The 56270-nt window shown below is 38.2% G+C and carries 35 protein-coding genes; 10 read left to right on the forward strand and 25 right to left on the reverse strand.

Annotated elements, in window-relative coordinates:
- The 6 genes from PHAL_RS23270 to PHAL_RS0120730 form a co-directional block, all read right to left on the reverse strand.
- Window positions 1-941: TonB-dependent receptor plug domain-containing protein (locus tag PHAL_RS23270; RefSeq protein ID WP_036981520.1), on the reverse strand; the 941-nt coding region annotated here is incomplete at its 3' end.
- A gap of 366 nt (window positions 942-1307) precedes the next feature.
- A complete protein-coding gene (locus PHAL_RS0120705; RefSeq protein WP_016710348.1) occupies window positions 1308-1880 on the reverse strand; it encodes a gluconate 2-dehydrogenase subunit 3 family protein in 573 nt (190 codons plus the stop codon).
- A gap of 11 nt (window positions 1881-1891) precedes the next feature.
- Window positions 1892-3598, reverse strand: coding sequence for a GMC oxidoreductase (locus PHAL_RS0120710; RefSeq protein WP_016710349.1), 1707 nt, complete (start codon window positions 3596-3598; stop codon window positions 1892-1894).
- A gap of 45 nt (window positions 3599-3643) precedes the next feature.
- Window positions 3644-4336 carry a 3-keto-disaccharide hydrolase gene (locus PHAL_RS0120715; RefSeq protein WP_016710350.1) on the reverse strand — a complete coding sequence of 231 codons (693 nt, stop codon included), beginning with the start codon at window positions 4334-4336 and terminating at the stop codon, window positions 3644-3646.
- Window positions 4337-4549: 213 nt separating this feature from the next.
- Window positions 4550-7723 carry a BNR-4 repeat-containing protein gene (locus tag PHAL_RS23990; RefSeq protein ID WP_016710351.1) on the reverse strand — a complete coding sequence of 1058 codons (3174 nt, stop codon included), beginning with the start codon at window positions 7721-7723 and terminating at the stop codon, window positions 4550-4552.
- Between the two features lie 708 nt (window positions 7724-8431).
- Window positions 8432-10180, reverse strand: coding sequence for a sulfatase-like hydrolase/transferase (locus PHAL_RS0120730; protein WP_016710353.1), 1749 nt, complete (start codon window positions 10178-10180; stop codon window positions 8432-8434).
- A gap of 207 nt (window positions 10181-10387) precedes the next feature.
- Here PHAL_RS0120730 and PHAL_RS0120735 point away from each other — a divergent pair, with 207 nt between their 5' ends.
- On the forward strand, window positions 10388-10582 hold the full coding sequence (locus tag PHAL_RS0120735) for a hypothetical protein (RefSeq protein ID WP_016710354.1): 195 nt from the start codon (window positions 10388-10390) through the stop codon (window positions 10580-10582).
- On the opposite strand, the gene PHAL_RS0120740 is transcribed toward PHAL_RS0120735, so the two are convergent.
- The 3 genes from PHAL_RS0120740 to PHAL_RS0120750 all read right to left on the reverse strand — a co-directional run bounded on the left by PHAL_RS0120740 (window position 10575) and on the right by PHAL_RS0120750 (window position 13777).
- The gene (locus PHAL_RS0120740) at window positions 10575-11753 is read right to left on the reverse strand and encodes a hypothetical protein (RefSeq protein ID WP_016710355.1); all 1179 of its coding nucleotides are present in this window, start codon (window positions 11751-11753) and stop codon (window positions 10575-10577) included. The two genes, PHAL_RS0120735 and PHAL_RS0120740, sit on opposite strands and share 8 nt — an antisense overlap.
- A gap of 18 nt (window positions 11754-11771) precedes the next feature.
- Window positions 11772-12704, reverse strand: a complete 933-nt coding sequence (locus PHAL_RS0120745) for a hypothetical protein (protein WP_029216275.1) — start codon at window positions 12702-12704, stop codon at window positions 11772-11774.
- Between the two features lie 434 nt (window positions 12705-13138).
- Window positions 13139-13777 carry an RpiB/LacA/LacB family sugar-phosphate isomerase gene (locus PHAL_RS0120750; RefSeq protein WP_016710357.1) on the reverse strand — a complete coding sequence of 213 codons (639 nt, stop codon included), beginning with the start codon at window positions 13775-13777 and terminating at the stop codon, window positions 13139-13141.
- A gap of 610 nt (window positions 13778-14387) precedes the next feature.
- On the opposite strand from PHAL_RS0120750, the gene PHAL_RS0120755 reads away from it, so the two are divergent.
- Both PHAL_RS0120755 and PHAL_RS0120760 read left to right on the forward strand, forming a co-directional pair.
- Window positions 14388-14663, forward strand: a complete 276-nt coding sequence (locus PHAL_RS0120755) for a helix-turn-helix domain-containing protein (protein WP_016710358.1) — start codon at window positions 14388-14390, stop codon at window positions 14661-14663.
- Window positions 14656-15897 carry a type II toxin-antitoxin system HipA family toxin gene (locus PHAL_RS0120760; protein ID WP_016710359.1) on the forward strand — a complete coding sequence of 414 codons (1242 nt, stop codon included), beginning with the start codon at window positions 14656-14658 and terminating at the stop codon, window positions 15895-15897. Before PHAL_RS0120755 ends, PHAL_RS0120760 begins: the two co-directional genes overlap by 8 nt.
- A 172-nt stretch (window positions 15898-16069) precedes the next feature.
- On the opposite strand, the gene PHAL_RS0120765 is transcribed toward PHAL_RS0120760, so the two are convergent.
- The 12 genes from PHAL_RS0120765 to PHAL_RS0120820 form a co-directional block, all read right to left on the reverse strand.
- The gene (locus tag PHAL_RS0120765) at window positions 16070-16486 is read right to left on the reverse strand and encodes a VOC family protein (protein ID WP_016710360.1); all 417 of its coding nucleotides are present in this window, start codon (window positions 16484-16486) and stop codon (window positions 16070-16072) included.
- Window positions 16487-16735: 249 nt separating this feature from the next.
- Window positions 16736-18226 carry a sulfatase family protein gene (locus tag PHAL_RS0120770; protein ID WP_016710361.1) on the reverse strand — a complete coding sequence of 497 codons (1491 nt, stop codon included), beginning with the start codon at window positions 18224-18226 and terminating at the stop codon, window positions 16736-16738.
- Between the two features lie 102 nt (window positions 18227-18328).
- Window positions 18329-19792 (reverse strand): sulfatase, encoded by a 1464-nt coding sequence (locus PHAL_RS0120775; protein WP_016710362.1) that lies wholly within the window; start codon window positions 19790-19792, stop codon window positions 18329-18331.
- A 104-nt stretch (window positions 19793-19896) separates the two neighbouring features.
- The gene (locus tag PHAL_RS0120780; RefSeq protein ID WP_016710363.1) at window positions 19897-21591 is read right to left on the reverse strand and encodes a hypothetical protein; all 1695 of its coding nucleotides are present in this window, start codon (window positions 21589-21591) and stop codon (window positions 19897-19899) included.
- A gap of 164 nt (window positions 21592-21755) precedes the next feature.
- Complete coding sequence (locus PHAL_RS0120785; RefSeq protein WP_016710364.1) at window positions 21756-24320, reverse strand: heparinase II/III domain-containing protein; 2565 nt, start codon at window positions 24318-24320, stop codon at window positions 21756-21758.
- Window positions 24321-24375: 55 nt separating this feature from the next.
- On the reverse strand, window positions 24376-25581 hold the full coding sequence (locus tag PHAL_RS0120790; RefSeq protein WP_016710365.1) for a glycoside hydrolase family 88 protein: 1206 nt from the start codon (window positions 25579-25581) through the stop codon (window positions 24376-24378).
- Between the two features lie 412 nt (window positions 25582-25993).
- A complete protein-coding gene (locus tag PHAL_RS0120795; protein ID WP_016710366.1) occupies window positions 25994-28909 on the reverse strand; it encodes a family 78 glycoside hydrolase catalytic domain in 2916 nt (971 codons plus the stop codon).
- Between the two features lie 48 nt (window positions 28910-28957).
- Entirely contained in the window at window positions 28958-29818 is an 861-nt protein-coding gene (locus PHAL_RS0120800) for a hypothetical protein (protein ID WP_016710367.1), read from the reverse strand.
- A 64-nt stretch (window positions 29819-29882) separates the two neighbouring features.
- Window positions 29883-32360, reverse strand: a complete 2478-nt coding sequence (locus PHAL_RS0120805; RefSeq protein ID WP_016710368.1) for a heparinase II/III family protein — start codon at window positions 32358-32360, stop codon at window positions 29883-29885.
- Window positions 32361-32414: 54 nt separating this feature from the next.
- The gene (locus PHAL_RS0120810) at window positions 32415-35246 is read right to left on the reverse strand and encodes an alpha-L-rhamnosidase (RefSeq protein WP_016710369.1); all 2832 of its coding nucleotides are present in this window, start codon (window positions 35244-35246) and stop codon (window positions 32415-32417) included.
- A gap of 144 nt (window positions 35247-35390) precedes the next feature.
- Window positions 35391-36620, reverse strand: a complete 1230-nt coding sequence (locus tag PHAL_RS0120815) for a glycoside hydrolase family 88/105 protein (RefSeq protein ID WP_016710370.1) — start codon at window positions 36618-36620, stop codon at window positions 35391-35393.
- Window positions 36621-36960: 340 nt separating this feature from the next.
- Window positions 36961-38367, reverse strand: coding sequence for a sulfatase-like hydrolase/transferase (locus PHAL_RS0120820; protein WP_016710371.1), 1407 nt, complete (start codon window positions 38365-38367; stop codon window positions 36961-36963).
- Window positions 38368-39043: 676 nt separating this feature from the next.
- Here PHAL_RS0120820 and PHAL_RS0120825 point away from each other — a divergent pair.
- Complete coding sequence (locus PHAL_RS0120825; RefSeq protein WP_016710372.1) at window positions 39044-40852, forward strand: glycoside hydrolase family 43 protein; 1809 nt, start codon at window positions 39044-39046, stop codon at window positions 40850-40852.
- Window positions 40853-41823: 971 nt separating this feature from the next.
- On the opposite strand, the gene PHAL_RS0120830 is transcribed toward PHAL_RS0120825, so the two are convergent.
- The 4 genes from PHAL_RS0120830 to PHAL_RS0120845 form a co-directional block, all read right to left on the reverse strand.
- Window positions 41824-42891 carry a replication initiation protein gene (locus PHAL_RS0120830; RefSeq protein WP_016710373.1) on the reverse strand — a complete coding sequence of 356 codons (1068 nt, stop codon included), beginning with the start codon at window positions 42889-42891 and terminating at the stop codon, window positions 41824-41826.
- 1723 nt (window positions 42892-44614) lie between these two features.
- Entirely contained in the window at window positions 44615-45403 is a 789-nt protein-coding gene (locus PHAL_RS0120835; RefSeq protein ID WP_016710374.1) for a DUF5677 domain-containing protein, read from the reverse strand.
- Between the two features lie 68 nt (window positions 45404-45471).
- Entirely contained in the window at window positions 45472-46431 is a 960-nt protein-coding gene (locus PHAL_RS0120840) for a hypothetical protein (RefSeq protein ID WP_016710375.1), read from the reverse strand.
- Window positions 46432-46602: 171 nt separating this feature from the next.
- The gene (locus tag PHAL_RS0120845) at window positions 46603-47229 is read right to left on the reverse strand and encodes a DUF2026 family protein (RefSeq protein WP_016710376.1); all 627 of its coding nucleotides are present in this window, start codon (window positions 47227-47229) and stop codon (window positions 46603-46605) included.
- 697 nt (window positions 47230-47926) lie between these two features.
- Between PHAL_RS0120845 and PHAL_RS0120855 the strand changes: the two genes are divergently transcribed.
- From PHAL_RS0120855 to PHAL_RS0120885, 6 genes are all read left to right on the forward strand, one after another.
- Window positions 47927-48286 carry a hypothetical protein gene (locus PHAL_RS0120855; RefSeq protein WP_016710378.1) on the forward strand — a complete coding sequence of 120 codons (360 nt, stop codon included), beginning with the start codon at window positions 47927-47929 and terminating at the stop codon, window positions 48284-48286.
- 772 nt (window positions 48287-49058) lie between these two features.
- A complete protein-coding gene (locus PHAL_RS0120860; protein ID WP_016710379.1) occupies window positions 49059-51251 on the forward strand; it encodes a bifunctional rhamnulose-1-phosphate aldolase/short-chain dehydrogenase in 2193 nt (730 codons plus the stop codon).
- Between the two features lie 26 nt (window positions 51252-51277).
- On the forward strand, window positions 51278-52570 hold the full coding sequence (gene rhaI, locus PHAL_RS0120865; protein ID WP_016710380.1) for an L-rhamnose catabolism isomerase: 1293 nt from the start codon (window positions 51278-51280) through the stop codon (window positions 52568-52570).
- A 140-nt stretch (window positions 52571-52710) separates the two neighbouring features.
- Window positions 52711-54426 carry a membrane protein gene (locus PHAL_RS23285; protein ID WP_016710381.1) on the forward strand — a complete coding sequence of 572 codons (1716 nt, stop codon included), beginning with the start codon at window positions 52711-52713 and terminating at the stop codon, window positions 54424-54426.
- A 120-nt stretch (window positions 54427-54546) separates the two neighbouring features.
- Entirely contained in the window at window positions 54547-55623 is a 1077-nt protein-coding gene (gene fbaA / locus PHAL_RS0120880; RefSeq protein WP_016710383.1) for a class II fructose-bisphosphate aldolase, read from the forward strand.
- 97 nt (window positions 55624-55720) lie between these two features.
- Window positions 55721-56270: sulfatase family protein (locus tag PHAL_RS0120885; protein WP_029216278.1), on the forward strand; the 550-nt coding region annotated here is incomplete at its 3' end.

Consider the following 56270-nt stretch of genomic DNA (forward strand, 5'->3'; position numbering starts at 1 on the left):
CGATCACCTTCACTGTACTCAGTAACGTTTCGTATTGAAGATGGGCTGCGGATTGCTGCATCCTCAGGTATGCCATACTTAGCGCGGTAAGCATCGATTGTTTCTGAGTTCACACGAAGATTACTATCTAGCTCACCATGAGCATCCCCAATCAACGGCGCATAATTGGTAAAATTTGCAGTATCACGACGAAAAGTTTGACCAGAGCCAGCGACTTTAAAAGCCACTGCAAGTTCATCTTTAATAAGGTGTTTACTCATAGAAAGTTTAACAGATTCATCCCAATGCTGAGTTAAATCCTCATAGCGCCCACCAACGCTGATGTTATATTTTCCATCAGGCTTTGCAAGCGCGCGTTGTAATTGTTTATCAACGATACCAGCAATTCCTCCCGCTTGCATATCAGCAGTAGGAGACTTAACAACAGTCACACCATCGAATACACTCGCCTCAAATGCTGCGAATGGGTTACTTGAACCAACGTCATCAAAACTTCTGCTTGGTGTTGCAAAGCTTTGACCTGCTGAGGTTGTTTTGACGAAGCCGCCCCCTAAGCCACGTAAACTAATTTCAGACTGTCGCCCCTCACCAGAACGTTCAATTTGAACACCAGGTACTGCTTGCAGAGCTTCACCTAAATCAAGTGCTGGCAATGCATCAATATCTGAAGCAGAAATAGCATCAACAATTGAGGGGGCATCTCTTTTTGTATTCAGAGCATTTTCTAATGACCCACGAATACCTTGCACTTCAATAACTTCAAATTCGGCTTCTCTTTCTTTAACTCTTGCATCTCTTGCTTTTGGAGTTTCCTGATTAGCATCTATAGCTTGTTTAACTTCTTGTGCCAAAATTGAAGGTGCAAATAGTGTTAGAGCTATACCTAACGAGCCACTGATCAGTGTCGTTGAGTTAAGTTTTTTTCTCTCTTTATTAAACATTGTATTCCCCATAAATTGTGTGTGCTGACATCTATTTTGATGTTTTAGATTATTGCAAACTTCTATAAGTTAGAACTTCACTTATCAACCAACAATAAGATAACACAAGGGTTGAAATTTAAAAATCATTTTTAATCACTTTTAATCATATTTAATCTTAAATACAACATATTGATAACCATTTGCCTGCATTACCTTTACTTTACGCACTTATAAATAGGTTTTCTATTGATTAGTTAAAACAATTAAAAGCATGCTAATGAAAAAAATGACCAAAAATGACTAAATGAATTATTGGAAAGTACACTTTTCAATAAAAAATCCATCATTATGGTCGTTTCTGTAATAAGCAAGAGGGATAATAACTTAAGTCACTCTGCCATTAGCGTGGTACAAATCTAGTTGATCTTGGCTAATACACCCTTTATATGTACCAGGAACTAACATAAAGTTTGGATTAGCCTCTTCAGAAGTATAAAAAATATGAAATATCATTTCTTTTAACTTTCGATAGCTTATCGATAATTCTGATGTTCGATCTGCAAATGCGCGCTTATCCAACTCAGTGATAAGGCTTTCTCTATCAGACTGTGAGGCACTTTGATAATCACTCTTAAAACTTGCTAGTGCAATTTGTTCAACCTGTTTGATAATCGATTTATATCTAAACTTTGTCTCTACACCAGCCCAACTAAACATCAAGCCATCTAGCACATTAATTACATGAGCATCTGTAGCGCCGGGCTGGTTGGTTCTTGGGATCATGATTTCTGCGATATCAGTGAGAATAGTTAACTCATCTGCAGTAAAAAACTGACCACTTTCAGTAAATACAGCTAACGCATTAGCGCTATTAAAAACAGAAGCCCATATAGGTGTTGCCACTAAATACATTGACGCCCCAATAAAAACACGTCGACTTATATTAATGTTAGACATGCCAATTCCCCCTACAGTTTGCCCTGTTTCATTTGTTTAGCTGCATAATCTGCAGCGCGAGCTGTAATTGCCATATATGTCAAAGATGGATTTTGAGTAGCGCATGAAGACATACAGGCACCATCGGTAACAAATAAGTTTTTTACATCATGGCTTTGAGCCCACTTGTTCAATACAGAGCTCTTTGGATCTTCGCCCATACACGCTCCTCCCATTTCATGTACACGATCGCCGACAAAAATAGGTTTGCTTTCAGGGAACTCATTCACTTGAATATCAACGCACCCACCAACAGTTAAAATTTCTTTAATGTCTTTTGCTGCTTGTTTAATCATTTTGCGCTCGTTATCTCTGATACGAGCATCAATATGCAATATTGGAATACCCCATTGATCTTTATCAGTTGAATGTAACCGCGCATGATTATCATAGTTTGGTAGCATTTCACCGTACATAATCGCTCTAAACCGCCAAGGACCTGTTTGATTACTTTGCTCTTTCACTGCTGCTCCAATCCCAACTTTTTTTGCTGTTGTACCGGTATTACTGCGGTTTTGAGCTGTTCCTTGAAAACCAAACCCTCGGACAAAATCGACGCCATCTTTTTGCTCATGACGATAATTAGGAATATAAGTTGCAATTGGCCTGCGCCCTATCGAGAACTTATCATCAAATCCAGGTACTTCAGCATTTGCTAATACACCGGAAAAATGATCCATAATGTAATGACCTACAACTCCGCTTGAGTTAGCAATGCCATTTGGAAATGACTTTGATTTAGAATTGAGTAAAATTTGAACCGTCCCCAACGAAGAGGCACATAAAAATATGACTTTTGCACGATATTGACGTTTCTCTTTCGTGTGCGCATCAATAACCGTTACACCAGTTGCCTTGCCAAGTTTGTCATCGTAATTAACAGACTCAACAATTGAATCGGTAACGACTGTTAAGTTACCGGTACGCTCAGCTGCGGGTAATGTCGCTGATAATGAGCTGAAATAACCACCAAAAGTACACCCACGGTTACAGTAAGCACGCGCTTGACATTGCCCTCGTCCTAGTTCAATCTGTTCTTTCGTCGGCTCAGTTAAGTTAGCTGAACGGCCAATAATCAACCGTCTATCGGAATACGCTTTCTTCAAATTTTCTGAGATAAATTTCTCAGCACAACTCATTTCCCACGGTTTCTGAAACACACCATCAGGTAGCGTATCCAAACCATCTTTGTTTGCTGAAACACCGATAAAAGACTCAACATAATCATACCAAGGGGCTAAATCTTCATAACCAATAGGCCAAGGAACTCCGTTACCATCTTTCGCATTTGCCTGAAAATCTTTAACTCCCCAGCGTAGTGACTGCCTACCCCATGTGAGTGAGCGGCCGCCCAATTGATAACCACGAATCCATTTAAAAGGACTCTCTTTTGGATAAGAGATAGGGTGTTCTTTATCATCAATGAAAAACTGTTTTGTTGCGTTTTTAAAATAGCCTTTACGCTCAATCATCGCATAGCGGCCTTCTTCATCAAAAAGTTCTGGAACCTTATTACGGTTCTCTATCTGCCAAGGTGCCTGCATATCTGTATATTCAGCCCCGCGATGATCGATGTGCCTACCACGCTCAATGACTAATGTTTTAAAGCCTTTTTCACAAAACTCTTTAGCAGCCCAACCACCGGTTATACCAGAGCCAACAACAATTACGTCATACATCTTGCTCATCCTCTTGTTTTATAGTTGTTATTTTTAGTTGGTTTGTTAAATTAATTTTTCGATAAAGATGTTTCTAAACCTAACAACGTTATCGCTATGACCTGTTTCTTTATATAATTTGCTACCGTGGTGTTGCAGCCCAATCACACCTTCCTTATCTTTAGTATCTTCAACATGTGTAGTAAGTACGCCATTGAGGAATATTTTTAACGTAGAACCATTACACTCAATCCGTAGATGATTCCACTCACCCTGTTTATAAGCGCTCGCTTGTTGCTCTGACCACTGCGGTAAATAGCTTTTTATGAAATCTTCATCCCGATGACTGCGTTTAGGGTGTAAAGGATAAAGCCACTTTCTGCGACCTTGATCGAATAATCCGCCGCTCCAACGTCGCTCACTCGGATCAATTTCCGCCTGATAGCCAACAACAAATTTACCTTTGTCATTTTCTTCAATTTGACCTCTGAAAATAACGCCGGAATTGCTATATTCTTTCACTTGCGGCATTTTAATATCCACCGTAAGGATAAAGTTGTCATAACGTTGCTTCGTCGTTAAAAACCAATTCTGGGTTGATAATAAATGCAACTCGCCATCTACGAATTTTGCATCACCATCTGCATAGACATTAACAAATTGACTCAACTGCGGATCAAGAAGATTAACGCGTTGTTCAGCCTTACAAACACCGATAAAAAACGAGAATAAAACAAACAAGAATAGTTTTAAGCGCATCAAAATAGCCTCCATAGATATGATTGCGTGTGATTAATTTTGATTGATATTGGCATATAAAGTCGGTTTTACGCAACTTAAAAATAAAAGATGAGCCTAATGTTGAAATCAAATCAGCTTTATTCTACCGAGGAGTTCTATTACTGTAAGCGTCAGTCGCCCGCAAGGTATCACCTAATAACGAGCGACTGTATTTTTTAGAAGAAGTGAGTGCTAGTGTTGAAATAACACTTTAAACTCATTGATACTTGGCCAGTTACCAATCACTTTTAATTTAACGTACCTGCCTTCAGCATAAAATGAAGTAGTACTTGGCTGATGATAACTATCTCTGTTTTGATGTTTGGCGACCTTTGAGTATTCGCTATCAATATCGTTAGCCACATAGATTTGGTATTTTATTTCTTTACCTGCCTGCGTCCAAAGCTGTGTGCCTGTAATCGTCTTCGACTCTCCCAAATCAAACACAACAAACTGAGTGCCATTTTTAGCCGCACGCCAGTTTGAAGCATCCGCTATATCACCATCTAATAGGTTTGATGCCAAATAATCACCATGTTCTGAAGTTACCGATACGATCGAAGGTTTAACCACAAGAGGCATTTCAACGCGTGATGATTTACCATTACTGTCAGTAGCTACAGCTTTTAGAGCATGAACGCCAGCAGGTAGCCCTTGTAACTCAGCTGGGTATTCTTCCCCACCCCATGTAAATGGTGGCTGCCAAAGATCGCGAACCAGCGTATCATCAACATAAAGCTCAACACGCTCTATATCAACCCCATTTACCACAGACTCACTATGCACTGAGAGCGATAAGGACTCATAACCAACATTTAAACTAACCTCTGATTCAACAAAATTAACACTCGGTGCAGGGACTTCTTCGACGATCAGCGTCATCGAACCTTCTCCTTCAAGACCTTCACTATCCACAGCCACAGCGGTAATAGTATGGTGGCCAACACCAAGCGGGTTGGGGTTAGGCTCATGTTGCTCTAACCACCCCATAGCGCCAAGCTCATAAGGCGCAAAGGAGTGACCAAAGTTCCATATAGGTTTAGTGTCTGTTCGCACCAACTCACCGTTTACATAAAGCGTAACGGACTGAATGGTTCGATCATCCTCAGGAGATTCTGCCGCAATTGTCACCCCCAATTTTTCATAACCTGCAAAAACAGTCATCGATTCTTCAGGGAACATTACAATAGGAGGTTTTGGTTCGCCTTGTACCTTTAAGATCATTGTTGCGGTGCCTTCATCTCCTTCGCTGTCGATAGCCACAGCTGTGAAAGTATGGGTGCCAACCGCCAGAGGTGATGGGTTTGGTTCATGAGTGTCTAACCAGCCCATTGCACCAGTTTCATGAGGGCTTAACTGATGGCCAAAATTAAAAGGCGCTGCGCTATCTTTACGAACAAGTTCGCCATTAATATATAAAGTCACCGAGTCTATACTGCGACCAGTAACTGGACTTGTCGCTTGCAAGGTAAATGAAAGCTGCTCATAGCCTTCTTGTAGCGTTAAGTTAGGTTCAGGAAAGCTCAATTTAGGACCATTCGATTGCACAATTAACTGCATGGTAGACGAGCCAACATTGCCCTCACTATCAGTAGCAACCGCCTTAAAAGTGTGAGTCCCTGGTAATAGCCCTAACAGTTCTGCTGGTTTATTTTGATGGCCCCAAACAAAAGGCGCGGCAGAATCTGAGCGAATAAACGTATCATCGACATATAAATCAACTTTACTTATCGTGCGTTGTGCAACAGGACTTGTCGCAGAGACGCTGAAAGATAACTCATTATAACCTTCCTCTACAGTTAGTGATGTGGACGGAAAATTCACAACAGGTGCGTTTGCATCAGCTTCAATATCTAAATCAATGATTTGCAAGTGAAGTGGTAAGGCATTACCCGCACCTCGTTCCATCAAATAGTAATAGACTTTGCCATCTTTAATATAAATGGTGCCGTGATCGAATACAGGACCATCAGTCGCTTCATACACTCTTGTAAAATCATTGGTTCCGCCTTTAGCTTTTTCAATATACGGGCGACCATTTTTCAAACCGATAATGTAAATATTATCACCCGCGGTATAAACCTCACTAGCTCCGACAAAATCTGTTGTAGTAATAAAATCAGTCGCACCAGCCGGTTTATAAGAATGTAAGTAAACTTCCTCATAATCAGGACGGTTTTTATCACTTGAACGTGCTTTACTAATAAAGTGAACATCACCCTTTTGAGTCACAGTCCAGTCAAAGCTATCAACAATATAAACAGAGTTTGCTTCTTGATGACTAATATAGTCACCAGGCTCTAAAACTTTAATCTCATCGGAATTGACAAGCGGCCATGTCATTGGCTGACCCTGATGATTTTTCCACTGACCGGCTCCATCGGGGTGATCTGAATAAGCGTAATAAATACCGTTTTGATATGTATACCTATCGTCGTTATCACCACTACGTTGCTGAAAGCCAACTCGCAACTTACCATTAACGTACTTCATGTTGCCGTAAAGGCCCCAGTTGTACTCATTACCAAAGCTTTTTTGATTATTATTATTAAATTTAGTGAAACTTGACCACTTTCCAGTTTCCGCATCATAACGGTTAAATACATAGGCACCGTTATTGTTTCCTCCTAAACGCATATAAAGCAGTAATGTGCCATCAGTATTAGTAAAGAACTTCGGGTATGTTAAACGTGCAAAGTTTCCTTTGTCGGCTAAATCTCCAGTCATGGTCAAGTGCTTATAATCATCGGCTCCTTGACTCACACTACTGGTGTCTTTCACAAATTTATCTAATGTAAATTGCTCATCAGGCAAATCCGCCGCACCATTTTGACTGAATGAATAACGGAAAAAGTCATTTTTAAACTTTCCACCATGATTGTTATCATCATAAGCGTGCATATCGTAAACCATGTGAATAGTGCCATTCACAGGACTAACAGCCAACCCAATCGTATTATGCGACTCCCCCACTAATGGATCACCTCTAAAGCCAGTATGACGATGAGGAAATTCAATCGTCGCCAAAGTCCCTGTTAGCGTATTATAACGACTTAGCATCACATTACGGTCATACTTACCACCCTTATACCATGTCATAAATACATAATGTTTATACGTTTTTACCGCATCACCATGGGCTGATATATTTCGGCCAAAAAAGAAATCATATGATTGACCTGTATCGGGATCACCAACATTGCCATAGTCTAAATCTTGACCATCAAAATGTAGCCCAATATCTGAGATTTTAACTTGCTGCTCTAATACCACATCCGCTTGCGCAGTCGCTATATGTATTGAAGAACTAAAGAGAAACAGTGATGTTGCCAGTTTAGGCAAAGATTTTATTGTGTAGTTTTTCATAATTATCTCTATTTATAGTCGGTGTCATCTAAAGACCCCTTGTTTTAATTGTGTGTAATGTCATAAAAATAAAACTTCACCTCTAATGTTAATTAGAGGTTAACAACACTACAATAAAACACAGAAACGATCAAATTAAATCAAAACAAACCAAATAAATTCAAATATTGTTAACAAGTAAAGGCCAAAATTAGGCTAATGCTTCTTTGTTAGTAGCAAAGATAATAATGCGCCTACCTTAGCTGCATTGCTGCATTGCTGCATTGCTGCATTGCTGCATTGCTGCATTGCTGCATTGCTGCATTGCTGCATTGCTGCATTGCTGCATTGCTGCATGCTGCTGCTGCATTGCTGCTTGGAGGTTTGAAATAGCTTTTAAATGTTGGGTTAAAGTGAAAAGTCAGTTATTACAATGCACCAACTTCTATCGAGCAGGTATTAGGCGATGACCTTTAAACCAATAGATAAGCTAGAAGTAAAATATACACTATCAGATTTTCATCAGAGTTAAAGGTTGGTGTGCTTACTCACAATCGGCAAGGTGTTTATTTCCAATTCGATCACAACTATTTAGACACCTTAAGACGATAAAGTAACAGACTGTTTTTAAGAAACTTAAAAACAGTCATAAGGTGAAACTCAAGTACCCCACCAATATATACGGTACTTCAAAAGGTGGGTTGCTCACCACACACCAAAGTGTATCTCTTAGTGAATAGGGTTATAAACAACAGGCGCACTTTCTCTATAACCGATTCGATGTGCAACAACTTTTAGTGATGTTTGAGCAGTTACTGGCACAGGGTGCTGGTACAGCTGCCATGCAGAAGATTCATCTGCATCTGATGATTGATAAGATATTACCGCACCAGGTGTTGAGCTACTAATATACAACTTACCATTTTTAACAATAAGCTTAGGTGCTTGAGTTACTGGTTGCGTGTTACTCTCTGACCATAAATTTTTTATTAGTTGTGACTCCGAGACACGTGGATCATCATTAATATCAACTAACCAACGGTCCATCTCAGCACGCAATTCACCGACTACTTTAGCATATTTAGGATCGTCAATGATGTTATTGATTTCATGTGGGTCATTAGCTAAATCAAATAACTCTTCAGGATCTTTTTTCTCTCTAAACCATAAAGACTGCTCTGCTGTTAATTTATTTTCACCTTTCAAGCGTAGTAACTCTTGCATGGTTGGAATTTTTTCACGATACGCCACAGGTAAATAATACCCCTGCTCTGGTCTATAATTTCGTATGTATTTAAATCGCTTATTTCTTACGGCTCTAATAACATCAGTAAAACCATCGAACCGATCAGCTGCCGCATGAATATATTTACGCTCTGCAGTTTGCTGCGCTCCTAAAAAGTCTCGTCCTTGCATATGAGCTGGTATATCAATTCCAGCCAAGCTTAATAATGTCGGTGCAAAATCAACAAAGCTAACAAGTTGATCCTCTTTATCGCCTGCATTTTTAGCGTTAGGATATCTGATAATAAACGGTACCTGTAGGCCACTGTCGTACACCAAACGCTTTTGGCGTGGTAAAGGGCCACCGTGATCTGAATAAAACATAATAATTGTATTATCGTACAAGCCATCGTCTTTTAACTGCTGTAATACGGCTGCAATCTGATTATCTGTCTCTGCTAAGTTATTGTACATTTTCCATAAATCACGTCTGACGATTGGCGTATCTGGTAAATAAGGAGGGATAGGAAAATCAAGATCTTTGGCCACTAGAACCGGTGTGTCTGCTTCAGATGATTTTACCGCATGGTGTTGAGGCAATAGGGCAATCTTTTTCCTATCATCAGAAAAATAATGACGTGATTCTATTTTTCTAAAGCCATAAGGTTCAAATAACCCAGACTCATGAGTCGTTGTAAAGTTGACCACTGCATAAAATGGTTGTCCAGCTTTGCGATTACGCCAGTGGGCGTAAGGACCGCTTTCATCCCATGCGCCTTTTGGTGCCTGAAATTGATAATCTGTTTTTAAGTTATTCGTCGTGTAATAACCATGTTCACGCAGATATTGACTTAACATCTTTGCACTGGCTGGTGGTACCGCTTCATACTTTGGTAAACCAGTTTCTTCTGTATTTGACGTTGTACGCATATTATTAGCGCCAACAGATGAAGGATACATACCAAGGGCTATTGCAGCTCTACTCGGAGCGCATACACCCGAGGTTGAGTAAACATTCGTATAAGTTACCCCTTGATTGGCAAGTTCAGTGATTGTTGGCGTCTTTATAGTTTTATCACCATACGGCTCAATAATAGGGCTCATATCTTCTAACACTAGCCATAAGATATTTGGCTTAGTAGCGCTGCTTTTCTTACTGTCGTTCTCTTTTTTTGCCTCTGCAAATACAGTATTTGCACAAAATAAAAGTACCCCAGCCATAATAACTTTATAACTAAACTGAATGCGACTCACAGGCGAACTACCTCCTAATGTTTAAAAAAGCAAAACCATTGGATTAATAAAATGGCTATGCACTTTCGATAAATTACTCCATATTTATATTAAATATGTAACAATTCGCTCTCATAACAGTCACAATATATCATTTTCAATCAAATTCAATTAAAACTATGGCGTAACAGTAAATATCGCCACCTTAAATAAGTATTGTCTCTATTTATGTTTAAGAATCGTTTTAGCCCTTTTTTGTGCCAAAACTCCTCGCAAAACCAGACTATTATTATGCTTGATCAAGGTGAATCGATGGTAATGTTGCAAAAACAAGCGCAAGCATTACCTGATTGGAGTAAAATGGTATTTCGATTTGCGCCGCGCACAACAAATCACGGCAACAATATAAACGTCATTAATTAATTCTGCTAAGTACTAGCGCACGCCATCTGCCTCTGGCATATGCGGTCCCTCCGTTTTCAGGAACTTTACCATTGGTGACGGCTTTAGAAGAAACGCTTATTATATCGCCTGAAGTTAGTTCAACCCTTTGCATGCTAAAGTATATTTCTTGGTAATCATTACTCGTTTCAGGGTTAGTAAACTCGCCAATCACTTTGTCGTTTATTGAAACAATATATGTCGACTCGCCGTCTATTTCTGCCAATGTTACTAAGTTAAGAATATAGCTTCCGGCTTCTTTGGCTTGCACAATATATTCTGCACGCGCAAATTTATTTCTGTAAGCAGTTTTCACCGCATTTATAGCCAAAGCATTCTCTGCTTTATGTTGGTAATAGGGAATTTCACCCGTATTTTCTATCTTAAAGTCGTCTATAGCGTATAAAACCCGCGTGTAATCAGTTATTTCTAATAGTTGTGTTTTCTCTTGTAATGGCTTCGGGCTACTTAGGGTTTCTGATTTATCTTTGCCTACAGGTATGTAGTCCTTGTCTTTAGTTAAGAGTAATTTATCAAGCTCAAAGCCATCTTCGCGCATTGATATCATAATGGTATGAACGCCTTTATGGGGTAAATCAACATAAATGGTATTGGGTGTACCGCAATGATTTGTTTCAATTCGCTGTGCAGAAGACCATGTCCAAGCATGTTTTCCCTCGCATAGTTGCAAGCGCTTCGCTGATTCTGGCCACTGCCCATTTATACCTAAATGCACCCCATTATCCTCACTGCCGGTACTGTATGCTCTTGCCCAAGCGTAATATCTTCCGGGTGTTTCAAAATAAACGGGATAACTTAGCACTGCCATTGTGCCGGCATCATTTGTGAAGTTCTCATTTCTAACTAGCGCTTCGTGATGATTACTGCGGGTATCGGGAAGTATTTCAATATAGGAACCGTTACTAGCGTCATGATAATGAGCTTGATCTGCATCAGCGAAATTATGAGCTGGCGTATTTTTTGAAAACACCAGCCATCGCCTCTTATCATCTAGATGTTGGGTTGAAAAGTTTTCTGCTTCTATGACCACGAAGCCTGCATCCTCGTGATAAACCTGCTCCGCATAAATGTTTGTCGTTGTAGCTGCAATACTCGCTATCATGAGCGGTAAGTGGAAAAGCTTTAATTTCATATTTTGGGTCTCAAATTTTTAGCTTTTATTAACGGTATTTAACAGTAATACGTCTTTTATTTCTTTTGGTGTGGAGTGTTTATTACCACCATTATCAGCACCCGTTATCCACCAATAAATCATCCCTGCATCAGAGCAATCAAATTTATTAGTTTGAAAAGGAACAACACCATCTTTCTCAGCGTAAGCCATCATTTCCCAAATAAATGCAATGCCGCTATCTGAATGTTTTTTGGCCCAATCCCAATCAGCTATAGGCCCTTGTAGACCAACATTTTGATCTCCTATTTGGTGTTCTTTTACACCAAAATCTAAAATTTGCTGCCAAGTAAAAAAATCACCACTGTTATCATTTGCAGGGTGATGAGAAACAACATGAACATGCTGTATTTTACTTTTTTCTGCAGCTTCCAGTGCATAACCTATAAGATCAGGTTCGCCCGCTTCAATTATCCACAGCGGATTATCAATAGATGATGTGTTAATTGCATCAACTAAATCTTGTGTTGCCCCTACTTGGTCGGCCCTGCAATTATAAAAACTGCGTAAATTATTAAATGGCCCAAATAAATCAATACCTCTGCGACTTAGCTCATCTAGTTTATTTTGTCGGCGCATTTCATTTTCGGCATCTATTTGATATCGCGCTTTGTTTCTAAAAGGATCTAAATCGCAGGAATGAGATAAATGAACAAGGCGACTAGATAAACCGGTATTTTGTAAAAGCGCCAGCATTACAGGTGTTGCGCCAATATCATCGGGATCAGGAGAGTTACCATCTATAACTACAGCCAAACGACCTTTAGGAGGATTCAGGGGTTCAAATTCGCCTTTTATCATTTGCTCTGAAGAATATTCTTTTGTTTCCCCCTCCAAATGTGCAGTGGTCTTACTGCAAGCTACGCTTAAAAAAGTGCTTAAAATAATGCAAGGGATTAATAGTTTTCTCATTGTTTATTTCTCTATTTTGATAAAAGTCGGTAATTTGTAACAGCTATTTTTATTGACCTAAATTGAGTAAATATGATTGTAATTGAATAGCAGCAAATTAACAAACTGTTAATTGCTTGTATTTTGAGCACAATCTTAACTAGACAACTCCCTTATGCCCAAGTTGCACCAATGAAAATAACTGCGTAACGCAGTTTTAATTCTGACTAAGAAACTTGAGGCAAGTAATTTAACAGCAAAAAGGTGGGTGTTATTAAGTGATTCGATAAGGAAAGTAATTGTCAATGAAGCAAAGACATCGTTAGACACACCACCAGCTGAAATCAATAAAGACTGGGTAAGTGATCAAAAATGTTATAAATAAAAATGGCCCTTAAGTTAGTACTAACTTAAGGGCCATTATTTACCGTCTGCAATAAAATGCCAACCGGTTATTAAGCTAATAAAGACTTAACATAATCAATAATGTCTTGATCTTGGCCATGGTCAAATAAACACGCTTGGAAACGTTCACCTGATACAGCAGTTTTAACTAGTTCTTGATCAAGATTTTTCAATGATTCAACGTAACTGCGATTAACTAAAGCTGACTTCACTTGCGTTAGAATTGAGGCATTTTGAACCTGTGGCTCTTTGCGCTCAACAGGGTAACCAGCACCGCGCTCACCAGTAAGTGCTTTTTCAAAGATATAACGCGCATTTAATTCAGCGCCCCAACCGAACCCCTTCGCAAAAGGAAGCGCTAATGCGTTACCGTTATTTACCTGATTAAACAAAAAGGCATCAGAAGGGTCGATACAATAACCACAAAACACTCCGTCATGGGCATTTGAAGACATCATCGCCCCTTGTCCAGTGCCACAACCAGTAAAAACAAAATCGACCGCTTTAGCGTTAAGTAAAATACCCGCCATAATACCTAAATGAATATAAGTTAAGTGATGATCGTTTTCACCGTTCATACCAACGTTAAACACGCTGTGATCTAATGGCAAAGCCACAGCTTCAAGCTCATTTAAAATTACTGGGTTCTTAGCCGCTTGGCTATTTTCCATCATTAACGCTATTTTCATGATTTGTTTTACACCTTATTGAGTGAATTTGACCTCAGTGTATCATTTGTTTAGGTAAAAATTAACACGTAAAAGCCTAAGAAAAGGTCATTAAGCTTGTTTTAAACCATATTAATTAAACCTGATTAAGCAATAATTAATGAGGGTCTGTAAAACTTAGCCTTTGTTACTTAAGAAGGATTTGCTTTTATGTCATTCAAAATATGCTTCTTAAATAGTTTTTTATCTAAATAATGTGTTTTCGACAAACCAAAAGATACCAACTTTGTTATTCAGGTTGTATGCAAATATTGTGGTCAACTAATTCCGGATATTGAATAACAAGTGAGGAACACCCGCGAACTTTTTAAGCCGACATTTCAACTTAGCCCAATGTTAGATTCCTAGCTTGTATACCAGAAAGGCATCAGCCTTTAGATCTGTTACCATGATAGTAAATAAAAATGAAAATACCTCCAAAATGCTACTATTGTAGCATAAATGATAGCGCTAGCACTATCATTTATGCTATAAAACAACACCAGCCACAAACCAATCTGCTACAGTGATAGCAATAAAATCAATATTTGTGCTATAATCGATAAGATAATAGCAATTTTTAGAGGACTGTATGTTATCCCTTTATACCGCTTATGACTTGCAGATGGATCTCAAAGAGTTTATCAAATCAGCTCGAAAAAAGGATAAACTCAGTGTTCAAAAGCTGGCTGATCTCTCTGGCGTACCTTACGCGACAATCCGCAAGTTTGAATCATCTGGCAACATCTCATTGCGTCAGTTCCTCATGCTTTATGAAACAGTCGGTGACTTGAAAAAAGTGAAAAACCTGACAAAGTCGTCTGAGCCTGAATTTAAATCAATAGAGGATGTGCTCAAACATGCTTGAATCAGCACTAACCGTAAAACGAACGCTTAGCACAGGTGAAAAAGTACTTGTTGGCAAGCTCGTTGAAAATAGAAAGCAAAGCTTTTTTCAATTTGATGAGGATTATTTAGGTGCTCACCCAACCTCTCTAGCTCCATTTAATTTAAAGGCAGATACAAGCCTGCAAGCTGCGCCTAGAGAGCCGCATTACGGCATTCATGGGGTTTTTGGGGATAGTCTCCCCGATGGTTGGGGTCTTTATCTCATGGATCGTGTATTTAGACAGAACAACCATAACCCAAAGGAAATTACCGCGTTAGAGCGTTTGGCTTACCTAGGTGACAGATGCATGGGTGCGTTGAGCTATGAGCCAGAATTAGATTTACTTGATGAGTCCAAAGAGTCAATTGATATCATTACCCTTGGCCGCGCTGCGATTGAAGAGTTTGAAGGCACCGAGTCAGCTCTGCTTGAGCATTTAATGAATACTGGTGGTTCGGGTGGTGCTAGGCCCAAAATGAACATAACACGTTTATCAAATGGGGAATATTCAACATTAGATGACGCGCCAGGTACAAAGCTTATCGTTAAGCTGACGTCTGAAAAGTTTGACTTGAAGCATTCTGAATCATTAGTCGAATATTGCTACATGCAGATGGCCCGTAATGTCGGCATTGAGGTTCCTGATTTTAATTTGATTGATACGGGTAATGGACGATTTTGGCTAGAGCAGGAACGATTCGATTGCACCGAGCAAGGCGGTCGAGTCCATATGATTTCTGCGTGTGGGTTGTTAGATGCACCGTTTCGAGAGCCTTCTTTGGACTATATTGATTTAGTTAAAGCTACGCGCATCATGTGCAGTGTCACAGAGTCTCAGAAGCTCATTAAGCGCTGCTTGTTTAATTACCTGACTGTTAACCAAGATGATCACTCCAAGAACTTCAGCTTTCTCGCCAGTGACGCCGATAACTGGACGTTATCGCCTTTCTACGACATTGTTTACAGTCCTAATCCTTACAAAGAGCATATGACGGCATTTGGTGGTAATGGCCAAACACCCAAGAGCGCACTTGATCAGTTAGCGGCTCAGTCGGGGTTATCTTCAAAGAAAGCAATTTTGCTTATGGCTGAAGAAATATTTGAAACATTACGTTCGTTTAGCCATGAAGCCAAACATCTAGGCTTGTCACCTAATCTAATCAAGGAGATTGATCAGGATATGGTAAAAAAATATAAAGCGCTGCAAGTTTAATTTTGTCTGACCTATACAACTGAGTCAGTCGCATTTAATCATTCCACAGTGTGGAATGATTAATTTTATCTCTACACTTCAATAACTTTAAAATTATAATCATCGATATAGGTGATTATATGTATTCCAAACAACTATCACGACAAAACTGTCCGAAAATACCACTCAGATATTAGGATTTAAATAGCTCGTCATCATTCTCAAATGACTTAAACTCTAAAGGGTTTCCACTATAATCGAGCACAAACATTGTTTTTTGCTGACCGCTTTTGCCCTCATATCTAATTTGAGGTTTTATAATGAATTTCACCTTTGCTTTCTCCAGCCTTTCTGCCAGCTCATCAAATTGAGCTGAAGTAAGTATGCAACCAAAATGTGGTATTGGCACCGATACTCCGTCAACTTTTCCACAATAGTCGAGCTCTTTATCTACAACCCCCACATGTGCAGATAATTGATTTCCATACAAATCAAAATCAATCCAACTATCAGTCGACCTTCCCTCTGGACACCCTAATACTTTTATGTAGAAGTCTTTTGTACTAGCAATATCTTTAACTTTAAAAGCATAATGAAAGCTGTTACTCACTTTAATTCACCTTATATTCTAATTTTAAGTTTTTTCCGGTTTCCAGCAACCCTATTCGAGGGTTAAGAATTGTTTATCTAAATGTTGAGAAACACAAACAGCAGGTTGTTACTGCGCAACTTTACCGCTTGGTGCCCATATACCCTAGCTTATACCGTATCAAAAGGAGCCTTGCTAGTAACCAATAATCTGGGCCAAGCAACAAAGAGGATATAAAAGCACTATATCAATTTGCCCCTTCGGTTGTTTTTATTTTTTATTCTCCCAATGCTCGATTACATAGTAATCCTCTGGCTTTAATATATTTTGGTGCTCTTTACTCACACTGGTTCTCAGTGGCGGTCTATTTTGATCTAACTTAAATAATGGTGCACTTATGATAGGCAGGTTTCCAAGTCGCTCATCCAAGATATCACCCTGCTCTGCCATCCAACTGAATAATTGTGTTTTTAGCCGTTGTTTTACGTTTTGTAATTGAGGGTCATTAATTAAGTTTATTTGCTCAAATGGATCGTTGTCTAAATCATATAACTCTTCAAAAGGTTCATCTTTATGCTTCATAGCACCTTGGCGAATAAACACATTAATATTAGGGTTATCGGTTAAGTTTTTATCCAAAACTTCAAGTGCGTTAAAATTACGAATGTACTTATAGCGTTTATCACGGATCATACGAGATGGAAAAATATGCGCGTTGATAATATTTTGATTAGTTCGTATGCCGTATACATACTGATGAATTGGAGCATCATTACCTTCAAGAATAGGTAAGAAACTTTTCCCATCCATACTTGAGTCTTGCTTGCCACCAGCAATATCCATAAAGGTAGGCAATACATCTGTATAGTGGATCAATTGCCCTGAAGTAGACCCAGGTTTAATAACCCGCGGCCATCGTGCTACAAATGGTACATTTAAACCGATGTCTTTAACTGTAAATTTACCAGATACCCCATGATCTGCGCTGTATATAAATAAGGTGTTGTCTGTTAAGTATTTATCAACCATTTTTAAGACGTGTTCGATTTGCGTATTATCCTCAGCAATACTGCGATAATAGCCTGCTCTTTTCTTAATATAGGCTTTATCTGATTTAAGGTGACTATCAAATGGGTGAAACTTAATATCTTCTACTTCTGGGTTCTTTACATCAAAGTACTTGCCATGCGGATACTTAGAGGTAATAAACATAACAAATGGTTTTGTAGCAGATTTAAAGTAGCGTTCAATATTTTCAAGTGGAATATAGTCTCGCGGAACACCTTCTTTTGGTACTGGTTCCCACTCTTGGTCCCAATCATACACACTGGCTGGCTTTACGTGGCTTTTACCCGCTAATACAACTTGGTAACCTAACTCTCTCATTTGCTTAGTAACAGAGGAAATATCTGGCTTAGTTGGAGTATGGTTTGCAAATGCACCATTTTTTAAAGGGTATTTACCAGTAAAAAGTTGCGTTCTACTTGGCGCGCATATGGCTTGTGCTGTAAATGCTCGATTAAACAGCATCCCCTCTTGTGCCAACTTATCTATGGCTGGTGTATGAACTTTCTCGTTACCATATACACCGTAATCTGTAATGTCTTGGTCATCAGCCAAGTAAAAAATGATATTTGGCTTACTGTTGTTCTCGATATTAGTGCTTTGAGCAACTGTAGTGTTCGCATGTACCTTGGTTGTATTTATTAGCATTAATGCTATTAAACTAACCAAACGTATTACTGTTGATGATTGTTTCATGTTCAACTCTAATTATTTTATGGTATAGAAGTAACAATATGATCTAATTCTTAATTTTACCGTTGCCTAGGAGATTCACTAGACAACGGTAGCATCAAGCCATTAGTTAGTTTTGCAATTACGTAGCGTTATACAAGCTGTTAACTGCTCTCTTAACGCAGCAGCTTGTTTTTGATAACGCGGGTCATTAACGACGTTATTTATTTCGTGAGGATCTTCTGAGTGATCGTATAGCATTTCCTCAACCTTGTTATCTTCTGTGATGTAAGACGAGAAAATATAATTATCTGTGATGATAGAGTCCCCTGTTTTAAAGCGGCTATATACTTGTTTTTTATGTACACGATCTGGCTGTTTTAGGACATCAACAAAGCTTTCCCCATCAATTTTTATTGATGGATTGATATTAGCTATTTCTGTGATAGTAGGGAAAATATCAATGAGCTCAACTAATGCATTAGTTTTTTGATTTTTCACTGCATGTGGCGAAGAAACAATCATAGGTATACGTAATGACGTGTCCAGCAAAGTGTGCTTAGTCCAAAAATTATGCTCGCCAAGCTGAAAACCATGATCACTGATCAACATGATTGTTGTGTTATCACGTAAACCAAGATCATCTATTTTATCAACAATGTCACCCACTAATGCATCAATGTAACTGACTGAAGCATAATAGCCTTGAATTGAAGAAAGGTGGAATGCATCACTATTATACTCATAATCTTTAAAGTGATAGGTGTGAATCTCACCTGAGCCACGTAAAGAACTAGGCGCTAAATGAGGACGCTCACGAAAGAAAAAGGGAGTGAATTTTTCTTTTGGGTGCAAATCGTAATACTTTTTCGGTGCATAAAAAGGTAAATGTGGTCTGATAAAACCCACACTCATAAAAAACGGTTGTTGTTCTGCTGATAACCGCGTTAGAGCTTGTAATGCTTTTTGCTTAACTTTGCCATCTGGGTATGCTTCATCAGGCACATCAGCGGTTTCATACCAAGGACCATTTTTTAGCCATTCAACGTGAGCATTTTCTTTAATATAGTTTTTCGAATCTGGGTTTAACATTGTTGCATGAGGCATACCAGATACCTGTATTTTTTCACTCCAGCTCACTGTTGCTAAATCTTTAGCATTATGAAAAATCTTACCCAAACCAATTGTATGGTAGCCAGACTCTCTTAAAACTTGCGGCAGTGATTTTGCATTAGGCGCATCTTTTTCTGCCATCGCTTTATAGTCGATGAAACGGTTTTTTGTGGGTCTTAAGCCAGTCAACATACTTGCTCGAGATGCTCCACACACCGGTACATTGCTATATGCATAGTCAAACGTAACCCCCTCTTTCGCTAAGGCATCAATATTGGGGGTATACGCTTTTTCATCTCCATATGCGCCAAGCACCGGTCTAAGGTCGTCAATCACTATCATCACAATATTTTGTTTTTCTGTAATTTTGGTTGTTTTGACTTCCTCAGCTGCTGCGCCTTTAGAACTTATACACAACGAGCTCATAAGCAGTATAAAGCTGTAAACTAGCTTGCTATTTTTAAAAATAATTTTCATAGTAATTATCCTTTAATATTTTAATCTGCAACACTGTCGTCTTATATAAGCAAAGGGGATGAATACAACTCATACGTCCTCTGCAAATCAAGAGTATGTATTAATTAGCGTGGACGAAACTGACCATCACGCCATAGATACAGACGCTGTGCACTGCCTTTTTTAACGTTGAGTAAAACAGCCACTCCTTGACCATTGCTGGCTTTTACAATTTCCATTTCGATTCTTGATTTAGCTAGATTTAAGTAAGTTTGGTCAATGCGCCAACGTTGAGCATCATCACTTTTTGCAATAGCAAAAACTGCTTTACCTTGCCGGTCTTTATAAGTGACAGCCGCTGTATAGCGATTAGGTTCTTTAGTTAATATTTCTAGCTTCCCTATGTTTGATATCGTGTTGTTTTCACTGTCAACTAAGGTTCTGTTAGCAGTGCCAGGCATGGGTTTACTATGCTCCCATTGACCATCTTTAAAGACTGTCATTCGCCATTCTCTGTAGTCTTTAGTTCGCGCTTGATAAGCAACAGCTGGAGCTTTGTCAGACAGAATAAGAGGGGCTGTAGTAAAGGGAGTTTCTTCTCTTTGCGTAGAATCAAAGGCAAGTGTTTTTTGATTTGCGACTTCTAACGTAATTGGTAACGTTAACTTTTCGTTTTCGGCGTTATAGAATGTGTCAGTTGTAGTATCCAGCTTCATATAATAAGCGTTAATACGACTATACGTTGACTTGTCATGCACCTCTAAGAAGTTGCATTCATGCCATAAAGAACTGATCACTATTTCCGTATCCGACACTTTCATGGGATTAATATAAAAGGTGTCTACATTAATAGGGTTTTCTACCTGCGGGGTTGGTATAGTGATAACGACTGGAGGCTCAAAAGTTTGCTCCCCATTTTTCATTTTGTAATATACCCATGGCGATTTATGCGTGCCCGCTCGAGTAAATAGATAAATATCACCATTAGCCATTTTTTCACTCGCGGTATATGAAGCGAACGGTGTGATGTCATTCACGTATACAAACTTACTGATATCATTTGGTTTTTCTGACATTACATGCAGCATCCTACCGCCAGCATGAGGCGTATCAATTGACAACGGATTTAACCCGTCCTCCCTTTCACCGCCATGTCCCCCATAAATAATATGAAAGTGCCCCTTGCTATCCTGTTCAATAATTGGCCGACCATGACTGTCAATTTTTCTATCGCCTTTTGAAAGGGTACTTTCAGCTGCTTTATAAGGTCCACCCCATTGCTGTGTTTTAAGATCATAACTAGCAATATAAGGGTCTGTTAAATGCCCTTGATAAGTAATATATAATTTGTCACCAATTACATCATGCCAGCCAGTATGTGGATTTCCTTGTAAGTTGTCGGTAAAAAATCCTTCAGGCAAATCAGGTACAGATGTGGGTAAAGTATTTTTAGGTCCTAAATTCTCCGGTGGTAAATCGTAAATTTGATGGAAAGTTTTATTCTGTGAATATGTATCATAAATTGGCTGGTACTCTGGGTATTGGCCATATAGATACTGATCTACCCGCCAACGCCAATATTCTTTACTTTCTTGCTGGCTAGGATCAACTTGTGCTTTTAAAGCAGCAAAAACATTATCTGTTGCTGAGTATTTCTCAATCAAAGCCGCTCTTTGGTTTAAAAAAGCTTGCTCGTCGTCAGTATGAGTTGTTGAAGAGCATGCAGAAATTAAAATTCCCGATGTAAAAATGATATTTATCGCTATTACCTTTTTAAAGCTATCAAAGATAAACGATTGGCGTCGTGTTGATAATTGCATAATGAGACACTTAAAAATTGAGTTTATTGATGCATCAACTAAGAAATGATTTAAAGTGATTAACAAAGAGTAGTACTTGGCCCTGATTCACTTGAGTCGGGCGTGATTCTATTAAAATTAATAAAAACCACACCCCACCGCTTTCAAAGTTCACGCGTTAAAAATTAAATTTTCAGATAACCCGAGTTTTTATAATACGAGCTAAGTGAGTGATCTTTGAATCGTAAACTTTTACCTTTGCCAATATACATATCAACAAGTTCACTTTGGTCATTTAAAGTAACAACAGCAAACTGCCCCTGAAAATGAATCCCTAATGATGCATCTTCATACACGTCATCATTATTCTCTTGAAGAACAATGTATTGGATTAAAGACCTGCCATCGACGTGAGCACTTACTTTCACACCTTTGAATTCACCATTAGAAAAGATACGCTCAACAGACTTAACCGCATAGTCTTCCCCTTCAGTGATAGATTCATACGCAACAGTAAATGGGTTACTCCACGTTTGACCTTGATGACGCATTACAAACGTTGGTAATGGCTTTTTATTATATGGTGCAGACGCGCCATAAGCTTGCGGTGCGTTTACAGTAGTAAGTTCTACATCAAGCCCTGCAGGGATCAACGCACGCATCGCAATTGATTTATCCCCTAATTTACTCGCTGTAAACGTTGCCTCATATTGCTGTGAAGATTTTTTAGCTGTTTTAACATCTTCAAAGTAATGCCAGCCTGGGTGTTGATAGTCTTTATGTTTAACCCAAGGAGTTTTACTCGCAGCTTGATATCTCTCAGTATCTGGTCGTAAATCTACTTCTTTGGCATGTGAGGTGATAGAAACGTGATCACCAATGTTGTGGTATACATAATCATGAAATTCTTGATGATGACTGCTTTTAGCTCTAAAAATATCAAGGTAGTACCCTTTCGTGTCAGAGAGCTTAATTAAAGCTAAAGTACGCTGGTGGTCTGCTGGTGATACTTTATTAAACTCATCATAGAAAGAAGAAGTATTAAATGAGTACTTATCTGAGACTCCTTCTTCACCTGCTGCAGGCTCCATAGCAATAGATATCACACGGTTAATACCTAAGTTGATCCAATCACCACTAGAGGCTGATGCGCCATTACTAATTACAGAGTTATGCGCTGCAAACAATCTATAATAGTTTTCATGAATTGGTGTCCTGTAAGTACCTTTACCACCATCGACACCAAGTACGTGACCTTGACCATATAGCTCCATATCCATGCCAGAGGCATGACCATGAATATAAGACCCACCAGCAACAAATGCCATCAAGCTATTTTTAACGGGGTCAGTTTTACTAATATTACGTTGAATATTCATACCAGCATATTCTAGACGCTTAGTTCTAGGGCGTGGTGGTGCTACGTCTACTTCTTGGCTGCTTTGTATTTCTTTGGTAAACCATAATAACTGTAATGGCGTGTAATACGGACTCGCGCCATAAGAACGCTTATGCAGATGCCCACGATCATATACGCCAGCATTTATGCTCGAAGCGAGGTAATTACTAAAGTCATTTATCTGTTTTTCGTTGTTATTTAATTTTGCTAACAACAATGACATTTCTAAAGCAGAATACTCTGGTTTATAAGTACGGTGACCATCACCAATATAGGGGTATTCATTATTAGGATATTGAAGATCATAATATGATGTAAATGCCGCAGGAATATTGGTATATTTTTGTCCCAATTTTAGTGTCGGGTCATAGCGGTCAAGTAAAGTCATTAAGTACACCGAAAACGCTGCAACATGTTTTGAATACTGAAAAGATTCAGGCCATATATCCCCTTCATTTTCAAAGCTTTTAGCTACTGTTTTCAAAGAGGCTTGATGCTTAGTATCCACATGTGTGTAATAAGGCAGGTTTTTCGCAATTTCTTTTGGGTTATCTAAAGCCAACGTATTATGTACTAAGCTTGATGACTCAAGAACTGGCCAGTTTGAGTCCAATAACCCTTTGTTTAATGCTAACCAAACATACGTTTTAAATACACTTTGTGCTTGAGCAAAATCAAACGCGACTAAGCTATTCGATTGCAGATCGTAAACCTTACCTCCTGACTTCAAATACGGATAAACAAAGTCGTAAATAATTGGCAGCTGTGCACCAATTACGCGCGCTTCGTAAAGATGATCACCAGGGAACATCCAACTTGAATTCATAGCGCCTTCTTTATGGACCTTCATTAGCATTAATGCGTTGGTATATGTATTGAGAATGTCAGCACCACAGGCGGCGTATTTATCTTCCTGAGTTAAATAATACATTACACCACAATCAACACCGTCTTGAAGTGCTTTAACAACGCGTGTTAGCTGCTCTTTAGTACCACCATCTTTCACTAAGAAATTAGGTAAAGTCGGGGCTTGAGACTTATCTTCACTCCAAATTAGTGGCAACTCTTCTAGCGGTTTTAGGCGTTTTTCTTTATTAAGTGAAGCGATTGGCTCAACACGGTGTTTAAGCTCTTCAAATAAAGACTCAGCCCATGGCTCAGTTTTTATTTTATTTAAAATCTCTGGGCGCTCTGAATTTGTTACCCAAATTGACGGGCGCTCAACCTCAGCAGCTGACACTCTAAATGTTGTCAGTACAACTAAAATAACAGACATTACAGCTAAGCAAGGCTTATCACTTAGGGATCGTAATGGCATTTTCCAACTCATTTTGCTGTTAATTGCAAACATCGTAAGTTCCTAAATTATTGTGTGTGAATGTTTTATTCTTGGTTATTCGAAAAACCTATAAACTTTTACAGCGATTAAGTGCTTCTAAATAGTAATAATCGCCATAATTTAATGCCGCATTTAGCTCCTTACCAGCGGGGTAATGGCCCGTTGCTTGCTTTAACAAAAAGTGTCCATTTTCACCTTTTGCGGCTAAATATTCTGACGAACTTAAACTGCGTAACATTGTCATCGCCGCTTTGCGGTAGCGAGCAGCTTCGTCTTCTTCAACATAGTTAGCTAATTCAATTAAACCACTAGCTAATAATGATGCAGCTGAAGAGTCTCGGTAGTTAATAACATCAGGATGTTCTGGCGCGTCGTAATCAAAATACGGCACTAAATCTTCAGGCATATTTTTATGAGTAAGTAGGTAGTTAACGATATTACGGGCATGGTTTAAGAATTTTTCATCTTTAGTATATCGGTATACCATTGTATAACCATACGCTCCCCAGGCTTGACCTCTTGACCAAGAAGAGTCATCCGTCAGCCCCTGAAATGTCTGTTTTGATATAGGCAAACCAGTGTCGCGGCTATAGTTTACTAAATGATACGAACTATAATCGTCACGGAAGTGGTGCTTCATTGTGACTGTCGCATGGCTGACTGCCGCGTCATAATATTTCTTATCGCCAGTCGCTATCGAGGCGTTAAATAGCAACTCTAAATTCATCATATTGTCGATAATGACCGGAAATTCCCATGTTCCCCAGCTCCATGAGAATGTAGTGCCTATATCCGGATTATAACGTTCCATTAGTGTCTTAGCTGTACTAACCAAAATAGGGCTATAACTTTGATTGCCCGTTAGCCTTAATCCGTTACCAAAGCTATTGTTCATAATAAAACCTACGTCATGCGTTTTACGGTTGAACTGCATATTCTCTAATGCATTCGTCCATTCAGTCGCAGTATCAAGCCAACTTTTATCCTGACTATGTTCATAAACATACCAAAAGCTGCCCGCAACAAAACCACTGGTCCATCCCATTGGGTTAATGAAGTTCACTTTACCATCACTGTATGAGGTAGGAATTTTTGTAGGGTTAGTATAAGCTTTTCTAAAGTCATCCATTTGTAGTTGTGCTTTATCCAGTGCTGCACTACAAAAAGCCGCATCGTCTGCTAGTAATTGCTTATTCCCTTCAAGTGCATTACAGGCCGGTAGCGCAAATAATATTGATATGGCCAATGCACTTTTAGTTAAACTTTTTTTCATAGAACCCCCTTTAACTCACGTTCAATTTTTAATAATTTTTATTTGAGCGAATTTAATATTTATACCTGTCACATGCTGAAAATTGCACCCTAGGAGCAATTAACAAGTTTCCTTCGCTATTCCCAATAGTTTGCCTGCAAGGCTCTGCTTTTTATCGCAAGTTAAATTTACATAAACAGGGCACACCAACTTGACTGATATTGACCCATATTGAGCGATAATGTCAAATTGTAAGTGATGAATCACCAATTAAAATGCAATAAGGATGTTTTCCTTGCAGGTATACCGTGTTTATTAGGCTAAGAATAGAAAGGGAGGGCATTAACCAAATGTATAAATCGGTCATTTACAATCATAGTTAGCGCCACTTACTTATGCACGCTAGCTAAATTAAAATGACCGGTAATCTAATTTAAAATGCAACAGTTCCGCGAATTTCATACTCGCCTGGGAGCAGTACTTCGCTTTCTGAGACCGCTATTGAGCGATTACGGATCACAGCTATGTCTTCGATTTTTGGTAAAACTAATCTAGCCTCTGTATTCTTAGGGACGGTTAAAGACATGATGAGTTGCCCATCAGTGATAGCCCAACTAACAGCTATATCGCCATACGGGGTGGGATGGCTACCATTCACCGTAGACAGCTTGTCAGTAAACTGCGGCTCAACTTTAAAATGTTTAAAGCCAGGCTGAGTTTGTTCAATACCTAGCATTCCACGATAAAACCAACTAGCAATAGCGCCGTAAGCATAGTGATTAAGCGAATTCATTTTCTCACCATTAAAACCAGTTTCTAGCGAGTAAGAATCCCAACGCTCCCAGGTGGTAGTAGCGCCGTTTTTTATCGAATAAAACCATGATGGATAGCTTTCTTTAAATAAAATCTCGTACATGAGATCGCTATGACCAAATTTTTGTAATACTGGCGCTAATAGTGGCGTACCTAAGAATCCAGTGCGTAAATGACGATCGCTTTTTTCAATTAAAGTAACCAACTGTTCAACCGCTTGATTTTGTTCTTCAACAGCAAACAGATCAAAAGCGAGGGGCAGCAAATAACTGGTTTGTGTGGTTTTAGGTGATATTTTTTTTGTTGGGCCTTGTCTTTCACTGCCATTATTGTAGATCGGCGGTTTGATAATATTGGTGCGAAGTAACAAGTTTTCATCAAAGAAGTAATCTCGAAACTTGCGTTTAATATTATTGAACAAAACCTCATATTGATCAGCATCAGTGTGGTAACCTAGAATGCGAGCCGTTTTAGCAACAATATCTGCTGAATAGGCGTAATAAGCCGTTGCAATTAAATCTCTGTGAGTGTCGCCACCATTATTACCATCACTGGTGAAAGGTTGTAGCCAGTCTCCATGGCTACTCATGGTAGAAATATGCTGATAACTGTTAAATGTATGATAACCCAACCAACGTTTCATCATGATGTAGTTTTCTGCAAGAATGGTTTTGTCGCCAGTAAACTGATAAAGCTCCCAAGGCACAATAGTAGCAGCATCTCCCCATGCAGAACCTGTCAAACTAGTTAAGAAATTACGAAAAGGTACAAAGTTTGGCACCATGCCATCGATACTTTGCTCTTCACGAACACTTTCAAGCCAAGCAGCCCAAAAACCATAAACGTCTGCTTTATACATTGATGTCTGAGCAAAAACTTGCGCATCACCAGTCCAACCTAAACGTTCATCCCGCTGTGGGCAATCGGTTGGAATATCTAAAAAGTTTCCGCGTAAGCCCCAAGATACATTATCTGAAAGCTGGTTTAGATCAGCGTTAGTGCTAGTGAAATTATCATAAACCTCAAAATCGGAATGCAATACTTTCCCTTTCACCCAATCAAGCGTAGGTGTGGAAGCTTGGTCATAACCAGATAATTCAACAAATTGATAGCCATGAAAGGTAAAGGTTGGTTGATAACGGACCACCCCCGTTTTGTTTGGAGTATAGAGATCGGTAGCTTTTGCAGAACGTAAGTTCGTTACGGCAAACTCACCTTTATCAATAGCTTCTGCAAAACGTAATTTGACTTGCTGATTTTTAATGACAGGAATATTGATTTCTGGCACTCCCACCATATTTTGCCCCATATCAAAAATTGTTATGCCATTTTTCTGGCTAACAATCTTTACTGCTGGAATAGTTAACGTTTCACGAACCGTAGAATGACGCTTAGGCTTCAATAACACATGTTGTTCAAGTGGTTCCGTAATAACCTTTTGCCATTTATCTGCATCTTGATTTTTATCAAAGTCAGCGCTGTGCCAATTAGTTAGTTCAAAATTAGCATCATAAATTTCCCCATCATAATTACTCGCTTCGCGAATTGGGCCTTGGTCAGTCGATTGCCAATCTTTATTTGATGCAACGATTTGCTGAGTGCCATCTGTAAATGTGACTTCTAATTGCGCCAATAAGCGCATAGGTAACATATACTGCTGCTCTGTTGGGTGGAATATTCTTCCGCTGTGCCAACCTTCAGCAACAATTGCAGCTAATGTATTTTCACCTATTTTTAAATGTGATGTCACATCATAAGTGAGTGTTTCGATACGTTTGTGATAAGGAGTCCAACCGGGAGTCATCACATCATTACTAATGGCTTTACCATTTATAAAAGGTTTAAATACACCTTTTGATGTGATGTATAACCGTGCTTGATAGATGTCTTTATCTAAACTAAAACCCTTGCGTAAGTAGTGTGGTCGGTAGTATTTATTATTAGGTGCGGGGAAACGCCCACCTTTGACGGTTCGATTAAACACACTATCTTCATCAAACTCATTAGCATCTGGATGGCCTATCCATTTTGCTTGCCAGTCATCATTATTCAATAGACCTATTTCAAGGTGGTTAACCTCACTCCATTTAGAAGCTTGATCATTTTCATCCCACATTTTTACCCGCCAATAAACCTTTTGACGAGACAATAACTTTTTACCTTGATAGCTTATCCAAGCGCTATTGTCTGAGACAACCTTTTCGCTATCCCAAATAACTTGGGTATCAAGAAATTTAGCTGAAGTCGCAACCTGAATTTGATAAGCAGATTGAAACTGAGCTTTGCCGTACTGGGGGATTTTCCAACTAAAACGTGGCCGTTGTTCATAATAACCAAGTGGATTGACAAACCCTTCCCCCACTTTTAACTGTATCGGAGCAGCTACTTGCGCTACAACTTTGCTAGATTCTGATTCAGTAGAGTGCTGATTGTGTTCTGCACAACCTGCTAAAAATATAAAAACAGAAAATAGACTTACATGAACTTTATTTGCCCTATTAACAAAACTACTTAATGATCTTATCAATTTACTCATGGTGATATTCCTCTAAGATACGTTATATAAGCATTACTTTATAAGTGCTTATCGCATTGTTACACCGGTAGTAAAAAGCATAATGTCATCTGTTACTTCGCTACGACCAACATATATCCCCCAGCGGAAGCCTATTTCTTCTGTACGTGGCCATTGGCCATTACCAACTTTATTGCCATCAATATAAACTTCGTAATCTATACCGTTATCCCTTACTCGCACATCAAAGCCTTTACCATTCATATTTTTAGCTACTATGTACTTGTTATTTCCTATCTCAGGCTGCTCTTTTCGCGGTACATACCAAATATTTCCGTGTTCATCTAAGCGGATCATCACAGACCAGTGGTCGACATTATTTCCTTTAGCTTGAAATATTGAGCACATGTGCGGTAGTGCACATCCAGCTGACTTTATAATAGTGAAACGCCCTTCCCACTCTCTCCATACGCCGTCTTGTGGCGCCCACTTATCGGTCACGCTAAAGCTTTCTATGCGTGCTGCATTTTCACGTTGATTTCGAAGATTTTCTTCATCTTTAAATAAGCGGAAAACTTGTGTATTACCGTCTTCTTGGTACCAACGAGTCCAACGTTCGAACTCATTACGACGAATTGACGCATGGCCAACAGTATGAATCGCTAAATTGTCTTGGATGATTGGGTTATTCGCATAAGGACCAACTTCAACAAGAGCGTTATTTACATCAATTTTAGAGCCTTTAAACCCCTTATTAGTATTAGTGTGATGTGGTCTTAACGCGTCACTGTCTTTTACTTCTTGCCACAGAGGATCTGTGCCTGTTTGAACATAAAGTGTCGACTCAGCTTGAGGACTAGCTTGTTTAGAACTACAAGCAGATAGTGTGCAAACTAACGATAAGGATAATAATGCTGTACGGATAACCATGTTTAATTTCCTTTATTATTTTTAAAGCAAGACCTACCACAATTAGGCATCCTGCTTTTACCAGTTAATACGTTTTGTATGCTGATGAACTCGTACTCTCGACTTTCAGTAACGAGTCTCGAAAACTCAATTGCGTACCTGAACCAATATAGAGATCGGTCAACTTATTATTTTTGAGTGTAATAATCCCAAAGGAGCCGATGAATGATATGCCAAGTTCTTTATTTTCATAATGTTGGCTACTATTTTCTTGGATCAAAATGTATTGAGTCACATTTGAAATGCCCACTTTAGAGACTACTTTGACTCCCTTAAATACATCGTTATGCATCAGACGAGAAGTAGATTGAATAGCAGGCTGCTCAACCCCTTGATACGATTCAAACGTTAATACAAACGGGTTAAGCCAAGCATCTCCTTCATGACGTAACACCATCATTGGTATCTCGTGCTTATTATAAGGTGGGTCTTCACTTTTAATTTTAGGGGCTATCGCTGTAGACAATGCCAGCTCCAAACCCGCCACAATAGTGCTTTGCATCATAACGGGTGAATTTAGGAACTTATGTGCGGTAAAGGTTGCAGTAAGAGTTTTAGCTGTTTTCGAAGAGGTATTCACATTTTTTAAGAAATGCCATCCTGGGTGAACAAAATTCCGGTCATGCGTCCACTTATCGATCATTGACGGGTCAAAAGGTTGAAAACGATTTTTATCAGAATGAAACTTAATCGTTTGCCCATCAGTGGCTACATCAAGCGAATCGCCAAGGTTACGATATAAATAATCATGATATTGATTTTCAACCTCTGATCTTGCTCTAAAAATATCGAGGTAATAACCAAGCTGGTCACTTAACCGTATAACCGCGGTAGTTCGCTGATGGTATGCCGGTTTTACTAAATTATATTCATCATAAAAACGAGTCGTTATAAAAGAGTACTTATCGCTAATTGGGTTTGCATTAATTTCTGGCTCCATAACAACTTTTTCAACGGGGTTTGTTGCCAATTGTAGCCATCCACCTTTTGAAGCTGATGCACCATTACTAATAACTGTATTATGGCCTGCAAATAAGCGATTATAATTTTGATGAACATTTGTAGGGTAACCGCCTTTTCCAGATTCTAAACCTAATACGTGCCCTTGCCCATACAACTCCATATCAATTCCTGACGCATGGCCATGCACATAACTACCGCCACCAATAGTTGCCATAAGGCTATTTTTAACAGGGTCGTCAGAGGATAAATTTCGTTGAATGAAAAGCCCTGCAAATGGAATATGAACCGTGTTATATACATTTAAAGGTGTGTCAATTTTCTGCTCCCCCAAGTCAGTTTCTGGCCACAATAGCGCTAAAGGCGCAAAGTATGGCTTTGCTGAGGTATGTCTGGGTAACAGTGTTGAGCGATCATATTGGCCTGTCTTAATTAACTGCTTTAGCCTGCTAGCAAACTTAGCGATTAATGCTTTGTTGTTATTCAAAACAGCTGACTTATATGCCAATTCATATTCAAAATAGTTATCTTGATGACTGCGATGACTATCTCCGAATGCCGGATAATCACCATTTGGAAAGCGTAATTGCTCATAGGTTAATAATGCACTGGAAATATTAGGGTACTTATTTCCAAGCTGTAATGAAGGCTCAATCCGGTCAATTAAGTTCATTAAATATAAGCTAAAATAGCCAACATGCATCGCATAGCCTAGAGACTCAGGCCATATATCTCCTGCCTTTACATAATTTTTTGCTACTTTTGCTAAAGAGTCTTGATGGGCTGTATCTAGGGTAAGGTAATGTTCAAGGTAGTGTTGGCGCAGATGCTCATCATCAATTGCTAACGCGTTATGCACTAAACTCGATGACTCCAAAATAGGCCAGTTATTATCAATAAGACCAGAATCAAGTGCTAACTGCGCATAAGTGGTAAACACATGCTGTGCTGCACTGAAATCAAATACAGTAAACTTGTTTTGATGTGCATCATAAACTTTTCCACCTTTCTTTAGGTAATTATAAACAAAGTCATATATAAGTGGGATTTGAGCTGCGTAGATCCGGGATTCTAGAAGGTGGTTTTTTGGTATGATCCAGCCTCGATTGTTTAAATGCACCGGCTGTATACCAATCTCTGTACTATTTAACCCTTGTACAACGGTGTATAAAATATCTGCTGCGCAGTGTGCATATTTATCTTCACCAATTAAAGCATACATAACCCCGCAATCAATGGCCGCTTGTAGGCTTAACTGTAATGGATTGCGAAGTTCGTTATTGCCTACATTTTTTTGCACGATAAACGCAGGAAATTTATTAGTTTTTTCTTGCCAGGATAATGGCAGCCTTTTTATATTCTCAACGCGCTCATCAACACTTGTCGGAACAAAATCATCAGCCCGTTTTTTTAAAGCTAAGAAGCGCTCTTTAGCCCATTGTTCAGTCTCTATTTTTTTCAAAACAATGGGCTTTTCTTTGGCTGTTAGCCAAATTAAAGGACGCTCAGTAGCAAGTAACTTAGTGCTGTAAAGGCTAGTCACTAATGAACCTAGCACTAAGTATAGACACCTGATTTTGTTCACAAGTGTGCTCTATTAAATAGGCTTAATATATCTTTGAAATTCAAACGAATACTTACCAGCTTGGTATAGTTTTTTACGCGTATTAGGGATTGTTACGTAAGCACTGGTATTACTAGGAATTTCAATATCCCATTTGATGACACCGTCTTTTTGAGTCCATTTACTTTTAATTTTTCCATAACCAGTTTGGTAACTGACGTCGACCCATTCTAAGTCTTTAGGAAATACAGGGCGAAGTTCAAACTCCTGAAAGCCAGCATTATCATCTAATGGTCGGATCCCACCAAGCCCTTCATAGAACCACCCATCATAACCACTGTGAAATGGGTGGTTTAATGAACGACCAGGGGCGTTTCTACGTTCGGGATCAAGATCTGGGTCTAAAACCCCTTTTCGCTCCCAAAGGGTTGTCGCGTTAAGTTTTTCAAATTGAAATGAGTAGCCAGGGTAACCATCTGCAGTAAAAATATTAAAAGCAGTGTCCGCATAACCGTAATCGCTTAATGCTAAATATAAATAGGTTTGACCAAGTGCACCTACAGAGCCATGACCACCCCACGTCTCGACCACATCTTTATTTAAAGCAGTTGCGATTGATTGGCGTAAATCAACTGGCGCAATCCCAAAGCGTAGTGCCATTGCATCGGCGGTTTGACTACCATAATGTCCGGTCTGCGGGTTATAAAACTCTTTGTTGAACTGCGCACTGATTGCTTGGAATAAGTCATTAAATTGTTGTGATTTATCTGCCTCATTGAGTAAAGCAGCTATTTTACTCATTAGATCGGCGCCATGAGCAAGTAAAGCTGAACTCGTAATTGTTGGCGAAGTGTGCTGTGGATTACAGCGTTTTCGACCCATACCCGGTTTTAAAACGGGATCACACCAATCACCGTAGCCTATACGTAATAAGCCATTATCTAATTTACTTTCGGCTAACTGCATATACTCCAGTAAACTATCGAATTGTCTCTGTAGTACTTGTAAGTCACCGTGATGACGATAATGTTCCCAAGCAATAATTATCTCAGCAACGGCCCAATCAAAATTGCCACCGTGTGTACGCTTACCTGGAACCACGGCAGGGGCTTGGAATGTCGCCGTACTAAAGTCACCTAAATACTTTTGCCAAAAGTTGTCCATATTATAATTATAGTTACCAGTGATAAGCGCAGCATGTGCATCACCAGTCCAGCCCGCACGCTCTCTGATAGGGCAATCCATTGGTACAGCCATTAAATTACTTTCATAACTCCATAACGCCATATCATGAATGCGGTTAATTAAATCATTAGAGCTTTTAAAAGTCCCCGCAATTTCAACATCACTTCTTACTAAATGCGCTTTAATGGCATCAATAGCAGGTGCTTGTTTAAGTCCTGTTATTTCTAAATAACGAAAGCCATGCCAAGAAAATTCAGGTGTCCACGTTGATGCATCATTACCAGAAGCAATATAACCATCCACTTGCTTTAATAGTGGTGCTCCACCGCCTGTTTTTTGACTAATGTTACCATCTATATCAGCCCATTCAGCATAACGAAGATACACTGAACTTCCCTTTTCTAAATTCAACTTATCAAGATTTAGAGTAGGTACACCAGTAAAGTTCTGTCCAAAATCCAATACCCAGACACCTGGTTTAGGTTGATATATTTTTTGTACAGTCATTTCTTTTACAGCCCGAATAGGCGGTAATAATTGTGGCTCTAGTTTTTCTGTAGGCCACTGGCTAAGTACTTCTACAGGCTGCCAGTTGTCAAGATTACTCGTGTTGCGATTCCAATCAGACAGCATTTTATTAGCATCAAACAATTCACCAGAAAAGATGCCTTCTTTTATTACTGCAGACGGATGACTGAGCCACTGTTGATTTGAAGTGATTAATTGCGTAGAGCCATCATCAAATGCTAACTCTAATTGAGCAATAAATTTAGGTTGGCCATAAGAAAGAGTTTTCGATGGTTTATCTTCTGAACCATCAGGATTTTTCCATCGACTAAATGCAATGTTTTCATCATACCAGCCACTTCCTAAGTGAACGGCAATAGTGTTTTCACCCGGTAAAAGAAAATTAGACACTTCATCAGTGTTGTAAAGAATACGCTTATCAAAATCAGTTTGTCCTGGGTCCATAATACGATCTGAAACCCTCTGCCCATTAAGATACACTTCGTAATACCCACCGGCAGTACTGTGAAGCTTAGCTTTAACTATTTTTTTACCACTTTCAGCTTTAAAAGTATGGCGAAATAAACTGGCTGTAGGTTGTACTTTAACTTGTTCAATAACCAGCTCTTGGGTTTTAGTTTTATCCTTGGTTAAAGTTGATAAATCTTCAGGGTTAAGACCAGTTGCATAGAGCGCCCACTGTTCTACACTCGGTGTAACAGGTGTAATCTCTTGTTTTTCAACTTGTAGCCACTTAGCTTGCCAATCATCTTTGGTTAACAATCCCATTTCCCATGAGCTAATACGACTCCACTCACTCATTTGTTCTGATTGCCAAACGCGTACCCGCCAAAAGGCAGTATCATTTGCTTCAAGTACAGTGCCTTGATATGCAATATTTAACGATTGTTTTGCTTTGACCTTACCACTATCCCATAGCAATAAATCAGGTTGATCAAATGATTGGGTCTGGCTAACTTGAATTTGATAGTGAGATTGACTTTCTACATTAGAGTGCCAAGAAAGTTTAGGGTTTGGATTATGGACGTTTAGAGGGTTTAGATTCCCTTCAACCAATAAGTTATTGGGTTGAATAATTACATTATCTTGCGTGTTTTTATAACTACAAGCAGATAAAAAGATAAAAAAAAATAAAAATATAACGTTTTTCATGATAGTTCTCACATTTATGCGAATACGACACAATAAAACCCTACCGCCGAAAAATTCCTATTAACATTACAGTTAATAGGAATAAGCTTTCAAAACCTCTATTGAGGAAAAAGTAAGGGAGTTACTTGAAAATTTTAAAGGCTGTTAACCTTCCCACTTCACCATCTCGGAAGCGGCAAGAAGAACAGCACCTACGCCATATAGCTGTGAGTCAGTCTTTTTAACTGGGTCTGGTGATTTACCAACATGCTGAACCCAATTTACTCGACCGTTAGGTTCCACTGCTTGCTCGAGAGCATGCCAACCTTTTTCTACGATGTCTTTTGACTTTTGATCGGTCAGAATACCGTTATTAACACCCCATGCTAAGCCAAATGTAATAAAGCCTGTTGCACTTACTTCTGGTGTTTTAACAATGTCAGGATCCATCAATGAAGCTGGCCAATAACCGTTTTCACGTTGTAATTTCATCAAACCAGCTGCATTCTTTTTATATAATTCAATATAACGATCTTTAGATGGGTGCCCCATAGGTAGATCATCAATAATCAATGGAATTGCAGCAAATACCCAGCCATTACCGCGCCCCCAAAATACAGGTTCTCCGTTATCACTTTTCATATCGAAATAACGGCTATCACGGAAGAACAACCCATACTTATCAGAAAATAAATAATCTGCACTAGCCCAAAACTCTTTATCTGCGTAGTCAAAATATTTAGGATCGCCTGTAACATTGCTTAGCTTTAACCATGTTCTTGGAGCCATATACAATGCATCAGCCCAACACCAACGATCTTGGCAGTTCCCTTCAAAATGAGCACCGTTTTGCGTAGAGCTTGTTTCATCTCGCATTTCCAATCCAACTTGTGGCGGATTTGCTAAAATTTGATCAAATAATTTTTGAGTCGGCTTATAAGCGTCGGTATTACCTGTTTGTTCTGTTAGCCATAAATATGTTTGGCCGATAGTATGATCATCAGCATGGTAAGGGCGGTCTAATAATAATTCATAATTCTGCTCTTTAGCCATTGCAGCTATAAAGTCAGTGTAATCTTGATTTTTAGTTGTTTCAGCCCAACGAGTTAGACCAATATAAAATGAAGCTTGAATCCAAAATTTAGGGTTTTCTGATTTTGCACGATGTGACTCAGGAATATAAGATAGATCATCAAGATGCGATATCTGCCAATCAGCGGCTCTATTCGCAATATCTCTTGCTGACTTGACGATAGAATCCGCGTTGCCTGCCTCTATCGGCGCTACTGCAGCTTTCTCAGTCTTAATTTGATTCTGAGTATTTGGCTCTGAGCACCCTGTAAGCAACAAACCAACTGTCAGTGGTAGCAGTGCTAATTTCATTGTTTTTTTCATTTCGAAACCCTAATTATTATTGTGTGTGAGCGAAAGTTACCAACTTCACGCATAAATACTGTTGTCTATTGTAAAAATATAGTGAGTGCCAATAACTCGACAGAATTTCTCAAACAGTAGACTGAGTCATTACAAATTATAAAAATTCACGAATATGCAATAACAATAAAACAATGTGACTTAATTTGCAACAATTTGAGCGATAAAGATTAAAGATATATTAATGGATGAGATAGAGTAAAAATGTGCCGAACTATAATCTACCTTAGATTGTAGGATCTGGATTTATTAAAACGTCATTGTGGTGGTTGCCCCACCACAATGATTAAAACAAATTCATTTAGTCCTTATACTTTTCAAAAAGCTCGAAAAACTCTTTTGTAAGTGCTTTATTACTTGAAGCAAGGTTGTTTTTCTCACCAGGATCTTTAATGATATTGTATAGCTCTACCTTTGCATCAAAGCCATAGCGAACAGCCTTATAATCACCTTTGCGGGCAGCTTGGTATGTATCACCAATTATCCCTGAGTTTGGATCACCCACTTGTTTAGCAAATTCCCAATACAGCACACGCTCAGGCTGCGGCTCAGGCTTATCATTAAGGAGCCCTTTAATAGACACACCATTAGTCCTAACTCGTGGAATAATATTAAGATCAACACCCGTAATATCAGCTAAAGTTGGCAAGACGTCTGCAAATAACCATGGAGTATTATCAACACGGGACTTTTTGATTTTGTCAGGCCATTGAACAAGCATAGGAACGTGGATCCCACCATCATAAAGATCACGCTTTTGTCCTTTATAAGGTGTGGCTGCTTTTAAATACTCAGGATCAGCTCCACCTTCATCGTGCGGCCCATTATCAGACGTAAATACAATCAGCGTATTATCTAGGATGCCTTTTTTCTCAAGCGCCTTCGTTATTTGACCAACATAATCATCTAATGCACTTACCATGCCCGCTAAAGTAGCATTAGGTTTTGCTACCGGCTCAGGGTAGTAAGCTGCATATTTATCACTTGGTTTTCCAGAAGACATACCTGTGTATGGTGTTTCTTTAAAAGAATATTGCTTGCTGTATTTCTCCGGTACAGCTAACTCAGCATGTGGAGAAGAGAAAGTTAACATAACAAAAAATGGGTTTTCACGTTTTTGATTTATATAGTCAATCGCTTCATTGGCAAATAACTCCTGCGCATAAGCCCCTTTTTTGCCACCTTCATTCTCTGTAATACGTATTTTTTTACCATCCCGCCATAAAATTTGCGGGTATTGGCGATGGCCTTCTAATATAGAATACATTCCGTACCAAGTATCAAAGCCCATCGCTAATGGATCAGTAACGCCCATCTGTGAACCAATCGAATATTTTCCGAATAATGCAGTATCATAACCTGCATACTTCAATACATGTGCAACCGTAATATCACTTTCTTCTAATTGAACTGTATTAGAGTTGTTAGTCATATAGCGACCGTCACGACCAGTAAACAATGATACTCTTGATGGAGAACAAACAGTGTTGCCTGCATAGGCTTGGTCAAATCGAATACCGTTGTTAGCGATATTATCTAGATTTGGGGTTTTGATTGGGGTGTTACCATATGCCCCAACCTGATTAAAGCCAAGGTCATCAGTTAAGATAAAGATAATATTTGGTTTTTCAGTTGCAAATACAGGTTTGGATAAACCTAATAGTAGGCAACCTACAACACCTAATAACTTGTGTGTGTTTTTTATCATTTTTATTCCTTAATTTTCTGTAGAAAAATTAAAATGTCTATTTGAACTAAAGTATGAAACCCATCATAGTTATCGCAGTACCAATAATATAAAAATAAGATCAAATACTTTAATTAAGCCCATTCTTAGTAAAACATTCTTCCACACTGATTTCGGTTTTTGTTAACTTTGAATTGGCGCAACTTGACTATTTTGTTAAAAATTAATAAGTTGTGGCTATTTATATTTGCCACCCCCTGTTATTAATCAACTCGAAAGCACTAAGTTAAATTGAGCGACCAAGACAAATTATGAGCGATAATGACGATTCTCACACAAAAAACACAATATTGACAAGTTATATTAACTAAAAATGATGCGTCTACCTTTCTAAAACAGTGACACACAGATCGCCCAACTTTAACCGTCACTTATAAAAAAGTCATAAATTCAAAGGCTCCTAGCAAAAAATAAAATACACACTCAATTAATTTATATACTTTTCTCAATTCAAGATAACCCCTTAACTTCACAGAGTTAGCTATATCTAAACAAACCTTTTGCGTGTAATTCACTCAATTATGTTAATTTCAATATTAATAGAGGTTAGATTTTTTGATGGTTGACTTAAACAGTTATCAAAATTAAGCTAAAACAATCAAAATAAATCATTATACACACAAGAAAAGTAGAAACTATGAAAATTACATTACGAAGTACAAAGCTAAGTGCATTAACTTTATCACTAGTTGCAGCTCTATCCGGTTGTAATGCTCATGTAGACAGTGAGTCAACAACGCCCTATGTAAAAGAACAAGTCCCTGCGCAAGTAGGTAGTTTTGGCGATCAGGGGGATGGTACTTATATTAATCCAATATTAAATGCAGATTACCCGGACTCAGATATAGAGCAAGTTGGTGATACCTACTATATGATCACTTCTAAACAACATATGTCTCCAGGCATGCCTATCCTAAAGTCGAAAGATATGGTGAATTGGACCAACGTTGGGCATGCATTTCCTAAGCTATCATGGGCTCCTGAGTATAATTGGGATCGCATGAACGGTTATTCATTTGGTACTTGGGCTGGCGATATCGCATATCACGAAGGAAAGTGGTACGTATATCAGATAGATTATCAACACGGTTTAATGGTCACAACAGCTGATAATATTGAAGGCCCATGGAGTGAGCCAATAATGATGTTGCCAAAAGCTGATGTACTCGATGATCCTGCTGTTTATTGGGATAAAGAAACAAGAAAAGCTTATGTAATCATTAATACTGGTGCAAAACAAAAGTCTTCTGACAATAAAATAGAAGGTAATGAAAACCGTATTTATGAAATGAGCTGGGATGGAACAAAAATTCTAGATGAAGGCAAACTAGTTCATACCGGCTTAGGCGCAGAAGCGGCCAAAATTTATAAAATTGATGGTACTTGGTACATCTTTATGGCTCAGTGGACTATGGGCGATAAATCCACCAAACCTGGTGTTAAAAATCCTAAAAATGACAGAAAACAATTAGTACTTCGTTCAAAAGAAAGTATATACGGCCCTTACGAAGTGAAAACTGTTTTAGAAAAAGGATCTGAATTCAATAACCGCAGTGCTAGCCAAGGTGGTCTAATGCAAGCCCCTGACGGTTCTTGGTGGTATATGCATCAGCTAATTCAAAATGATGATATTCCATTCCAAGGTAGACCTCAGGTATTAGAACCCGTTACTTGGGTTGATGGTTGGCCAATTATTGGTGTTGACGAAGATAATGATGGTATTGGCGAACCAGTTAAACGCTACAAAAAACCTATTGATGGTTACCCTATCACAGCCCCTAAAAGTGACGATGATTTTTCATCAACAAAATTAGGGTTGCAATGGGAGTGGAACCATAATCCTAGAGATAGCCATTGGTCTTTAACTGAGCGTCCAGGCTGGTTACGTCTAAAAGCCAGTAAAGTATTACCTAATAAAGAAGGTCATGGTCCAAAGATCAATGAATGGACTAATAATGACGGCTCTGATGGTGATTTTTGGAGAGCAAACAATACTCTTAGTCAAAGAATGATGGGGATCACTACAGGCACAGCTGTTGCTAAATTTGATATATCAGGTATGAAACCTAATCAATTAGCTGGCTTCGTTCGATATGGTGGGATTTTTAATCTTCTAGGTGTTGAAATGGATGAGCAAGGCAAGAAGCATCTATTTTATATGAATGGAATGAGTGAAAAAACTATAGGCCCAGAATTAACCAGCGATACATTATTTGTTCGAACATCTAACGCTCGAAATCAGGCTACTTATGAATACAGCTTTGATGGAAAGAGCTTTAAAGCATTTGGACCAACATTCACTATAGCTTTTGGTAAATGGACTGGTGACCGTTTAGGTTTCTTCTCATGGAATGAAAAAGAGGATGCTGGTTACATAGATGTTGATTGGTTTAAATATGATTACGATGGCCCAAAGGCGGCTTCTTCACAAGTATTTAAAAATTAGTATATTTCATTGCTCCCTTTGTTTTTCAGAGGGAGCTACTTCAACTTTTCATCTCTTTCCTACCCAAAAATGTATTTTCCACATTGTGGAATACACTATTACTACCGTGTGATAAATCTAACTGTTCCCCTTTCCCAATTTTTAAATCGTGACTGAAAATCAACTTTTCTTTATATGAGAATTATGGCATTTATAAGTTTACCTTCACTTTAGCTGTTGCAGGCCAAATGATTGAAGCTTAATGTTGACCTTGTTTTAGCAACCGGTGATATTACTGAATACAGATCAGAATCAGATTATGTTCAATAGATGGATTAAGTAGCTTCGCCATTATAGAATGCAGGAATTGACCTATTTCTAGTGCGAGGTAATCACGAGATTATTAACGGACGTAATTGGCCTTCATGGTTCAAAAACACTCTGGAATGGGAATGTCAATTTGTGAACAATGTTTGCAACCTATATGAAGATAAAAACCAAGTAAATTTTTATCAGGGTTAGAGTTTTACTTTGCAGATAACCGTACCTTTTATGAGTTCGTTTTTGATTCTATTTAATGACTATTAAGTTACATATATTTCAGATTACGATCATCAATATATGCGTAGTCTATTTATACCTATAAAAAACATAAAGATACAAACTAATGTGTGTCATTATAAAGGTAATTTTATGGTTATTAAAAGTCTAATTTAAATCTTTAAACGATAATTCATATGTTGAAAATAGTTATCAACATATCCACACACGCTATAAATTCTATTATTAATATAAAGAACTATAAATAATATTAGATCTATAGGCCTTGTAACATACTGATTTTAAGTAATTTTAAGGCCCTTTTAGATCACATTTATGGCGTTGTTGATCACAAAACTCGTGTTTTAGATCATTTTACTGGTCAAGTTGATCACAATATTGGTGTTACTGATCAGCAAATTGGTATTAAGATAACACCTTTATGGTGTGATTTAGTACTCAATATCTTTTGTTAATTGCATTATTGACGCTAGCTCGTCTTTAACACCTTTCTCTTCTTCATATTCTTCAAATTCAGGTTCTGACTTTTGAAATGCTTGTAGCGCTTTTTCAACTCTATCAGCTTCTTCATCTTGGCCTAAATACCTATATGCCAGCATTAATTGTGTTAATTCAGCCGGTGAAAGCTTTTGCTTACTGGTCACTTGTTTAGAAATAAGTTCTTTAACTATTTTTAAAGCATCATGAGTATTAAGCTCTTCTACAGTCCCTTTGTCTACCCAGCGAACTAAGAACTTAATTTCTGATATTTTTTTACCTTGAGTTCTTAATTCATACCCTACTTCGTTGTTTTCACTATTTAAAAATAAAAACTCTTTTCTGGCTATAGGGTGATTACTCAGCTTTTCAATACTGTCTCTAATGCAGCGTTTCATAAATACGCCGTTGTTAGCGAACGAAGCTTTGTTTTTCTTTAATTTACCTTTTTCATCTAGCAGCCCAAATAGGCCTTTAAGCTCTTCAATTTTAATGAAATGCATCTCATAGCCATCTTTCTTAAAGCGGCTTAGAATCTCATACAGGCGCTTTGCATACTCTTGTTTAATATCAAGGTAAGTTTTTGTTGTGATCAACGCAAAGCCTTGTCGGTATTCGATATACTCACTCTCTAGCATATCGTTTGGTACCATGGTCAGTAGCCCTTTTTTATACCTAATACGTTTGAATAATGGTTTGTAATCAAAGTCTTCGTCCCCATCTTCGTTCTCGACTTTAATACCTATCTTATAGCTAGAAAGACGCTCAGCGGCAGGAGATAGAATCGAACCAACATGTTTTGAGTCTATCTTAAGCCATTCAGACAATTGGCTTGCGGTGAAAGTATACTGTGGTGTTGTATTTGCCCAGTCGCCGCTTTTCATTTGAGCCATCATTAACGCAAACAAATCAGCTTCACGTTGTGATAGATCTTTACGGCTAAACACGAGTTTATGGCCTTGCTTGATGTGCTTAGGCAAGTTATTTCGTGAAATTGGCTTATTACTTAACTGTTTGGTCATCCGGCTATCACCACAAATCTGTATTCATAATTATTAAGTGTACACAATACTGGTTTTTTTCACCAGAAATATGTAAACATTAAACCTATCAATACATTTTTATGGTGTTTTTAATCTTAAGAGTACATAAAAGTGGTGAGTTACACCATAAAAGTGTAAACAAACCGGCTTTTCACCATAAATGTGTCATTATATTTGGATCATGAATATCACTCTATGCCGTTCTTTCCTTACAGTTTATAGTCCCAGGGCTAGGTTTTTATATAAGTAATTGATTTTCAGTTTATATATTTTATTTTTAGAGGTGGTTAGTTATTTGTTTTTGATTTCTATGTTTACATAAAAATGGTGTGAGACACCAGTTTTATGTAACGTAAACTCATTGGTACTAGCCTATCGTGCTGTTTTTAGGTTTAGAAACGGTTTTATCTGTCATGTGTACATATTTATGAATACACTTTTATGGTGTGCTAGACCAGAAAAGTGTCATCTAAACGTTTTTGATTACATATTTATGGTGTGTTTGGTAACTTGAGTGACCATTTGCTCTAATCTCAAAGTTAAATTGCGGTTAAAGCCTACTTTAAATAACACTATTCTGGCTTTCATTTGTTTTAGACTACATAAATCTGGTGCCAAACCTTAAGTTCTATTGACTTTACATACTTAGATAACATCATTCTGGTGGTTTTAGCGTTTTAGATAACTTGATTCTGGTGTAATAACCAGTTTTATGTAACTTTAAAATCTAAAGCGAATGTTTTTTAAGCTATAAATGACATATTACTGGTAAATACTTATTAAGATACCTCGAAAGTGGTGTTTGTCATTGGTTCAAGCCATTAGGATCATAAATGGTTACTTTATTCTGGTGCTTGATAACAGCATTCTGGTATTTAAACTAATAAATAACGTAAAACTGGTGTGTAACACCAGCTTTAAGGTATGTTCAAAAGGAAAAACACATAATTCTGGTGTTTTGATAAGGTGGTAGAGTTGTTTTACGCCAAATCAACAATTGAATTGTGTTGTTTGAGTAAGCACTCATTTTAAGATAACAGTATTCTGGTGTAGTGCACCAGAATACTGTTATCTTAAAACATGGTTAAAGCAAATGATGCCATTTTTAGAGTTGCGTGTATTGTAGCGCTTTAGAGAAGCATATCTAGTACACCGATAATTAAAGTCAAAAGCGAGTTAAGTCATTCCACAATGTGGAAAGCTTATTTATAGCTGGTAGCTTTCAGCCCCCTCCCCTACTTTCAAATTATCATCAATATTGCGGTTCAAACTTATATTGATAGATAAGTGCATAGGGTTAATCCATTACGTTTAATTGGATTTAACGATATTCCACAATGTGGAATAAACAACTTCATGCCCAAATGTGGCTATAAAAATTATGGCGAGCACTAAAACCGGAAGTATTTAAACGAAAAAAGTGGTCAAATATAGCAAGCTTTCTAATAAAGCTGACACCCCCTACCCTATCTCGTTAAGGATTCAACTCGTACGATATATAGCTAGATATTTATATTTGGCTAGTAAACTTGTTAAAGCTATTGATAAAGCAATTACTGTATACAAGCGTTAGGGGAAAGGTGGCTTTGAGTTGTGAATTCAGACGGTCGATCTAACTCATTTTTGGACAGAAATGAGTCAGAGCCGAAGGACGGTTCTGTGCCATGAGCGGACGTTAGTACACCCTGTTAACAGGCAAAATTTAGTTGGTTAAGATGTTTAGCGGAGCCAAACCCTCTGTTTCACTCGGTTTAAATGCAGTCTTAAATGTTTGCGTCAACGCTGAAATGATTTTTTCTTTTTTCAGTTCGAATTCTCTTAGTTGTTGACCTTCTAATATATTGGCAACCAATATTCCTGCTGTAATTAGATAATTAGCTAGGTTAGCAATGTAAAATTCGTAATCAGTAGCGGTATCTTTGCTATGAATAACCAAATTAACTTTATTTTCCATATTGCCATGCTCAAAGTGCCTTGAAAATATTGCCTCTAAACTACAGTGAGATTCTGCGCTTAATTTTGGATATAAGCCTCTATACTCTTCTTCCATCCCAGCTGAGCTAAATTTTTCATAAATATTTGCGCACAATTTAAAGTTGTTACTTTCTTTTAACAGCTTAATTTCATTTTCTACTTCAGGTATTTTATTATCTGCGTACTGAGCAATAGAAGTTAGATAAGGATTACCTTGTTTGGCAGCCTTAAACATCCGTTTATTTTGCTCGTAGCTACCGAAATCTAGTTGATTTACATAAAGTCCATTTAACTTGAGGTTTTTCAAATCAACGAAATTCTCAATAAATGAACGGTATATCGAAAGAGAGCCTGTATAATTCTGGGTTTGAATCAATGTATAAAATGATTCAGATAATTCAATTAATGTACAGTAAATCCCCATACTATAAGCTGCTAGTTTACTTCTAGATTCAAATTGAAATAACACAGCTTTATCAGTTGAAAAGTCGATAGTTTCTTTCAGAATCTGACGCATAAAACTCCTATACAATTGACCCGCTCCAATGAGCAGAGTGAATGAAAATGATGTGCCTGTGAGAGCCGTTAACTAAAAAAATCTATCTGTGAATCTTTAAGAGCTTTTGTATGGCTATATTTTATACCTTGTTTAGTTTTACGCACATCATCGCCTTCAATTACTTCTACAACAGTTGTAACGGCATAGCCAGTGACCTTAACCTCACCAACTTCGTCTATCTCTCTAGATTTTCTCAATACACATTTTATACATGAACCATGTTTGAAAGCTATATTTTCAAGTAGAACATCTTCTTTAAAATCTGCATCATTCATATCGAAGGAAATTACAGATTCTTCGTAGACTCCCTTCCACTTAAAACGGCCCTCTTTGAGTACTGGAGAGATAATTTCAATAACAGCATTTTCGTCAACATCTGCACGAAGGGTGTCAGAGCGTAAAATAAATTTAGTGAAATTTTCTCTTAATATCTGCCGCTCATCACTAAAATTTTCACCACTATTAGAGTCTGAAAGGGTAAAACCCACCTTATCTATAGTGTCTTCATTTGACAGCAAGCTATAAAGATTTGATCTTCTTTTCACTACTTTGAGATTTTTGTCTATTACATTTGCAGCTTTCTTTATTATGTTTTTATCGACTTCTGAAACTAGCTTACTTTCGAGTTCAAGCTTAAGCTTTTCTATGTTCAATTTTTTCTCTTCAATAGTAAGCTTTTTAATTTCTTTCTCTAAAGATTCCATTTCGGGATCCGTTGTAGGAATTCGAGAGAGAACTATCGTCGCGATTACTAATAATATTGTGATTTGATTACTATTTTTACCCATTGCTTTCCAAAAGTCTCTAAACCCACCTTCGCTGGGGATACTAGAATATAAGGAAACATCAATGGATAAAATTGAGGCAGCTTCATTAAGGATTGCTAATACTTCACCTTCACACCTATTTCGCAACGATGCGTCGATTAAGTGTGAATCGTTATTAAAGTAATAGTGAAGCTCAAATAAGTTTACTGTACTGCTCATTGAAATTCCTTTTTCATGGTCAAAACGACTTAAACCAAATGCAAAAACTTCTCAGGCTCTAAAGCGCATTTGTATCAGGCGTTTTTGTGTAGTCGAGTTTTACAGCAAAGTAGCATAGCCATCGCAAACAGAGCGTAACAAAAAATGTCCTTTTGACAAACTTGTTAGACATTACCATGCCCCGCCAATGCTGTTGTTTACAGGTGTTAAATAAATTATTTCACCTAGGTCATTAGTAATATTGAAGCTAGAAATCTTCTTCTTACTTTTTTTGCACCACTCTAAACATATTTTGGTCAAATCCTGAGAGGCTGGTTTCTCAAATATTTTAGTTAATAAATAGCCGGTAAGTTCTAGGTTTGGCTCAAGGTAAAAATCACCAACATTTATCATTTTGAGTGGACTTTCAGCCATTGAAGATTTCTCTTTCTGGAACATGTTTCTTTTTATTATGTTTTCTGAACCAGCTAGAGTTAAGGCTTCCCTATATTCTGGAGCTGTAAAATCTATAATATTGTTCTCAGTTTCTACCCAGCAATGGAATGCATCTGGACTGCTATAAAAACTACCATCCTCTTCGCCTGCGAAGGATAAAGTATTTCCACTTTCAGTTAGCCGTATAAAGGCTGCACCCATGACAGGCCTAGCTTTCACCTTAAATATTTTCTCTAAAATGAATGCCCCATTTACATTATAGAACTGACAAGACTTGCCCGCACCGTGAGAAAGCTCTCTGCCGACACTTGCAACAATCTTATAGATTAGCTCATATTGCTTTAATGTAATATCAAATTTCATTTCGATAGCTCTTTGTATTGCCTAACATCTTGAGGAACGCCATTTTGGTGATTTATAAAAAACTAAAACGGCGTGTATTACATACCCTGATAATTTCACCAATAATTACCTTTGTAAACAGGTAATTAAAATAGCTAGGAATTATGCTTGTTATTTTGCCCCAAAGCGGTGGTTAATAATGTTATCGGACAAAGTTATAACCCTACTCAAAAAAGTAGGAATAAATTTAACTTTTCTATGACCGGTTTTCGCTCAAAGTCGCCCTTAGAGCAATTACGTTTACTCGTTTTGGGGCAGAAACAAGTTACGCTTGAATGTATATGCCACAAAGGTGTTGGGCGTTGTGTGTTTAAGCATTCTTGATTTTAAATTCCACATTGTGGAAAAGTTATATTTGCTTAAATTCTAAAGAAAAGTAAGCACTCCGCCTTTCCACAATGTGGAATCCTGCTAGTTATAAAAAATCTTTCAGCAGATACCATCAAATATTTCATTAGCTTTGCAGATATCACGTGTTGACGGCCTTACACAGCAAAAGTTATTTAGTTTTAGAGTAGGGGGAGATTAAGCTAACTTTTTATCATGTTCTATAATGAAATTATGAAAGTGAAGCCCAGTTTAAAATAAATAATAACTAGGAGTGTAGCTCTATAGTTATGTTGTGAGTTGTGAAATTTAAAACAGTATTAAGGATACTATGGACAGTCATGGAAAAATTTCTTTCACTTGGAAAAAAGACGTTTTTGAATTAATCGTAGAGGATGAATTCAACGAAGAAGGTATAGATGTAAATGTACCATTATTAAAGCAGTCTGTTTTGAATAAGGCTCCGAAAGATTGGAAGCGTATAGAAATGTGGGATCAAAAGGTCCTAGGTTCACCGGAGACGATTAAAAAGTGTCAGTCAATTTGGAATTGGTTCACTATTAAAGGATGTACAAAAACTGCTTTTGTTGTTTCTAATAATATTCAGGTTCAAGTACTAGAAAAATATGCAGATAAAAACTCTGGAATTTTTTTAGACATAGAAAAAGCATACAAATGGCTTCAAGAATGAAGCTAAGTCTAATTATTATATTTTGTACAGTATAAAGTTTATTCATTAGGGCGTGCAGGCATTTGTCAGCAACTTTTAATTTTAGATACCTTTATTAACCCCATGCATTACTAAGAACTCACCTGAGATACGTAATATTATATTTCAACACTTCGATTTAACTTACTGAAACGTCGCTTAAAAATTGTATGGAACAAGGTAAGACAAATTCCACATTGTGGAATAAGCACATCTCATATTTAACTCTGTAAAAATAAAGCCTGTTTTCCACATTGTGGAAAGCAGATAATTACTTTGTCAGTTATTAATATTTTTTATAAAACTCTATATGCTTCTGTACTGATTTAAATCCTACCTTTTACGTCCAGATGCCTTTGAGCTTGTGCAAAAATATATGGCAGGGCAGGGGAGTGAGCCTTAATTTTTACTGGCTTGTTGCCCTTCTTGCGTTCCGCAGTTTGTAAATCTCTATAAATGAATATGTGTACTTTGTTCCTATAGTTCGCTTTTGATTTACAGACAAAAAACATTTTGGGTACATGCGATTAGAGTCAATTTCGCTCAGACGTAGCGTGATTGATGATTAATTCATGTTTTTTCATTAAGTTAATCTTTATGTATTAGTGATATATCAGACTTTAGTGACATCAAGTGAATGATTGGTGATTGAAAATGATTTAAAATGCTTGACTGTGTTTGCTATCGCTGTAATATTGGAACAATAGTGTTGTAAAACGTTTAAAAATAATTAACAGCTGGAGTTAATCAGAAGATGCCAAGCAAACTAAATGAATATAAACATGTAAATTATAGCTGGGATGACTCTGTTGCAGATGAGTTAACCCCAATTGAGAGTTTGGTTTATCGCTCTAATATTTTAGGGGCTGACCAACGCATTACTAATACGGGTGGTGGTAACACTTCTGCAAAATTAATGGAAACAGATCCATTAACAGGTGAACAAGTTGAAGTACTCTGGGTTAAAGGCTCAGGCGGTGATTTAAGAACAGCCAAGAAAGAAAACTTTTCATCTTTATATCAAGGTAAGCTACAAGCACTAGACGAAACGTACCAAGCATTTCCAGATAAGGGTTATAAGTCTGCTGGCGAAGATGCGATGATTGGTATGTATAAACATTGTAACTTTTGTCTGAACCCTCGTGCTTCTTCAATTGATACCCCATTACACTCAATGATTGATGAAAAGCATGTCGACCACTTACATCCAAATGCAGTCATCGCTGTCGCTTCTTGTAAAGATCAAAAAGAGTTAACCGAAGTTATTTGGGGCGGAAAGATGGCTTACGTGCCTTGGATGCGTCCAGGTTGGGAAGCGGCTAAGGTATGTGAAGAAGCTTATGCTGAGAAACCTGATAGTGTTGGTATTTTATTAGGTCAACATGGTCATACTAACTGGGATAGCGAAAGTAAGAGCTGTTACGAAACATCTTTATGGGTAATTGAAACTGCTGCTCGCTATATTGAAGAGCATGATAAAGGTGAGCAAACTTTTGGTGGAGCTAAATATAACAGCTTACCAGAAGATGAAAGAAATCAGCTATTAACGAAGTTTTTACCTGTTGCACGTGGTCTTTTATCTAATAAAGTGAAGTTTATCTCAACGGTACAAACAGATGAAACTGCGCTTCGATTTGTTAACAGTGTTGATGCTCCTCGTTTAGCTAAACTAGGTACTTCATGCCCAGATCATTTCTTACGTACAAAGATTCAACCTCTTTATGTTGATTTCAATCCACAAGAAGATGATTTTGATACCTTAGTAGAAAAGCTAAATGCAGGCATTGAACAATATCGTGTTGATTACATTGAGTATTATAATAATTGTAAACGTGATGATTCTCCTGCAATGCGAGATCCAAGTCCTACCGTTATTCTAATTCCTGGTGTCGGTATTATCGGCTGGGGTAAAAATAAAAGCGAATCACGTGTTACTACTGAATTTTATAATTGCGCTATTGAAGTTATGCGTGGTGCAGAAGCGATCAGTGAATATACGGCATTACCTCAACAAGAAGCGTTTGATATAGAATATTGGGCGCTTGAAGAAGCTAAGCTACAACGTATGCCAAAAGAAGCACCGCTAGCACGTGATGTAGTGGTTGTAATTGGCGCGGGTGATGGTATCGGCAAAGAAACTGCATTCCGCGTTGCTAAAGAGGGTGCTCATGTTGTTTGTGCAGATCTGCGCGTTGAAGCTGCACAGAAAACAGCTGAAGAATTAACTGCTATCTACGGCCAAGGTATTGGTGTTGCTGGTACAGGGATTTCAAGTTGTGGCCCGGCTATCGCGCAAGGTGTTGATATTACCGACCGTGAAAGCGTTAAGAAAATGTTTGAAGCTGTTACCTTAGCTTATGGCGGTATCGATAAAGTAATCGTGACCGCGGGTGTATTCTTAGCACCAGGCCAAGCTGGCATGACAAATGACCAACAATTTGATGTAAGTTTTGCTGTAAATGTTAAAGGTGGTTATATCGTTGGCACAGAAGCTAACGAAATTTGGAAAGCACAAGGCCTTAAAGGTGCGCTTGTTCTAACTACCAGTGTTAATGCCGCAGTGTCTAAAAAAGGTTCGCTTGCCTATGACACATCAAAAGCAGCAGCTAATCACCTAGTTCGTGAGTTAGCAGTTGAACTATCACCACTTGTTAATGTGAATGGTTTAGCGCCTGCAACGGTTGTAAAAGGTAGCACAATGTTCCCACGTGACCGTGTTTTAGCCTCTTTGACTAAATATAATGTTGAATTTACTGAGCAAGATTCAGATGATGAACTTCGCGATAAACTAGCTAATTTCTATGCTCAAAGAACACTGACTAAACAACCTATTACACCAGAAGATCAAGCTGAGGCAGCTTATCTTTTAGTATCAGGTCAGTTAAGCAAAACCACTGGTCAGATTATTAGTGTTGATGGTGGTCTTCACGAAGCCTTCTTACGCTAAGATAATAATAAACAGGATTAATGAATATGACACAACGTATTGATAAAGCTCTAATTGCAGATGAAAACGCAAAATTATTGAGCGACTTAAATGAAGACTATCAAGCATTAGGCAACAAACTTGCTCGCAATGATATTAATATCGAAGAAGTCACAGCTAAAGCAGAAGCTTTTCAAATAGCTGTGCCATCTTGGGGCACAGGTACAGGCGGAACACGTTTTGCTCGTTTCCCTGGTGAAGGTGAGCCGCGTAATATCTTTGAAAAGCTTGAAGATAGTGCTGTGATCAATGATTTATCTCAGTGTACTGAGCGTGTATCGCCACACTTCCCTTGGGATAAAGTAGATGATTTTACAGAGTTAAAGCAGTTCTCTGATGAGCTGAACTTAAGCTGGGATTCGATTAACTCGAATACTTTCCAAGATCAACCAGGTCAAGAACATAGCTTTAAATACGGTAGTTTAAGTAACACCAGTGCAGCTTCACGTGAGCTAGCTATTGCGCACAACCTTGATTGTATTGAATGGGGTAAAGCACTTGGTTCAAAAACATTAACAGTTTGGGTTGGTGACGGTTCAAACCACCCAGGTCAGCAACATTTCCAAAGTGCTTTTGAGCGTTACTTAGAAAGTATGAAAACGATTTATGCTGGCTTACCAAGTGATTGGGAACTACATATTGAACACAAAATGTTTGAGCCTGCTTTTTACTCAACTATCATTCAAGACTGGGGTAGTAATATCCTTGCAGCTATGGAGCTTGGCCCACAAGCTAAATCATTAGTTGATTTAGGCCACCATGCACCAAACGTAAACATTGAAATGATTGTTTCTCGTTTGATTCAATTTAAAAAGTTAGGTGGTTTCCACTTTAACGATAGTAAGTATGGTGATGATGACCTAGATAGCGGTAGCTTACACCCATATCAACAGTTCTTAATTTTTAACGAGTTGGTTGATGCACAGTATCGCAATCAAGAAGGCTTTAATCCTAACTACATGTTAGATCAATCACATAACGTGACTGACCCGATTGAAAGTTTAATGAACTCTGCAGCAAGTGTTCAGCGTTCTTATGTATCGGCTTTATTAGTTGATCGTGAGAAGTTGAGTGAATATCAGCAAAATAATGATGCGTTAATGGCAAGTAACACGCTTAAAAATGCATTTAACACTGATGTTAGCCCAATCTTAGCAATGGCTCGTCTACGCAAAGGTGGAGCTATTGATCCAATTGCTACTTACCGTAAAGCAAGTTATCGCTCTGCGGTTGCAGCTAAACGTCCATCAAGTGGCGGTAATGGTTCAGGTATCGTGTAAAGCGAACTTTAATCATGAAAAAACATGCAGAGGTATTTTAGCGCCTTTGCATGTTTTTTAGTTTGAAACACACACATAATAATAAAGATCGTCGATTGAATTGTATTAAAAGAACAAAAAATTGGCGCAGTGGAGGCAGTATGTCGACAGCAGAAGAATTTGAAACACAACCCGTTTCTCCCAATAAATTACAATCAGCTCATACGTTTGCAGGCAGTTATGCCGGTGAGCACGTTGCAGGTACTGAGTTTGTGATCGGTGCTTTATTTGTTTCATGGGGGGTAGGGGCGAGTGATATTTTACTCGGGTTACTATTAGGTAACTTACTCGCCGTACTAACATGGGGTTTAATTACAGCTCCGATAGCTACAGATACTCGTTTAACACTTTATGCTTATTTAGAAAAAATTGCAGGCCCAGGCACAATCAAACTTTACAGTGTTATTAACGGTATTTTGTTTTGTGTATTGGCAGGGGCAATGATCACAGTATCAGCATCCGCTGTTCGCGTACTTTTTGATATTCCGCCACAAGTAGACTGGTATCCAACAGATTTAAGGTTTGTACTTGTTGCACTAGGTGTTGGGGCTGTAGTTGTTTTTATGGCCGTGAAAGGGTTTGAGAAACTTGCTGCGTTTGCTGAAATTTGCGCGCCGTGGATGATTTTAATGTTCCTTGTTGGTGCTTTGGTTTTATTACCAACAATAGTAGCAGCTACAAACGGGGTTGATTCAATCGGTAGCTTTGATGATTTCTTGCATATTGCGAGTGAGTCTATCTGGGTTCAAACTGACAGCGGTATTGGTTTTTGGCATGTTGCAGCTTTCGCATGGGTTGCTAATTTAGCGATGCATGGTGGTATGGGAGATATGACCTTATTACGTTTTGCACGTCATTCTCGTTATGGTTACTTTTCAGCCCTAGGTATGTTCATTGGCCATTATTTAGCGTGGATCTGCGCCGGTGTTATGGGAGCGGGAGCAGCTATATTACTCAGCACGACAATTGTTGCGCTTGATCCAGGGGCTGTTGCATATCAGGCGTTAGGTACGTGTGGGATCATAGCTGTAATCATCGCAGGTTGGACAACCTCAAACCCAACAATTTATAGAGCAGGCCTTGCGTTTAGTTCATTAAACCATAAATGGGGCCGTACAAAAGTAACAGTAGTGGTTGGTATTGTTACAACAATTATTGCTTGTTTCCCTTTTGTATTTTCGCAATTACTAGGATTTGTAGGAATTATGGGGCTTATGATGGCGCCAGTTGGTGCTGTTATTGTTGCGGAACATTGGTTATTCCCTCGTATAGGCTTCACACGTTATTGGTCTAAATATAAGGGCAATACAACTAATTACGCTGCAATCATTACATGGCTTAGTTCACTTGCTGTGAGTTATTATTTAGAAGCATCCGGCACGTTACATTTATTCTTTATATTAATTCCAATTTGGATTTTCGCGACTGCTTTATATTGCTTATTAGCCTATGCAATGGGGGCAAAAAAATCTTACCCGCAGCAACAATCTGAAGAAAATGCAGAAACAGAGCGAAAAGCAATTGAAAAAGCGTATATAAAGAATTTAGAGAGCAATCATGGCCAGAATGACAAAGTGACGTTACCAATATTAACGCGTTTCGCTTTAGTTACATCGTATTTATCGCTGTTAGCATGTGTCTTCCTTGGGGTATCAGCTTATATAAATCAGGATATAGAAACGATTAGAGCGTGGCTTATCGTTCCAACACTTGTTTATTTTATAAGTGCTACATATGCGTATTTACAAAAAAGTAAAATCAGCCAAGAAGATCAATCGTCCAATACGATTGAACAAGGGCTGGTCATAACTAAATAAAATAACCGAGTTCGTTTATAGAAGTAATAAAGCTACGCAGGTTTAAAATTGTTAAATTCTGTGTAGCTTTTTTTATGCTTAAAAAAGCTAATTTTTGATAGTTAATTAATTGGAGTTTTAATGACTGATTTACGTGACCTAGTACCATCAGGCGTGGTGAACGAGTGCCAGATGAAGGTTTTATTTGAATATGCACGAGAGAATAACTTTGCTTACCCTGCGGTAAATGTTGTAAGTACAAACTCTATTAATGCAGCGCTTGAATCGGCTAAAGAATGTAAATCACCCATTATAATCCAACTCTCCTATAGTGGTTCAGCATTCTTTATTGGTAAAGGCGTGTCACTAACTGGACATCAACCTTCTATTGCTGGCGCTATTGCAGCAGCCCATTATGTTCATGCTGTTGCAAAACACTATGGCATACCGGTTATTCTACATACCGACCATGCAGCTAAAAAATTATTACCTTGGATTGATGGGCTACTAGAAGAGGGCGAAAATTTTTATAAATTAACTGGCAAGCCTCTATTTAGTTCACACATGCTTGATTTGTCTGAAGAAAGTTTAGAAGAAAATATTACTATATGTAAAGCTTACCTAGCAAAAATGGCAAAGCTTGATATGGGAATTGAGATTGAACTTGGTTGTACGGGTGGCGAAGAAGACGGAGTAGATAACTCTGGTATTGATAGTTCATTGCTCTATACACAACCAGAAGATGTGGCTTATGCCTATGAAAGCCTGATCGAAGTAAGTGATGCATTTACAATTGCAGCGTCATTTGGCAATGTTCACGGTGTATATAAACCAGGCAATGTGAAATTAACACCTATTATTCTTAAAAACTCACAAGCATTTGTGCAAGAGAAGTATGGCCTTGACCATAATAGTTTAAACTTTGTTTTTCATGGTGGCTCAGGATCTACGCCAGCAGAAATCACTGAAGCTATTGGTTATGGTGTGATTAAGATGAACATTGATACTGATACGCAGTGGGCTTGTTGGCAAGGAGTTCATAAGTATTATCTAGAAAACAGTGACTTCTTACAGACACAAATAGGCTCACCTTCAAACCCAGACTCGCCGAATAAGAAATATTATGACCCACGTGTTTGGCTACGTCAGATTGAATTATCAATGGCAGCACGGCTTTGTCTTGCTTTTAAAGAACTCAATTGTCTCAATAGATACTGATATTAAGTAGTAAAATAGCTGAGTATTTTCAGCAATACTCAGTTACACATAACCTCAAGTAAAAAATGATTTTACACACAATATAAAGAGATTGATTATGGATAATAAAAATATTATAAGCCGCATAAAAACCTTGTTCTATTGGGTTTTCTTATCGTTTTTAATTAGCCCTGTATACGCTGAAGATACGCCACCTAATATAGTCTTGATCCTGTCAGATGATCACGCTTGGTATGATTATGGATTTATGGGACATCCAATTGTTAAAACTCCTTCACTTGATAAACTTGCAAGGGATGGCCTTACTTTTAAAGGAAGCTATGTACCTACAGCTCTATGTCGACCTTCGTTAGCAACGATCGCAACAGGCTATTATGCATCAACAATTGGTATCACAGGTAATACTCCTGCGTTTGATGTCTATGGGAAAAAGGGATCTGCAGAACATAATCTACAGCGTGAGAAGTTGATTTCTAAGATTGACAATATAGACACATTACCACAACTATTAAAGTCAAAAGGTTATGTTTCTTTTCAATCTGGGAAATGGTGGGAAGGTAGCTACAAACGTGGTGGTGTTCTGGTCAACTCCAGCCGGACACTTTTCCTAAAGAATTTTCATACTCTACTGGTGACTGATCGTTATT

It is taken from the genome of Pseudoalteromonas haloplanktis ATCC 14393, from assembly GCF_000238355.1.
Taxonomy (GTDB): domain Bacteria; phylum Pseudomonadota; class Gammaproteobacteria; order Enterobacterales; family Alteromonadaceae; genus Pseudoalteromonas; species Pseudoalteromonas haloplanktis.

Bases quoted from the DNA above. Each gene is read 5' to 3' on its own strand.
- PHAL_RS0120705 (WP_016710348.1), bottom strand. From the start codon at position 1,880: ATGTCTAACATTAATATAAGTCGACGTGTTTTTATTGGGGCGTCAATG.
- PHAL_RS0120710 (WP_016710349.1), bottom strand. From the start codon at position 3,598: ATGTATGACGTAATTGTTGTTGGCTCTGGTATAACCGGTGGTTGGGCT.
- PHAL_RS0120715 (WP_016710350.1), bottom strand. From the start codon at position 4,336: ATGCGCTTAAAACTATTCTTGTTTGTTTTATTCTCGTTTTTTATCGGT.
- PHAL_RS23990 (WP_016710351.1), bottom strand. From the start codon at position 7,723: ATGAAAAACTACACAATAAAATCTTTGCCTAAACTGGCAACATCACTG.
- PHAL_RS0120735 (WP_016710354.1), top strand. From the start codon at position 10,388: ATGTTTAAGAATCGTTTTAGCCCTTTTTTGTGCCAAAACTCCTCGCAA.
- PHAL_RS0120740 (WP_016710355.1), bottom strand. From the start codon at position 11,753: ATGAAATTAAAGCTTTTCCACTTACCGCTCATGATAGCGAGTATTGCA.
- PHAL_RS0120745 (WP_029216275.1), bottom strand. From the start codon at position 12,704: ATGAGAAAACTATTAATCCCTTGCATTATTTTAAGCACTTTTTTAAGC.
- PHAL_RS0120750 (WP_016710357.1), bottom strand. From the start codon at position 13,777: ATGAAAATAGCGTTAATGATGGAAAATAGCCAAGCGGCTAAGAACCCA.
- PHAL_RS0120755 (WP_016710358.1), top strand. From the start codon at position 14,388: ATGTTATCCCTTTATACCGCTTATGACTTGCAGATGGATCTCAAAGAG.
- PHAL_RS0120760 (WP_016710359.1), top strand. From the start codon at position 14,656: ATGCTTGAATCAGCACTAACCGTAAAACGAACGCTTAGCACAGGTGAA.
- PHAL_RS0120770 (WP_016710361.1), bottom strand. From the start codon at position 18,226: ATGAAACAATCATCAACAGTAATACGTTTGGTTAGTTTAATAGCATTA.
- PHAL_RS0120775 (WP_016710362.1), bottom strand. From the start codon at position 19,792: ATGAAAATTATTTTTAAAAATAGCAAGCTAGTTTACAGCTTTATACTG.
- PHAL_RS0120780 (WP_016710363.1), bottom strand. From the start codon at position 21,591: ATGCAATTATCAACACGACGCCAATCGTTTATCTTTGATAGCTTTAAA.
- PHAL_RS0120785 (WP_016710364.1), bottom strand. From the start codon at position 24,320: ATGTTTGCAATTAACAGCAAAATGAGTTGGAAAATGCCATTACGATCC.
- PHAL_RS0120790 (WP_016710365.1), bottom strand. From the start codon at position 25,581: ATGAAAAAAAGTTTAACTAAAAGTGCATTGGCCATATCAATATTATTT.
- PHAL_RS0120795 (WP_016710366.1), bottom strand. From the start codon at position 28,909: ATGAGTAAATTGATAAGATCATTAAGTAGTTTTGTTAATAGGGCAAAT.
- PHAL_RS0120800 (WP_016710367.1), bottom strand. From the start codon at position 29,818: ATGGTTATCCGTACAGCATTATTATCCTTATCGTTAGTTTGCACACTA.
- PHAL_RS0120810 (WP_016710369.1), bottom strand. From the start codon at position 35,246: ATGAAAAACGTTATATTTTTATTTTTTTTTATCTTTTTATCTGCTTGT.
- PHAL_RS0120815 (WP_016710370.1), bottom strand. From the start codon at position 36,620: ATGAAAAAAACAATGAAATTAGCACTGCTACCACTGACAGTTGGTTTG.
- PHAL_RS0120820 (WP_016710371.1), bottom strand. From the start codon at position 38,367: ATGATAAAAAACACACACAAGTTATTAGGTGTTGTAGGTTGCCTACTA.
- PHAL_RS0120825 (WP_016710372.1), top strand. From the start codon at position 39,044: ATGAAAATTACATTACGAAGTACAAAGCTAAGTGCATTAACTTTATCA.
- PHAL_RS0120830 (WP_016710373.1), bottom strand. From the start codon at position 42,891: ATGACCAAACAGTTAAGTAATAAGCCAATTTCACGAAATAACTTGCCT.
- PHAL_RS0120835 (WP_016710374.1), bottom strand. From the start codon at position 45,403: ATGCGTCAGATTCTGAAAGAAACTATCGACTTTTCAACTGATAAAGCT.
- PHAL_RS0120840 (WP_016710375.1), bottom strand. From the start codon at position 46,431: ATGAGCAGTACAGTAAACTTATTTGAGCTTCACTATTACTTTAATAAC.
- PHAL_RS0120845 (WP_016710376.1), bottom strand. From the start codon at position 47,229: ATGAAATTTGATATTACATTAAAGCAATATGAGCTAATCTATAAGATT.
- PHAL_RS0120855 (WP_016710378.1), top strand. From the start codon at position 47,927: ATGGACAGTCATGGAAAAATTTCTTTCACTTGGAAAAAAGACGTTTTT.
- PHAL_RS0120860 (WP_016710379.1), top strand. From the start codon at position 49,059: ATGCCAAGCAAACTAAATGAATATAAACATGTAAATTATAGCTGGGAT.
- rhaI (WP_016710380.1), top strand. From the start codon at position 51,278: ATGACACAACGTATTGATAAAGCTCTAATTGCAGATGAAAACGCAAAA.
- PHAL_RS23285 (WP_016710381.1), top strand. From the start codon at position 52,711: ATGTCGACAGCAGAAGAATTTGAAACACAACCCGTTTCTCCCAATAAA.
- fbaA (WP_016710383.1), top strand. From the start codon at position 54,547: ATGACTGATTTACGTGACCTAGTACCATCAGGCGTGGTGAACGAGTGC.